The organism is Martinezella miluonensis, from assembly GCF_900094545.1.
In the GTDB taxonomy this organism is placed as follows: domain Bacteria; phylum Pseudomonadota; class Alphaproteobacteria; order Rhizobiales; family Rhizobiaceae; genus Rhizobium; species Rhizobium miluonense.
This window is the reverse complement of record NZ_FMAH01000045.1, coordinates 1-50,480: the sequence shown is the minus strand read 5'-3', so window position 1 is coordinate 50,480 and position 50,480 is coordinate 1. Positions and strand designations below refer to the sequence as shown.

Annotated in this window: 39 protein-coding genes; 9 read left to right on the top strand and 30 right to left on the bottom strand. The window is 59.8% G+C overall.

Annotated elements, in window-relative coordinates:
- Window positions 1-120: 120 nt before the first annotated feature.
- The 3 genes from folK to folP form a co-directional block, all read right to left on the bottom strand.
- A complete protein-coding gene (gene folK / locus GA0061102_RS26775) occupies window positions 121-648 on the bottom strand; it encodes a 2-amino-4-hydroxy-6-hydroxymethyldihydropteridine diphosphokinase (RefSeq protein WP_425348568.1) in 528 nt (175 codons plus the stop codon).
- Window positions 632-1,003: a dihydroneopterin aldolase gene (folB, locus tag GA0061102_RS26770; RefSeq protein WP_004109018.1), complete on the bottom strand. Its 372-nt coding sequence runs from the start codon at window positions 1,001-1,003 to the stop codon at window positions 632-634. The genes folK and folB overlap by 17 nt, the downstream gene beginning before the upstream one ends.
- Window positions 1,004-1,064: 61 nt before the next feature.
- Complete coding sequence (folP, locus tag GA0061102_RS26765; RefSeq protein ID WP_092854865.1) at window positions 1,065-1,934, bottom strand: dihydropteroate synthase; 870 nt, start codon at window positions 1,932-1,934, stop codon at window positions 1,065-1,067.
- Window positions 1,935-2,026: 92 nt separating this feature from the next.
- On the opposite strand from folP, the gene GA0061102_RS26760 reads away from it, so the two are divergent.
- Entirely contained in the window at window positions 2,027-2,650 is a 624-nt protein-coding gene (locus GA0061102_RS26760) for a DUF922 domain-containing Zn-dependent protease (RefSeq protein ID WP_425348569.1), read from the top strand.
- Between the two features lie 435 nt (window positions 2,651-3,085).
- On the opposite strand, the gene GA0061102_RS26755 is transcribed toward GA0061102_RS26760, so the two are convergent.
- Complete coding sequence (locus GA0061102_RS26755) at window positions 3,086-3,406, bottom strand: 2Fe-2S iron-sulfur cluster-binding protein (protein WP_092854874.1); 321 nt, start codon at window positions 3,404-3,406, stop codon at window positions 3,086-3,088.
- 145 nt (window positions 3,407-3,551) lie between these two features.
- Window positions 3,552-3,914: an Hpt domain-containing protein gene (locus GA0061102_RS26750; RefSeq protein ID WP_092854861.1), complete on the bottom strand. Its 363-nt coding sequence runs from the start codon at window positions 3,912-3,914 to the stop codon at window positions 3,552-3,554.
- A gap of 492 nt (window positions 3,915-4,406) precedes the next feature.
- On the opposite strand from GA0061102_RS26750, the gene GA0061102_RS26745 reads away from it, so the two are divergent.
- A complete protein-coding gene (locus tag GA0061102_RS26745) occupies window positions 4,407-11,396 on the top strand; it encodes an apolipoprotein A-IV repeat region-like domain-containing protein (protein WP_092854860.1) in 6,990 nt (2,329 codons plus the stop codon).
- Between the two features lie 138 nt (window positions 11,397-11,534).
- Here GA0061102_RS26745 and GA0061102_RS26740 read toward each other — a convergent pair whose 3' ends face one another.
- The 10 genes from GA0061102_RS26740 to GA0061102_RS26695 form a co-directional block, all read right to left on the bottom strand.
- A complete protein-coding gene (locus tag GA0061102_RS26740; protein WP_092854858.1) occupies window positions 11,535-11,861 on the bottom strand; it encodes an RcnB family protein in 327 nt (108 codons plus the stop codon).
- Between the two features lie 143 nt (window positions 11,862-12,004).
- Window positions 12,005-13,615 (bottom strand): glycoside hydrolase family 43 protein, encoded by a 1,611-nt coding sequence (locus GA0061102_RS26735; RefSeq protein WP_092854856.1) that lies wholly within the window; start codon window positions 13,613-13,615, stop codon window positions 12,005-12,007.
- A gap of 82 nt (window positions 13,616-13,697) precedes the next feature.
- Window positions 13,698-14,729 (bottom strand): L-glyceraldehyde 3-phosphate reductase, encoded by a 1,032-nt coding sequence (gene mgrA, locus GA0061102_RS26730; protein ID WP_092854854.1) that lies wholly within the window; start codon window positions 14,727-14,729, stop codon window positions 13,698-13,700.
- Between the two features lie 68 nt (window positions 14,730-14,797).
- Entirely contained in the window at window positions 14,798-15,931 is a 1,134-nt protein-coding gene (locus GA0061102_RS26725) for a Gfo/Idh/MocA family protein (protein WP_092854852.1), read from the bottom strand.
- A gap of 11 nt (window positions 15,932-15,942) precedes the next feature.
- On the bottom strand, window positions 15,943-16,704 hold the full coding sequence (locus GA0061102_RS26720; protein WP_092854850.1) for a sugar phosphate isomerase/epimerase family protein: 762 nt from the start codon (window positions 16,702-16,704) through the stop codon (window positions 15,943-15,945).
- A gap of 77 nt (window positions 16,705-16,781) precedes the next feature.
- Window positions 16,782-19,244, bottom strand: coding sequence for a beta-mannosidase (locus GA0061102_RS26715; protein ID WP_092854848.1), 2,463 nt, complete (start codon window positions 19,242-19,244; stop codon window positions 16,782-16,784).
- A gap of 57 nt (window positions 19,245-19,301) precedes the next feature.
- A complete protein-coding gene (locus GA0061102_RS26710; protein ID WP_092854846.1) occupies window positions 19,302-20,393 on the bottom strand; it encodes an ABC transporter ATP-binding protein in 1,092 nt (363 codons plus the stop codon).
- 3 nt (window positions 20,394-20,396) lie between these two features.
- A complete protein-coding gene (locus tag GA0061102_RS26705) occupies window positions 20,397-21,326 on the bottom strand; it encodes a carbohydrate ABC transporter permease (protein WP_092854872.1) in 930 nt (309 codons plus the stop codon).
- Between the two features lie 4 nt (window positions 21,327-21,330).
- Entirely contained in the window at window positions 21,331-22,236 is a 906-nt protein-coding gene (locus GA0061102_RS26700; protein ID WP_092854844.1) for a carbohydrate ABC transporter permease, read from the bottom strand.
- Between the two features lie 215 nt (window positions 22,237-22,451).
- Window positions 22,452-23,687 (bottom strand): ABC transporter substrate-binding protein, encoded by a 1,236-nt coding sequence (locus GA0061102_RS26695; RefSeq protein WP_092854842.1) that lies wholly within the window; start codon window positions 23,685-23,687, stop codon window positions 22,452-22,454.
- A gap of 451 nt (window positions 23,688-24,138) precedes the next feature.
- Between GA0061102_RS26695 and GA0061102_RS26690 the strand changes: the two genes are divergently transcribed.
- Window positions 24,139-25,170 carry a LacI family transcriptional regulator gene (locus tag GA0061102_RS26690; protein WP_092854870.1) on the top strand — a complete coding sequence of 344 codons (1,032 nt, stop codon included), beginning with the start codon at window positions 24,139-24,141 and terminating at the stop codon, window positions 25,168-25,170.
- Window positions 25,171-25,232: 62 nt separating this feature from the next.
- Here the strand turns inward: GA0061102_RS26690 and gndA are convergent, their stop codons facing one another.
- A complete protein-coding gene (gndA, locus tag GA0061102_RS26685; protein WP_092854840.1) occupies window positions 25,233-26,660 on the bottom strand; it encodes an NADP-dependent phosphogluconate dehydrogenase in 1,428 nt (475 codons plus the stop codon).
- A gap of 296 nt (window positions 26,661-26,956) precedes the next feature.
- Here gndA and GA0061102_RS26680 point away from each other — a divergent pair, with 296 nt between their 5' ends.
- A complete protein-coding gene (locus GA0061102_RS26680) occupies window positions 26,957-27,355 on the top strand; it encodes a polyketide cyclase (RefSeq protein ID WP_092854838.1) in 399 nt (132 codons plus the stop codon).
- 6 nt (window positions 27,356-27,361) lie between these two features.
- Here GA0061102_RS26680 and GA0061102_RS26675 read toward each other — a convergent pair whose 3' ends face one another.
- From GA0061102_RS26675 to GA0061102_RS26650, 6 genes are all read right to left on the bottom strand, one after another.
- The gene (locus GA0061102_RS26675) at window positions 27,362-27,976 is read right to left on the bottom strand and encodes an ABC-type transport auxiliary lipoprotein family protein (RefSeq protein ID WP_092854836.1); all 615 of its coding nucleotides are present in this window, start codon (window positions 27,974-27,976) and stop codon (window positions 27,362-27,364) included.
- Between the two features lie 38 nt (window positions 27,977-28,014).
- On the bottom strand, window positions 28,015-29,385 hold the full coding sequence (locus GA0061102_RS26670; protein WP_092854834.1) for an MlaD family protein: 1,371 nt from the start codon (window positions 29,383-29,385) through the stop codon (window positions 28,015-28,017).
- A gap of 9 nt (window positions 29,386-29,394) precedes the next feature.
- Entirely contained in the window at window positions 29,395-30,258 is an 864-nt protein-coding gene (locus GA0061102_RS26665; RefSeq protein ID WP_092854832.1) for an ABC transporter ATP-binding protein, read from the bottom strand.
- 12 nt (window positions 30,259-30,270) lie between these two features.
- On the bottom strand, window positions 30,271-31,431 hold the full coding sequence (locus GA0061102_RS26660; RefSeq protein ID WP_092854830.1) for an ABC transporter permease: 1,161 nt from the start codon (window positions 31,429-31,431) through the stop codon (window positions 30,271-30,273).
- 153 nt (window positions 31,432-31,584) lie between these two features.
- The gene (locus tag GA0061102_RS26655) at window positions 31,585-32,802 is read right to left on the bottom strand and encodes an MFS transporter (protein ID WP_092854828.1); all 1,218 of its coding nucleotides are present in this window, start codon (window positions 32,800-32,802) and stop codon (window positions 31,585-31,587) included.
- 167 nt (window positions 32,803-32,969) lie between these two features.
- Complete coding sequence (locus GA0061102_RS26650) at window positions 32,970-33,776, bottom strand: UDP-2,3-diacylglucosamine diphosphatase (RefSeq protein WP_092854826.1); 807 nt, start codon at window positions 33,774-33,776, stop codon at window positions 32,970-32,972.
- 337 nt (window positions 33,777-34,113) lie between these two features.
- Here GA0061102_RS26650 and GA0061102_RS26645 point away from each other — a divergent pair, with 337 nt between their 5' ends.
- Complete coding sequence (locus tag GA0061102_RS26645; RefSeq protein WP_092854824.1) at window positions 34,114-36,429, top strand: NADP-dependent malic enzyme; 2,316 nt, start codon at window positions 34,114-34,116, stop codon at window positions 36,427-36,429.
- 147 nt (window positions 36,430-36,576) lie between these two features.
- Window positions 36,577-37,326, top strand: a complete 750-nt coding sequence (locus GA0061102_RS26640; RefSeq protein ID WP_092854822.1) for a hypothetical protein — start codon at window positions 36,577-36,579, stop codon at window positions 37,324-37,326.
- A gap of 143 nt (window positions 37,327-37,469) precedes the next feature.
- Here the strand turns inward: GA0061102_RS26640 and GA0061102_RS26635 are convergent, their stop codons facing one another.
- The 3 genes from GA0061102_RS26635 to GA0061102_RS26625 form a co-directional block, all read right to left on the bottom strand.
- Window positions 37,470-39,197 carry an ankyrin repeat domain-containing protein gene (locus GA0061102_RS26635; protein WP_092854820.1) on the bottom strand — a complete coding sequence of 576 codons (1,728 nt, stop codon included), beginning with the start codon at window positions 39,195-39,197 and terminating at the stop codon, window positions 37,470-37,472.
- 163 nt (window positions 39,198-39,360) lie between these two features.
- Window positions 39,361-40,188 carry a TolB family protein gene (locus tag GA0061102_RS26630; protein WP_092854818.1) on the bottom strand — a complete coding sequence of 276 codons (828 nt, stop codon included), beginning with the start codon at window positions 40,186-40,188 and terminating at the stop codon, window positions 39,361-39,363.
- Window positions 40,189-40,216: 28 nt separating this feature from the next.
- Window positions 40,217-41,896 (bottom strand): NAD+ synthase, encoded by a 1,680-nt coding sequence (locus GA0061102_RS26625; RefSeq protein ID WP_092854868.1) that lies wholly within the window; start codon window positions 41,894-41,896, stop codon window positions 40,217-40,219.
- Between the two features lie 563 nt (window positions 41,897-42,459).
- On the opposite strand from GA0061102_RS26625, the gene GA0061102_RS26620 reads away from it, so the two are divergent.
- The gene (locus GA0061102_RS26620; protein WP_092854816.1) at window positions 42,460-42,996 is read left to right on the top strand and encodes a DUF1003 domain-containing protein; all 537 of its coding nucleotides are present in this window, start codon (window positions 42,460-42,462) and stop codon (window positions 42,994-42,996) included.
- Between the two features lie 133 nt (window positions 42,997-43,129).
- Here the strand turns inward: GA0061102_RS26620 and GA0061102_RS26615 are convergent, their stop codons facing one another.
- From GA0061102_RS26615 to rpiA, 5 genes are all read right to left on the bottom strand, one after another.
- Window positions 43,130-43,528 (bottom strand): GFA family protein, encoded by a 399-nt coding sequence (locus tag GA0061102_RS26615; protein WP_092854814.1) that lies wholly within the window; start codon window positions 43,526-43,528, stop codon window positions 43,130-43,132.
- Between the two features lie 154 nt (window positions 43,529-43,682).
- Complete coding sequence (locus GA0061102_RS26610; protein ID WP_092854812.1) at window positions 43,683-45,056, bottom strand: class II 3-deoxy-7-phosphoheptulonate synthase; 1,374 nt, start codon at window positions 45,054-45,056, stop codon at window positions 43,683-43,685.
- A gap of 153 nt (window positions 45,057-45,209) precedes the next feature.
- Complete coding sequence (gene gor / locus GA0061102_RS26605) at window positions 45,210-46,595, bottom strand: glutathione-disulfide reductase (RefSeq protein ID WP_092854810.1); 1,386 nt, start codon at window positions 46,593-46,595, stop codon at window positions 45,210-45,212.
- 182 nt (window positions 46,596-46,777) lie between these two features.
- Window positions 46,778-47,386, bottom strand: coding sequence for a DUF2059 domain-containing protein (locus GA0061102_RS26600; RefSeq protein ID WP_092854808.1), 609 nt, complete (start codon window positions 47,384-47,386; stop codon window positions 46,778-46,780).
- A 13-nt stretch (window positions 47,387-47,399) separates the two neighbouring features.
- Window positions 47,400-48,101, bottom strand: a complete 702-nt coding sequence (gene rpiA / locus GA0061102_RS26595) for a ribose-5-phosphate isomerase RpiA (protein WP_092854806.1) — start codon at window positions 48,099-48,101, stop codon at window positions 47,400-47,402.
- 195 nt (window positions 48,102-48,296) lie between these two features.
- On the opposite strand from rpiA, the gene GA0061102_RS26590 reads away from it, so the two are divergent.
- Both GA0061102_RS26590 and GA0061102_RS26585 read left to right on the top strand, forming a co-directional pair.
- Window positions 48,297-48,971: an HAD family hydrolase gene (locus tag GA0061102_RS26590; protein WP_092854804.1), complete on the top strand. Its 675-nt coding sequence runs from the start codon at window positions 48,297-48,299 to the stop codon at window positions 48,969-48,971.
- 178 nt (window positions 48,972-49,149) lie between these two features.
- A complete protein-coding gene (locus tag GA0061102_RS26585; RefSeq protein ID WP_092854802.1) occupies window positions 49,150-50,319 on the top strand; it encodes a TIGR02281 family clan AA aspartic protease in 1,170 nt (389 codons plus the stop codon).
- Window positions 50,320-50,480 lie beyond the last annotated feature (161 nt).

Below are 50,480 nucleotides of genomic sequence, written 5' to 3'. Positions count from 1 at the left end.
CGCACCATAAACATAACATCAAAACCCGCATAGACCCAGAAACCAAAAGAGGCCCCGGTCAAACCGGAGCCTCCAAACGTTTCCACACAGGCTGCATATGCCGGCCTTTCTCATTTCAGGTCAGGCGGATCGCCACCAATCCTGGCTCGTATCCGCGATCTCGATCCCTTCGACATCGACGTCGTGCAACCAGTCCTTGACGCTGCGGCCCTTGACGATGAGGTCGCCGGCAAAATCGGCCAGGGGCATCAACACGAAACCACGCTCGGTCATCCGCGGATGCGGGATGGACAGCAGCGGTTCCACTTGCTCCAAATCACTATAGGTCAGGATATCGATATCGATCGTCCGCGGCCCCCAGCGTTCGATCCGGATCCGTTTCATCTGACGCTCTATGTCGAGACAGACATCGAGCAGAGCCTCGGGCGCCAGCGTCGTATCGACGGCCGCGCAGGAGTTGTAGAAGAAGGATTGATCCGTCTTGCCCCAGGGGGGCGTGCGGTAGAGCCGCGAAACCGAAACCACCTGGCAATCGTCACGCGCGTCGAGCGCGCGCAACGCAAGCGCCATGGCGCGCACGGGATTGTCCAGATTGCCGCCCAGACCGAGCGTCGCCCGCACTGCTATATTCTCAGGCAAAATGCTCAACGCTCACCTGTACGTAGTCGAGAACGCCCGGAACCGGGGCATTGGGCTTGCGCACTGTGATCTTTGCGCGCCGGATGCTCGGAAAACGCCGGCACAATTCCTTGGCGACATCAAGCGCCAGCGCCTCGATCAGATAACGACGGCGACCGGTGACGATCTCCTCGATGACGGTGAAGGCGATGCCGTAATTGACGGTATCATCGATCGAATCGCGCTCCAGCGCATCGCCGGCCTCCACATCGAGTTCGGCATCGACAAAGAAGCGCTGCCCGAGAAACTCTTCTTCATCATGCACGCCGTGGCGGGCAAAGAATGCACAATTCTGCAAAGTAATGGTGTATGTCACAACGCTCATGGCGTCCCTCCGTTTCGAACAGGCACGACGGCGTTCGAAAACCGCCCCCTATATTTCGGGATCATGCTTTAAGTCTCGCGCGCGTCCTGAGAATAGCATCCGCAACCGCCAGCGCGTCCCTGTTGATTGCGACATTATGCACACGGAATAGAGCTGCTCCCTGCAGGCGCAATATCGCGCTCGTGGCAGCCGTCCCGGCATCTCGGTCCGCGGCATCGCGTCCGGTAATCGTGCCGACAAATCGCTTGCGCGAGGTGCCGACCAAGAGAGGCAGATCGAACCGGAGCAACGCCTGGAACCGCGCCATCAACTCCAGATTCTCCTCCGCATTCTCCTTGGCAAAGCCGAAACCGGGATCGAGCACGATATTCTGCCTGTTGACGCCGGCTGCAGTCGCGATGTCGAGCGAGCGGTTGAGGAACAGCAGTTGATCGTCGATCACGTCAGGCAGCTTCTGCCGGTCGCGGCCCGTATGCATGATGCAAAGCCCGGCCCCCGTCTGCGCCGCCAAGGCAGCTATATCCGGCTCGCGTTGCAAACCGAAGACATCGTTGACGATATGCGCGCCGGCTCCGATCGCCATTCGTGCGGTATCGGCACGATAGGTATCGACCGATATCAGCGCGTCGGTCTTGCCGCGCAATGCCTCGATGACGGGCAGCACCCGCCCCTGCTCCTCACTGGCGCTGACGGTGTCGGCGCCAGGCTTCGTCGATTCGCCGCCGATATCGATAATGGCGGCGCCCTCTTCGACGCAGGCCAGCGCATGCTCAACCGCCGCATCGACTGCCTCGTAGCGCCCGCCGTCGGAAAAGGAATCCGGTGTCACATTGACGATGGCCATGATGGCGCTCTGCCGGCCGACATCGAGGCTGCGCCCATGCGCGACATGCCAAGTTTGGCTGCGAAGCTCAGTCACGAACCGTTCCATCCCATTGAAAATGAAAAAACCTTGCGCTTGATATTGCGCTCACAGTGGCTATGCCGCAAGGTTCGCGGAAGTTCAACATGGTAGCAACACGAATGCCGCTTGCATCCCATAAGTTCAGTATTTCGTGCGCTCTATTGCTTGCGTTTTGCATGCCCGACATGGCCAGGGCCGAGGTGGTTGCCCGCAAGACCATTTCCTATTTCGACATCAAGGGCAGCACCGCCGATGAACTCGATGCGTCGCTGAACGAGCGTGGACCGCTTGCGATGGGCTCCAGCAGCCATCACCCGGGCGCGACGAAGATTCGCTTCGGCGGCAACGCCACCTATAGCGAGTCAGGTGGCCGATGCTACATTTCCGGCGTTAAAGTAACGGTGACTACGGAAATCATCTTGCCCCGCTGGCGCGATCGCCGCAACGCAAGCAAGCAGATCTCCATGATCTGGGATACGCTGGCCGCCGATATCCGCCGCCATGAGAACCGGCACGTCGAGATCGCCCGTCAGCATGCCGAGCAGATGGAGCGACAGATCCTGGCTCTGCGGCCAGCCGCCGATTGCGACACGCTTCAGGAAAGAGCCAATGCCGTCACGGCGCGGGAGACCGAGCGTCACGACGCCGATCAAGCCCGATTCGACCGCATCGAAGCGATCAACTTCCAGAGCCGCATGCAGAGATTGCTGTACTATCGCACCCGGCCAAACAGCCAGCAGTAAATCGCAATGACTTCCATTTCGCCGATACGTGGGCAATTGTGTGAAAACGGCCACTATATCTGTGAATCGTCGGGTAATTTCGCTCTTTGAACTTTACGCGAATCTGAAATAGGTTTTCTCTATCTAACATAGAGAATGCACCGGATGATTCCAAAAGACCGGGCAACGTCTCGAAACGGAACGATTTTGAGTGCCTGCGCCGTCGGGCGTACTCGCTGTTCGGCGCAGTCGGGGTTTGTTTTCAAAGCATGCGCTAAGTGTTCTCCTGGCGCGTCCTGAAGCTGCAGGTGTTTCCTCCCTTGCCTGTGGTGATGCGCCCGCCTCGCCTCGCTCGCTGCACCAGCTGAGCGGGGCATCTTTTTGGTACGGACAAGAAACGTCACATCAGGCAGATCGGCAGGATAACACAAGCTATGGGCACGCGAGCCGAAAATCTTAGGCCTGATGCTCCGGCACGCGGACGACGAGCCCGTCAAAGGCGCTCTTCATTCTGATCTGACAGGAGAGGCGCGAGTTCGGGCGAACGTCGAAGGCGAAGTCCAGCATATCTTCTTCCATCGCCTCGGGGCTGCCGACCTTCTCGGTCCATTCTTCGTCGACATAGACATGACAAGTGGCACAGGCACACGCGCCGCCGCACTCGGCTTCGATGCCGGGGACAGAATTGCGCACGGCATTCTCCATCACGGTGGAGCCCACGTCGACGTCGAGGTCAAAGCGTGTGCCGTCGAAGGCGATGATGGTCAATTTGGTCATGTCAGCGAATTCCAAAATGCGTGAGTGAAGGACGATCTGGAATTTTACTTCCAACAATTCGCCAGGTCAGTCAACATTTGCGCCGCCGAAACGGTTTGATCCGTCTGGCGGCGCAGAAACTTTGGCGATTGCCGGATCTGCGGGTTCAGCGCGAGAGTTTGAGAATGAAGTTCTCTGCCTCGATCACGCATGTGGTGACCGCGGCCATCTGCGCAGCATCGCCCGTATTCTGTTCGAGCGCCGCCGCCGCATCGGCAACCCGGAAAGCGCCGATGGCGCTCGCCGCACCCGTCAGCTTATGGGATGCCGCCTGAATACGCTTGGCATCGCCGCTACCGATTTCCTGCAGGCAGGAACGAGCTTGCCGCGCAAACATCTGCAGCACCTCGACCTCCAGGGCCTTGTCGCCCATCGTCTGCTTTGCGAGATGAATAAGATCGATTGCCCGCCTCGCGGTCGGTCCGCGCGAGTTGTCCGGAGATTCAAATGCGATATTCAATGCTGCCATGTGCCAACGCTCCCGTCTATTATCTATGACTGTTTTAGCGACCCGCCCTATATTTGCGGCCGGGGAATGGCCATCGAGTTAAATTTTGGCACATTGAGGGCGCAAAACTCCAGACATGGTTAACGTGCGTTAAACATGCTCAGAATCTTGGGTTTTCATGGCGTTGCACAGACAAAGAGGGTTAACGGCACCTTAATGATCCACTATCTTTAAGGTGGAATTAATTGTCATGACTGGGGGAATGTGTCACTACGATACTAGTAAATTGGGTAGATGGCGCGTGCCTTTGCCCAAGAAGTGGATGATGGTAATGTTTTCATAACATCCGTTTGAAAAAGCAGTTATCCACTCTGAAATGTAATGGGAAATCCAAACCCGGTATCGACCGGAGGCGGAGGACCCCACGGGAGGCAGGGTTCGTCTTTTCCGGACGCGGCGGAATACCGGAAACGACACGGCAAGCCCGAGTGAGTTGTAACGAGGCGTAACCGCATGGCGAACAAAAAGTACATCGAGTCGGTCGAGGACAAGGCCTTTCAGGCATTGGACGAAGCATTGCAGATCGATTTCAGTGACGAGAACTTGGAGTCTCGAAGCGGTCCTACGCCTGATGTCCCGGAGCAAAAAGTGTCTGAGCCGCCCAAACAGCCGATGAAGCAGACCAAGGACGATGCAGCCCGCAATGCCGGCACCGCGCGCGGCGCAGCCTCCCCTGCCGCAGCGTCCCGCCCCGCCGAGGCCCCGCGAAGCCCGAACCTTGCTGCAGCCAACGACGGCAACCGTGCGAGCCCCGCCAGCATCCTGAAAGCGCTGGATGGCGGTTCCCAAAGCCACGCGGTTCGCAACGCCACGATTTTTTCGCTGTTCTGGATCATCGGCGGCGTCGGCCTCGCCTTCCTTCTTTATGGCGAGCAGATCCGCAACATCCATTCGATCGCCGATCTGGCCGCCCTTCCCGGCGTCATCGCCTGCATCGTCGGTGTCGTCGTTCCGGTACTCCTGTTCTATGCCTTCGGCATGATGATTTCGCGTGCGCATGATATGCGCAACGCCGCTCGCTCGATGGCAGAGGTGGCCCTGCGCCTCGTCGAGCCCGAAACCGTCGCTTCGGAACGCATCATGACGGTCGGCCAGGCCGTGCGTCGCGAAGTTTCGGCGATGAACGAAGGCATCGAGCGCACCATTGCACGCGCCACCGAGCTGGAAACCCTCGTCCATACCGAGGTCAATGCGCTGGAGCGCAGCTACGCCGACAACGAACTGCGCGTCCGCGGCCTTGTGCACGAACTGGGTGCCGAGCGCGACGCGATCGTCAACCACGCCGAACGCATCCGTTCCTCGATCTCGGGCGTCCATGACCAGATCAAGGAAGATCTGTCGCTCGCGACTGAAGAGATTGCAGTGCGCCTGTCCACGTCGGGCGAAGCCTTCGCCTCGATGATCGATACGCGCGCCGCGGCGTTGATGGAAAAGTCGGATTCCGCCGTCCAGGCGCTCGGAACCCTGCTCTCCGCCAAGACCGACAGCCTCCTGCAGAACCTGAATGCTTCGGGCCTCGCTCTCGGCCATGAATTCGACTCCCGCATGGATGCCCTGTCGTCGACGCTGAGCCAGCGCGGGAAGGAATTGCTCGGCCAGTTCGAGACCCGTGCTTCGACGCTCGATGCGAACACGGAAAAGCTGAACAACGCGCTCAACGACCGCGCCCGCCAGCTCAACGAAACGCTGGTTGCCCGCACCCGGGAAATCAGCGAGAGCCTCTCCGGCGGCGAACGGTCCATTACCGGCACGCTGGATAATGTGCTTGCCAAGCTCAATTCGTCGCTCGACGAAAAAGGCGCCAGCTTCCGCCAGAGCCTGCAATCGACGGCCGATGACGCCATCATGGACATCGACCTCCGTTCCGGCTTTTTCGAGGAACGCTTCCAGTCCACGATTGCGCAGCTTTCGACCACCTTCGACGAGCGCGTCTCGGAATTCACCTCCGCCTTCGACAAGCGCGCAGGCACGCTTGACAGCAAGCTCTCGGAAAGCCTTGCCCGGATCAATCAATCTCTGGGCAGCAACTCGGATGCTCTGGAAGGCATTCTGACCTCCAGCATCGAACGCCTCGGGTCCTCTCTCACGGACCAGTCCTTCGCGCTCGCAACCACTCTGGCAACCGGCCAGGAAGTGCTGGAAAGCGCGATCGGCTCCAGGGCCGATGAGATCACCTCCGCTCTCAACAACGCCACCAGCGGAATTTCGTCTGCCCTCACCTCGGGTACGGGCGAATTGCATTCCGCGCTATCGACGCATGCGAGCACCTTCACCAACGCCGTACAGGGCGTGACACGGGATGTCACCGCTGCCCTGCAGAGCGGCACGGAAGAGCTCACCACGGCCTTCACCGGCCGCGCAACCGAGATCAACAATACGCTCTCGTCGCGCACCAGCGAGATCACGCAGGCACTGGGCTCTGCCCATGAGCGCATCGACGCCGTCATGGCCTCGCGCAGCAACGCCCTGTTCGGCGCATTGGCCGACAATCAGTCGCGTTTCGAGCAGACGTTGGCCGAGCGTTCAGAAGGCATCGTCAGCGCTGTCAACGGCTCTCACCAGCATCTGACCGCCGCTCTGGATGAGCGTACCTCAATGCTGGCGATCTCGCTTGCCGAAAACCAGCTTCGCCTTGAAAACACCCTGGCAAGCCGCGCCGACGCCATCACGAGCGTCCTTGCCGATACGCATGGCAAGCTGGCCGATACGCTCGACGACAAGACAATGGCGCTCGCCATCGCTCTCTCCGAAAGCCAGGCTCGCCTGGAAGACACGGTCTCCGGACATGCCGACCAGGTCGCAGGCACCATGGATGAAAAGACCAGGGCCATGGCTCGCGCTCTTGCCGAGGGTCAGGCCCGTCTCGAAAGCACCGTATCCGGCCACGCCGAAAGCGTGAACAACGCGCTCGACGACAGGACGATGGCGCTTGCCATTGCCCTTTCCGAAAGCCAGGCTCGTCTGGAAGAAACCGTCTCCGGCCATGCCGAGCGCGTCGCCAACACGTTCGACAGCAAGACCGGCGCACTCGCCGCGGCCTTGACCAGCGGACAAAGCCGCCTGGAGGAAACGCTCTCCACCCGCGCCGAGGAGATTATCAAGGCATTTGCCGGCAATCATGCTGCCCTGGCGAATGCGCTGGACGACCGAACCATGGCGCTGGCCGTCGCTCTTTCCGAGAGCCAGGCCCGTCTGGAAAGCACCGTCTCCGGTCATGCCGACAGCGTTGCCAATACGCTGGACGACAAGACGATGGCGCTCGCCATCGCCCTCTCCGAAAGCCAGGCCCGCCTGGAAAATGCCATCTCCGGTCATGCGGAAGGCGTTGCCAACACGCTGGACGACAAGACGCGGGCACTCGCCTTTGCCCTCTCCGAAAGTCAGGCTCGTCTGGAAAACGCCGTTTCCGGTCATGCGGAAAGCGTCGCCAACACGCTTGATGACAAGACGATGGCGCTCGCCGTCGCCCTTTCCGAAAGCCAGGCTCGCCTGGAAGACACCGTTTCCGGTCACGCCGAGCGCGTCGCCGACACGCTCGATGGCAAGACAAGGGCACTTTCCGAGGTTCTGACGGGTGGCCAATCGCGTCTCGAAGCAACACTTGCCAATCGCGCAGAAGCCATCGCCAACGCATTTACCGACAACCATTCTGCACTGGCCGATGCCCTGGACGACAAGGCGATGGCGCTCGCCATTTCCCTCTCCAGCACTCAGTCGCGTCTTGAGGACACCCTTTCCAACCGCCTCGATGCGCTCTCCAGCACGGTGGCAGGCACCCACGACAAGATCGTCAACAGCCTCGACGATAGAACGATGGCGCTGTCAATCGCGCTCTCGGAGAACCAAGCAAAGCTCGAGGAAACCCTCGCTACCGGCGCCCAGGCCATCGCTCACACTGTGACGCACGGCCATGAGGCGCTGACCAATACGCTCGACGACAAGAGCATGGCTTTTGCGATTTCACTCGCAGAAAACCAGAGCCGCTTCGAAAGCGCCCTGGAATCTCGCGCCAACGCCCTGCTCGACAGCGTCTCCGGCGCAGAGTCCCGCGTGGCAGGTGCCTTCGGCGACAAGGCGGATGCCATTCGCGCCGCCTATACCGAAAATCAGGATCGCCTCGATCGCTCGCTTGCCGCCCATACAGAATCCCTGTCGGGCTTGCTCGGCAGCGGCGCCGATCGCGTGGAGAACGTTCTCGGCAGCACGACGCGTCAGCTCGAAAATGCGCTTGGTACCGGCCTGTCCGAAATGGATCGGAACCTTGCCTCGGCCTATGAGCGCATGCGTTCCACCCTGGAAGACCGCAGCAACGCCATCAGCCTGACGCTTCGCGATGCGCATGCTCAGATCGACAACACTCTGCTCGAGCAGACGACCGCCATCGGCACATCCATCGCGACCAGCGCCAGCATGCTGGAAATGTCGCTCGAAGACCGCGAGGCCTCGCTGCGCAAAACCATCGACGCCAGCGCGCGGACATTGGAAGATCGTCTGAACAGCGGAGCGGGCGACATCGCCGGCCGCATTCAGCAGGCCGCTGGCGATATCGCCCGCTCGGCCGAAAACTTCTCGTCCAACCTCAATCAGTCGATCGACGGCATGAACAGCCGCTTTGCCGAAACCGGTTCGCGCGTCGAGGCAAGTCTGTCCGCTCTCGAAAACCGCATCCATGAAGGTGTGGACGGTGTCGCCGCCCAGGTCGATGCGGCAGGAAATCGACTGTCCGATACCCTGGCAACCGGCTCCGCCAAGATCGACTCCAGCGGCAGTGAAGCTGCCGCTCGCATCGAAGAGCGTCTGTCGACAATGGATCGTGCCCTCAACCTCGGTCTCGATGCCGTCAACCGCACCATCGAGGGTAAAGCGGCCAATCTCGCCACCACGCTGCGCACGGCAGTCGCCGATGCCGCACAGGGAATGGACAGCGAAGCCACGCGCACGGCCGATCTGCTGGCTCGCACCGGCCAGCAGTTTGCCGAAAACCTCGGCAGCCATAGCGATACTTTCACACGCGCCATGACCGAGCGCTCCGACGATCTCGTCAATCGCGTCTCGGAAACGCAGAACCGACTGGCGAGCCAGGCTGCCGCCGTCGCTCAGACCTTCTCGGAGGCCGGCAACGCAATCGTCAACAAGGTTGCCGAAGCCGAAGGTCTCGTCAGCAATCAGGTCAACGCGATCTCGCAGACGCTCTCTTCTGCAGAGCAATCGCTGGAAGCCCGCGGCACTGCCATACGCAACACGCTTGCCGGAGGCAGCGAGCAGATCGCGTCCACCATGTCTCAGGTCGAGCGTGCGCTCGAGGAGCGCAGTACGGCCATCCGCACCTCGCTGGAAGATCGCGCCCGCGAAATCGACGCCACGCTTGCTGACGTCGACAAGGCACTGGAAGCGCGCGGTACTTCCATTCGCTCCTCGCTCGACGAGCGCACCCGCGAACTGAACTCCATGCTGGCAGGACGCTCGACCGAATTGTCGCGCCTGATCGACGAAAAGGCTCGCCCGATCGTCGACCGCTATGCGGCAACGGGTCAGGAAGCGGCCGCCCTCATCTCGGCAGCAGCTCAGGAAAGCACCGAGCGCCTGCGCGCAGAGAACGCCGCCCTGATCAACGCCATCGCATCGCGCACCGAACATGCTGTCAGCACCGTCAGCGCGCTGGAAAACAACCTGCTGGCAAGCGTCAACGGTATCATCGCTCGCCTGGCTGAAAACAACTCCGCGATCGCGGGCCTGCTGAACAATGCCGCTGCCGAATTCGCAAGCGTCGACGATCGCCTCAGCGCCACCTCGGTACGCTTCGCCGATTCCGCCACGAAGGCCGGCGAGATGGTTTCGGCCTCCAGCCGTCTTCTCGAAGGCAAGGTCGACAAGCTCTCCGAAATCACCGGTCAGACCCTGTCGCAGGTCGGCAGCATCGTCGGCCGCTTCGACGACCACTCCAAGGTGCTGACGCAGGCCTCCCAGCTCCTGGGTGCGGCTCAGTCGAACCTCGTATCGACGCTGGAAGAACGCGAAACCGCATTGCAGAACCTGGCTGTCGGCCTAGTTCAGCGCTCGGAAGAGATCGAGAACACCATGCGTGCCCTCGGCTCCATGGTGGAAACCGCCTTCGACCGCGCCGAACAGCGCTCCAACCAGGTCACCGGCAATCTGCGCCAGAGCGTGCAGTCCTCCTTCGCAGATATCGGCCGCGTTCTCTCCGATGCCGAAAAGCGCGCCGAGGATGCAGCGGAAAGCATGCGCGGCTCGCTGCAGAAGGCCGGCGAGGAAGCAAGCCAGGCGATGGAGAGCACCTTCGCCAATACCGAGCGTCGCTCCACCGATCTCACCAACCGCCTGCGCGGCGGCCTGACGGCTTCGCTGTCGGACGTCGAGCGGATGTTTGCCGAAGCCGGCAAGACTTCTGACGGCGCCGCCGAACAGCTGCGCGAAACACTGCGTGTCGCCGTGGATGACGCCATCGGCCGCTTCGCCGGTGCCACCGACGAGATCCGTCGCTCGGCCGGCGATATCCGCAAGGAACTCGATATGACGCGCAGCGAGCTGAAGCGCGGCGCATTCGACCTGCCGGAAGAGGCCAAGGAAAGCGCGGCAGCCATGCGTCGTGCCGTGGCAGAGCAGATCAAGGCCCTGCAGGACATCTCGCAGATCGTCGGCCGCTCGACGCAGCAGCTGGAAATCTCCGAGCCCGCAGCTCGCGCCTTGGCCGATGCACAGCCGGCACCGCGGCCGCAACCGGCAGCCCCTGCTCCGACGGCAGCTGCCGCTCCGGCTCCCAGGCCGCAGCAGCCCGCTCCACAGCCGCAGGCACCGCAACAGAGCGTTCAGCAGCCGGCGCCGCTGCCGCAGCAGCCTTCAATCGAATCCCTCGGTCTGCGCGGCTCCATCTCCGCCGAACGTCCCGTAGCTCAACCGCAGCGCCCGGCCGAAACGCCGGCTCCGGCCCGCCCTGAAACGGCGGCTGGCGGCGGCTGGATCAGTGACCTGCTGCGTGGCGCCTCGCGCGACGAAAACGCCGGCCTGCAGCCGGCCCGTCAGGCGGCACCAAAATCGCAGTCTGAGCAGGCGTCCGCCCCCGTGGCTCGCAACCCGCGTCACGTCGTCGAGTCGCTGAACTCCCTGTCGGTCGATATCGCCCGCGCTATCGATCACGACGCCTCGGTTGATCTGTGGCGCCGTTACCAGCGCGGCGAACGGGATGTCTTCACCCGCCGGCTTTACACGCTGAAGGGTCAACAGACCTTCGACGAGATCAAGCGCAAGTATGATCGCGAGCCGGAGTTCCGCACCGCGGTCGATCGCTACATCGCCGATTTCGAGAAGCTGCTTGCCGACGTTGCCCGTACCGATCGCGACCGCACCGTCACGCAATCCTATCTCACCTCGGACACCGGCAAGGTCTACACCATGCTGGCGCATGCGGCAGGCCGCCTGAACTGAGATTGAGAAAAGACGAAATGCTGAAATCCCCGGCAAGATGCCGGGGATTTTGATTCGAGGAGTTCTCATATCTGACGGCATGAAAAAGGGCGGTTCCGGGGACCGCCCTTGCTTCGTTTGGCGATAATTACGTCCGAACTAACGGGCGTCATGCACCTTAGAGATCAGGCCACTCGTAATGCCGACGAGCAGGAAATTGTTTTTGATGCGAACCCAGTGATAGCCGCGCGGAGGCGTGGACAGCTGGTAGGCGCGATAGTCGATCTCAGCCGCGCGATGCCGGTCCGAAGGCGACAAGCGGCGCCCCTTGACCCAGCCGCCCTTGCGGATGACGACTTTCTTCTTCACCACCTCTTTCTGGACGACGACCTGCTTGCCGGCCGGCGCCGGCTTCACTTGCGCTGTCGCAGCCAGCGGCGCCGCCAGAATGGACGCGGCAAGAAGGACGGTGAAGATTTTTCTCATTGGTTGTTTCCTCATTTCAGAATCTGCACGCGTTCTTGTCGTGACAGACATGAAACGAATCTCACAGTTGAATTACAATTCCGTAATGGACGCGATCCGCTGGTTCGGCCTTGTGCCTGCATCGCCGCAAGCCATTGGCAGCCTTACAATTCATCGTAATTGAACCAGTCGAAATCCGCTGCTTTTGCCCGGCCCGACGTGTCGAAGGCAAACATGCCCGTGAAGGCACCAGTGAAGGATCCATGCTCGCCACGGCCGCCCTCGTCCGAGATGACGCCGGCATCGAGCACCGGGCCGATCGCCTGCCATGCGCCCATGCCCTCCGCCTGCCAGAAGAACTGCAGATCGTTGTCGCGCACTTCCATGGCAAGTTGGATCCGCCCATCCGGCACTGCCACGCCGCCCTCGATCGGGAAGCTCAGGCGACCGTTCGGATAATCGCCAGCGCAGGTCATGATCGTGACGCAGCGGCCAAGCTTCTCATGCAAGGTCACCGCGATGGCATGCAGTTTGAAGCGATTGTAGTAATGCGTCAGGCCGGCAACCTGCTGATAGGTGTCGGGCTCGAACTCGACGACGGTTTCAGCACGGAAGCTGTGATGTTCCTGCCGGCGGGCGACAAGCGACTGTTCGAACCAGGAACCGATGCTTTCGCGGGCGAAAAGCCGCAAATGGCCGGGACGCTCCGTTACGCTGAAGATGCGCTCCGGCTGCGGCGTGCGCAGCCACTGGAAATCCATCGGCAGAGTGCGCTCGTCGAAATTATAACCGCTGCGGCGCGGCTTCTCGATGCGCTGGGCGCCATTCAGGCCAGCGACATTAACATCGGGAACACCGGTGCCGTTTTCGAGATAAAGCCAGCCATCCTCCTTCCACACGCATTTCTGCAGAGCGGTCTCGCGGCCGAGCGTGCAGCGGCGATGCGGCAGCAGGGGCCGGCCGCAGAGATGCGTATGATAGAACTGACCGTCATGCGTCTCGACATATTGGCCATGGCCGGCACGCTGCAACGGCGCTTCCGGATGATCTTTCGAGGTGATCAGATATTTGTTCGGATGCAGTTCGTAGGGGCCGGCAATGTCGCGGGAGCGCGCCATGGTCACGGCATGATCATAGCCGGTGCCGCCTTCCGCCGTGGTCAGATAGTACCAGCCGTTACGCTTGAAGAGATGCGGCCCTTCGACAAGTCCCAGCTCCGTGCCGGCAAAGATGTTCCTGATCGGCCCCTTCAGGGATTTCGTCGCCGGATCCCACTCTTGCAGCAGAATACCGTCAAAAGCCGGCGTCTTCGGCGAGCCGCCATAGCTCTCGGTGCGGTGGTTCCACTGCATGTTGACGAACCACTTGCGCCCGTCATCGTCATGGAACAGCGAGGGATCGAAACCGGAGGAGTTCACATAAGCCGGCTCGGACCATTCGCCTTCGATGGTCGGTGACGTCACGATGTAATTGTGGGCATCCTTGAAATTGCCGTCGTAACGCTTGACGTCGGTATAGACGAGCCAGAACAATCCGTCGGCATAGGAGAGGCAAGGCGCCCAGATACCGCAGCTATCAGGCTCGCCGCGCATGTCGAGCTGAGACGCACGCTCCAGCGGCCGCCTGACGAGCGTCCAGTTCACCAGGTCGCGCGAATGATGGATCTGCACACCCGGATACCATTCGAATGTGGAGGTGGCGATATAATAGTCCTCGCCGACACGGCAGATGGACGGGTCGGGATTGAAACCCGGCAGGATCGGATTGCGGATCATAAAACCTACTCCTCCAGAGACCACGATGAGCGCCAGCATAAGGTAAAACGCCCAGAAACCGGTTCCGGGCGTTTTATGATGATCAGTCCCGCTCGGCCGACTTGGCCCAAAGATTGATATCGGCCTCACGGGCGTAGACATCAATCTGCTTCAGCTCTTCGGCCGTAAACTCGAGATTGTCGAGCGCCTTGACGCAATCGACAATCTGCGACGAGCGGCTAGCGCCGATCAGAGCGGAAGTGATGCGGCCGCCGCGCAGAACCCAGGCGATCGCCATCTGGGCCAGCGTCTGGCCGCGCTTCTCGGCGATCTCGTTGAGCTTGCGGATATTGTCGATGATCGACGGGCGGATGAAGTCGCGCTTCAGGAAGTGGTTCTGGGCTGCACGGCTATCGTCCGGAATGCCGCCCAGATACTTCGTCGTCAGCATGCCCTGCGCCAGCGGCGAGAAGACGATGGAGCCGATGCCGAGATCTTCGAGCGTATCCACCAGACCATCATCCTCGACCCAGCGATTGAGCATGGAGTAGCTCGGCTGATGGATCAGGCATGGCGTGCCGAGTTCCCTAAGGATCGCTGCAGCCTCGCGCGTGCGCTGCGAGTTGTAGGAGGAAATGCCGACATAAAGCGCCCTGCCCGAACGGACGATATGATCAAGCGCGCCGCAGGTTTCTTCCAGCGGCGTATCCGGATCGAAGCGGTGCGAATAGAAGATATCGACATAGTCGAGGCCCATGCGCTTCAGGCTCTGGTCGCAGGAGGCGATCAGATACTTGCGGCTTCCCCACTCGCCATAGGGACCCGGCCACATGTCGTAGCCGGCCTTGGAGGAGATGATGAGCTCGTCGCGCAGACCGGCGAATTCGGTACGCATGATCTCGCCGAAAGCGGTCTCGGCGCTGCCGGGAGGCGGCCCGTAATTGTTGGCGAGATCGAAATGGGTAATACCGAGATCGAAGGCCGTGCGACACATGTCGACCTTGCGGTCATGCGGCGTGTCGCCACCGAAATTGTGCCAGAGCCCCAGCGAGACGGCCGGCAGCTTCAGACCGGAACGGCCGGTCCTGTTGTATTTCATTTTTGAATAGCGATCGGATGCCGGTTGCCAGGCCATGGTGGAATTCCTTCGAGATGAAAAAGCGCGCGGGTTGTTACCCGCGCGCAAACTAGCTTTTATTGCGCTTACTTCAAGAGCGCCTGCGCCTCTTCGACGCCGAGTGCGGCCGGCTGCGTGCAGGTCGTGGTCAGATCGATGAAACGACCTTCCTCGCCGGACTTCAGGATCGAAGTCATGACGTCGACGCCGTGCAGCGTGCGATCAAGCGAGCAACGCGCATCGCGCCCGTCTATCAGCGATGCCGCCATGTCGGCAAGGCCGGCCGTGCGATAGTTGGCGCGCAGGCCGCTCGGGCTTTCCTGGTTGGCGATGCCGAAAGGATGCGCCCAGTTTTCCAGCGGCTTGATGTCCTTGTCGCGACCGCTTGCCTCGACGGTGCCGCCGAAGAAGTTCGGGTCGGGCACGTAGAGCGAGCCCTCGGTGCCGTAAAGCTCCATGTTGGCATGGCGGTGCGACCAGACATCCCAGCTCGCCGTCAGCGTGATCCTTGCCCCACTGACGAATTCCAGCAGCGCCTGGATCGTCGTCGGCGTCTTCACGGGGATGATCTCGCCATTGCGCGGCTGGCTGGTGATGGTGCGGGTCGGCGACGCCATGGAGGTCATCGCACCGACGCGCTTCACCGGGCCGATCAAGTTGATCAGGTTGGCGACGTAATAGGGCCCGAGATCGAGGATCGGGCCGCCGCCGGGCAGGAAGAAGAAGTCCGGGTTCGGATGCCACATCTCCATGCCCGGGCTCATCACATGGCATGAGCCCGAGGTGATGCGGCCGATGCCGCCGTCGTCGATGAATTTGCGGGCGAGCTGATGGGCACCGCCGAGGAAGGTGTCCGGAGCGCAGCCGACAGCCAGCCCCTTTTCCTTGGCGATGCGGCGCAGTTCCTCGCCCTGCTCCAGGGTCAGCACGAGCGGCTTTTCGGAGTAGACGTGCTTACCCGCTTCGAGGATGCGCTTGGAAACCGGGAAATGCGCATCCGGAATGGTCAGGTTGACGATGACGTCGAGCTCGTCATTGGCGAGCAGCTCGTCGATGGTCTGGGCCTTGACCTTGTATTCCTCGGCGCGCGCGCGCGCCGCATCCATGTTGATATCCGCGCAGGCCAGCACCTTCAGGCCCTTGAAGAGCGGTGAGAGCGAGAAGTAAGTCGTTGAGATATTGCCGCATCCGATGATGCCGACGCCAAGTTCCTTAGCCATGTGGAAGTGCCTCAAAAGCTCTTGAAGGATGCGATGGAGCGCGTGATCAGGCGATCGACATCGCTCGGATTGTCATGTTCGACGACGAAGTGCTTGGCCTTGGTGCCGGCCAGCGCCTTGAGCAGCTTCGCCCACGGAACAGAGCCGTGACCGACATCGGCCCAGCCGTCCTCGTTCTTGTTCTCGCCAGCCGGCGCAATGTCCTTGACGTGAACAGCGGTGATGCGCGGACCGAGCTTTTCGATCCAGGCAAAGGGATCGCCGCCGCCGCGGATGACCCAGGCGATATCGGCTTCCCAGGAAATATCCGGTGCAGCTTCGAAAATCTGCTCGATCGGCAGCGAACCATCCGCCTGCTTGACGAATTCGAAGTCGTGGTTGTGCCAGCCGAATTCGAAGCCCGCATCCTTGTAGGGCTTGCTCATTTCATGCAGGCGCTTGCCGAAAGCGCGCCAGCCGGCGGCGTCGGTCGGACGCTGGTCGGCAGCGATATGCGGCGCATAGATCGAATCCATGCCGAGGGTCTTGCCGATGGTCAGCGACTTCTGCACTTCGCCGTCGAGGAAATCCGGGCTGAAATGGCCGCTCGCCATTCTCAGGCCGTTCTTGTCGAGTTCGGCGCGCAGGTTCTTGAGGCCCGTCTCGTCGAGATCGGCATAAATGCCGCCGAAGCCCTCGACCTCGGCATAGCCGGCCTTGCCGAGCTTCACGAAGATCTCCGAATAGGGCTGAAAATTGCGGGCGCTATAAAGCTGAAATCCAAGTTTCGTCATCGATAGTCCTCCAATGGCCTCCCGGCCGTCTGTCTTGGGCCAGAAGCCCGAAAACGCCGCTGTGGCGGCGAAATACCTCAATCCACCGACTGGCTGGATTGCAAATCGTAGATACGGAATTCGGGCACGCCGCCTGCCAGCGGCTTGGCCGGCGTGAAAACGATGCGGCGGCGTTCGCCGGCGGCAAGATCGAAGGCATTGTCGGAATAACGCCCTTCCACCTCGGTCTCGATCATCACGAACAGCGCAAGTCCCTTTGCGGTGACGGTAAGTTCCACCGTCCCGTTCTCTTCCTTCTCCTCCCTCAGCACCGTCAGGCCCGAAGGCTGAAGCTCCAGGGCCTTGTAAGTGCCGTGGACGTAATGCCCCTCACCGCCCATGCCGTTCGATGCGGTGAAACGCCACGCCAGCAAACAATCGGCCGGCACCTGATCCGCATCGATCGACAATGCAGTCATTGCCGCGTCGGGGGTGCAGACGGCATGCGCCGTGGTCAGGAGCACACGCTCGCCATCAAGCTTCAGCAGCGATACGGAAATATCGGCCGTGACGTCGACATTGGTGTCGTTGACAATAGAGAAACGGATCGTCTTGTTGTCTTCGGACGGAATTGCGGCGACCGATACGGGCTGGAAGAAGCGCCGCACCAGATAATGCATCACCTTCCACCGGCCGCCGTAATCCAGGCTGGACCACGAGGCCACCGGCCAGGTGTCGTTGAGCTGCCAATAGATAGTGCCCATGCAGTGCGGCTTCAGCGAGCGCCAATATTCCACTGCCGTCTTGATGGCGAGGCCCTGCTGAACCTGGCTCAGATAGACGAAATTCGGGAAATCCTTCGGGAAACGGAAATAGCGGAACATCGTACCGGCGATGCGCTCGTTGCCGCCGGCATTCTTCTGGTGCAGTTCCATGACCGGAGAAGCGATGTTCATGTCCTTCGCCTCTGCATAGGTCTCGATGACTGGCAGCGAGGTATAGGACTGGAACCCGAATTCCGAGCAGAAGCGCGGGCGCACGGTGCGATAATTGTCGAAGGACTTGTTCTCGTGCCAGACCGACCAGTAATGCATGTCGCCGGAGCCGTCGGCATGCCAGGCATCGCCGAAGTTGAGATAGCCCGAAGCTGGGCTCGACGGCCACCAGATCGCATCCGGCAGCGCCTTCTTCATCGCCTTCTCGATCGTCCTGTTCAGGCGGTCGTAGGAGACGAGATAGAGGTCGCGATCCCTACGGGATTCCTCGAACCACGTGAGCGCGCCCACCAGCTCATTATCGCCGCACCAGAGCACGATCGACGGATGCGTGGCGAGCCGGCGAACCTGATAGTCCACTTCCGCCTCGACATTCTCCAGGAAGTCGCCCGTCGAAGGATAGAGATTGCAGGCGAACATGAAATCCTGCCACACCATCAGCCCCAGACGGTCGCAGGTATCATAGAACCAGTCATGCTCGTAGAAACCGCCGCCCCAGACGCGGATGACATTCATATTGGCATCGGCGGCTGATTGCAGCAGACCTTCGGTCAGCTCCGGCTTGGAACGAGAGAACAGCGCATCGGCCGGAATCCAGTTGGCGCCACGCGCGAAGATCTCACGACCATTGATCTTCAAAGCAAAACGGCTTCCTGCCTCGTCTTCGTCGGTGATCAGCTCGACCGTGCGCAGGCCGATTTGCCGCGTCACGGTTTCGAAATTGGTTTCGACGGACAGAGTATAGAGTGCCTGTTCGCCATTGCCGGCCGGCCACCAGAGCCTGGGTTTGTCGACATGGAAGAAATGGGTGATCGACGTTTCCCCGGCATTAACGCCGACATCGAGACGCACCCGCTCGTCGTCGAGCGAGAAATAGAGCTGCGCAACGCCCGTTCCCTTGGCAAACAGCGCTACCGTAACCTTGAGATCGACTGAGCCGTCATCATTGTGGAGCTGCTGGGTGACAACATTCTCGATGCGCGCGATCTCAAGCTTCTTCAGCGCAATCGTGCCGTAAAGGCCGAGCGGCGCGATCGCAATATTCCAGTCCCAGCCGAAATGGCATTGCGGCTTGCGCAGCATGTTGCCGTTCGGGATCGGCGAATTGCCGGTGCTGTAAGGAATGTAGAATGGCTGCTTCGCCTGAAGCTCTGCCCCCGTCGCAATGCTCGAATGCAGGACGATGCGAATGCCATTCTCACCTGCCTGCAGCGCCTTCGAGACATCAGGCCGATAGCGCTGGAAGCAGTTGTTAGCCTCCAGCACGAGCGCATCGTTGACGTAGACGCTGGCGACGGTGTCCAGATAATCGATGTCGAGATACCAGTCTCCGCCGGCATCATCGAGTGTGAAGCTGCGCGTCAGCCCCCAATCCTGCTTGGCAACCCACTGCACGGCCTCTTCGTTCCGCGCGAAAAAAGGATCGGGAATAAGCCCTTCCGCATAAAGTGCGGAGTGCACATCACCGGGCAGAGACATGGAAAGCGAATGATCGCTGTCGGGAGACGTCAGCCTCCACGCCCCGGCCAGATCGACGGTGAAGTTATCATTGATCGAAGATGACATCGGACCTCCCGGGGCCGCTGTAAGATGGAGGCGGCAAAACCGCCTCCGTGCATGGGATCACATTCTAACTTCTGTCTGCGCATCAAAGAGCGATGCGAGAGACATGTCGAAGCCGAGCTTCACAGCCGAACCGGGGCCAAACCTCCGGGCACCGTTAACGCGCACCGACATGGTATGGCCGGCATGCTTCAGCCAAAGCAGATTATCGGCGCCCATCGGCTCTTCGATATCGACGGTGGCATTGTGGATTTCGGCACCGGATGCTGCCTCTTCATTGACCTTGATATGCTCAGGCCGGACGCCCAGCACGACCTTGCGGCCGGCCTGCAGGGTCTCGCCTGCCTTGTAGCCATCGAGCGAGAACAGCACGTCGTTGGTCGCAAACACCACCTTGCCCTCGCGATTGACGAGTTCGCCGCGCAGGAAGTTCATCGACGGCGAGCCGATGAAGCCGGCCACGAAAAGATTGCGCGGCTCGTTGTAGATCGTTGTGGGGTCGTCGAGCTGCATGATGACGCCGTTCTTCATAATCGCGATGCGGTCGGCAAGCGTCAGCGCCTCGATCTGGTCATGGGTGACGTAGATCATCGTGTTCTTCAGCGACTGGTGCAGCCGCTTGATTTCCACACGCAGCTCCGAGCGCAGCTTGGCATCGAGGTTCGATAGCGGCTCGTCGAAGAGGAAGACATCGACATCGCGCACCAGCGCACGGCCGATCGCGACGCGCTGGCGCTGGCCGCCCGAAAGCTCAGCCGGCTTGCGCTTCAGGAGTGGCTCGATCTGCAGGATCTCAGCCGCACGCGCGATGCGCTTGTTGATCTCGTCCTGCGGCACCTTGGCGACACGCAGGCCGAAGGACAGGTTTTTCTCGACCGACATCTGCGGATAGAGCGCATAGGACTGGAACACCATGCCGATGCCGCGATCCTTGGGCTCTTCCCAGGTGACGTTCTTGCCCTTGATGAAGATCTGGCCCTCGCTGATGTCGAGCAGGCCCGCAATGCAGTTGAGCAAGGTCGACTTGCCACAGCCCGACGAGCCGAGCAACACGAGGAATTCACCATCCTCGATCTCAAGATTGAGGTTCTTCAGAACGCTGACCGCGCCGAAATCGAGCGACAGCTCCTTGATTGAAACGCTACTATTCATAAATCAACCCTTCACTGCGCCAGCGGCGATGCCACGGACGAAAAGCCGCCCGGAGACGAAATAAACGATCAGCGGAACAAGACCCGTAAGGATCGTCGCCGCCATGTTGACGTTATATTCCTTCACGCCCTGGACAGAATTGACGATATTGTTGAGCTGCACGGTCATCGGATAGTATTCCGGTCGGGTGAAGACGACGCCGAACAGGAAGTCGTTCCAGATACCCGTGATCTGCAGGATCATGGCGACGACGAAGATCGGCAGCGACATCGGCAGCATGATGCGCAGGAAAATCTGCCAGAAACCCGCGCCATCGATGCGCGCCGCCTTGAAAAGCTCCACGGGCAGCGATGCGAAATAATTGCGGAATAGAAGCGTCAGGATCGGCATGCCGAAGATGCTGTGCACCAGGATAAGTCCCGACAGCGTGCCGTAGATACCGATCTCACGCAGCACGATGACGATCGGATAAATCATCACCTGATAGGGAATGAACGCTCCGACGACGAGGATCGAGAAGAACAGATCGGCTCCCTTGAAGCGCCAATTGGCAAGCGCGTATCCGTTGACCGAGGCGATCGCGATCGAGAGGATCGTGGACGGCGCGGTAATGCGCACCGAATTCCAGAAACCACGGGAAAGACCGTCGCAATTAAGACCGGTGCACGCTGTCGCCCAGGCTTTCACCCACGGTTCGAAGGTGATTTCGAGCGGCGGCGAGAAGATGTTGCCAAGCCGGATTTCCGGCATCCCCTTCAGCGACGTGACGATCATCACATAAAGCGGCAGCAGATAGTAGACGGCGGCAACGAAGAGCGTGCCGTAAAGCATGATGTTGCGGCCGGAGAGCACCGGACGAGGCTTGCGGCCATTCGGCCCCGAGAAGGTCTTGCCCGTCGACGTCGCGGCGCCATTCGCATTCTTGAGAGTTATTGAATCAGACACGCTTGCGCCCTCCGCCGAATTCCAGGTAGGCCCAGGGGATAATGATGATGGCGACGGTCACCAGCATCATGGTGGAGGCTGCGAAACCTTGTCCGAGGTTCTGCGCCTGGAACATGTAGTCGTAGACGTATTTCGCGGGGACCTCGGAAGAGATGCCGGGGCCGCCGCTCGTCTGTGCGACGACGAGGTCGTAAACCTTGACGATACCGCTGGCGATGATGACGAGGGTCGTGATGAAGACCGGACGCATCATCGGAATGACGATGAACAGATAGGTCCGCCACATCGGGATACCGTCCACGCGCGCGGCCTTCCAAATGTCTTCGTCGATGCCGCGCAGGCCCGCGAGCATCAGGCACATCACAAGGCCCGTCCCCTGCCAAAGGGCCGCGATCAGCACGCCGTAGATGACGATGCTCTGCGTATAGAGCGGATCGAAGGTGAAACTCGTCCAGCCCAGTGAACGTACCACGGACTGGATGCCGAATTCAGGATTGAGCAGCCATTGCCAGACGAGGCCGGTAACGATGAAGGAAAGGGCGAACGGATAAAGGAAAATCGTGCGAAACGTATTTTCGAAGCGGATTTTCTGGTCCATCAATGCTGCCAGCACGAAGCCGATCACGAGACTGAAAATCATCGAAAGAATGCCGTAAACCGCAAGGTTCTCGATGGATATTATCCAGCGCGGCGCCGCCCACAGGCGGTGATACTGATCCAATCCGACGAAGTTCAAACGCGGCAACAGCTTTGAACTGGTGAAGGAATAAGCCACCGTCCAGATTGAGCCGCCCAAAAAGATGACGACGGCCGTCAGGATCATTGGAATGGATGCAATCTTCGAGTTCAGATTGCGCAGATATTGATTTGGCCGGCCGGCTTTCGCTTGACCCGTCATTGTAGCTCCTTCTGCATCGCGAGCGCTTCAACGATCGGAAACCGGGTTCGCAACCGCGGCTCCCGCGCTTCATCCTCATCCACAGTGATCCTCACATAGATGCAGGTCCACCGCCCATGAAGGGTGCTGTGGCGAACCGGATCACAGAATGCGGCTCCGGCCGTGACACCGGCCACCAATAGGAGACCGGCATCACGACAATAAGAGGATTGAGATCAATCAGCCGCGGCGATGATATCGGCGAAGCGCTTCTGCGCCGCTTCCGGCGTCATCGAAGGATTGGCGAAGAACTCGGAGAAAAGGTCTTCCTTCTGCTTCTGCGTATCGGCAGAGAGAAGTTGGTCCGTCCCCTGGATCACATTGCCCTTCTTCAGGATTTCGAGGCCCTTCTTCATGCAGTCGTTGGCCGATCCGAGGTCCACATCGCCACGCACGGGCAACGAGCCCTTCTTCAGGTTGAAAGCGACCTGAACCTTGGGGTCGAGAAGCGTCTTGGCGAGCACGTCCTGAGCCTTGGACTTGGCATCATCCTTCAGCAACGGGAAGTAGAAGGCATCGCCGCCTGTCGAGATGATTTCGTTGACGCCGAGGCCCGGAAGGCAGGTATAGTCCGTGCCGGCCTTCTGGCCTGCAAGAGCAAACTCGCCCTGCGCCCAGTCGCCCATGATCTGCCCACCAGCCTTGCCGGTGATGACTAAGTTGGTAGCCTGGTTCCAATCCTGAACATTGGACCCCTTGGCCATCTTGCGGGCGTCATCGGCAGCCTTGAAGACCTTGGCGATTTCCGGCCCGGCTGCCACTTTTGCATCCTTCTCGCTGAATACCTTCTGGAAGGTATCCTTGCCGGCGATGGCGACCATCAGCACGTCGAAGGCGCCGGTAGCCTGCCAGGGCTGACCGCCTATGGCGAGCGGAACGATGCCAGCCTTCTCCAGTGCGGGAGCCGCAGCGACAAACTCATCCCAGTTCTTCGGAACCGGGATGCCAGCCTTCTTGAAGGCGGCGTTCGACAGCCAGAGCCACTGCCAGGAATGGATATTGACCGGAGCGCAATAGATCTTGCCCTTGATGGTGCAGGAATCGAGCAGGCTCGATGGGCGGATGATGTCCTTCCAGTGTTCCTTCGTCGCTACATCGGTCAGGTCGCGCATGAGACCCGCCTGCACAAGCTCCTCTGCCTGGCGGCCATGGTTGAACTGGGTGGCGCCCATCGGATCGCCGCCGGTGATGCGGCTGATCATGATTGGACGCGCGGTGCCGCCGGAGCCTGCAATCGCGCCATCGACCCAGTGATTGCCGGTGGCGTCGAACGCCTTCGCCAGCTCGGCTACGGCAGCAGCTTCGCCGCCGGACGTCCACCAATGGGTTACCTCGAGATCGGTCGCATTGGCTGCTCCCAGGGGCAACACGACCGAAGCAGCCAGTGCGGCCGCCACCAAACGAATATTCATGAGTTTTCCTCCCTCACTGAAACGTTGCCGGAAAAGCCTAGTCGAATCGTTTTCGGCACGCAACAGCCTGTCCGTGATTTTTTTGAAGGCAATCGAATATACAACCTGTAAGCAAGATTTTACCTGTGCGCGACATTGTCCGTACCGGCAATACACGAGGGAGAGATATTGGTATAATTAGCTGATTTATCGCCATTTTTGGGAAAATAGCATGACAATCACTCCTCATTTCGCCAGCCAGTGCAAGATTCCTCGATGACGATTGGCGATACAACCAATGGGCATATCGGCGGAAGATACCTCCAAAATAACACTCGACATTCGCACTGTATCGTTACAGTTTTGAGCACTGACGGACGAGCCACAGCATTGCATCTATGCTTGCGGCACGGGCATGAGCAATATAAGCGGATTGGCCGAGGCGGGCGGCCGGGAGGCGAGCTGGAACGATATGGACAATAAGAAAATTTCAGGAAACAGCCCGCAGAAGGCCCCGGAGCGACCGACGCTGAAGACGATCGCCTTCATGACAGGGCTCGGAATTACCACCGTGTCGCGCGCATTGAAGGATGCCCCCGACATCGGCGCGGAGACCAAGGAGCGAGTGCGCATGGTCGCCCGGCAATTGGGCTACCAGCCGAACCGCGCCGGCGTACGCCTGAGAACCGGCAAGACCAATGTCATAGCGCTGGTGCTGAGCATCGACGAGGAAATCATGGGCTTCACCAGCCAGATGGTTTTCGGTATTTCCGAGGTTCTGGCGGGCACGCAATACCACTTGGTCATCACGCCGCATTCGCACAGCAAGGACCCGCTGGTTCCCGTGCGCTACATCCTCGATACCGGCTCGGCCGATGGCGTCATCATATCGCGTACGGAGCCGGATGATCCACGTGTTCGGCTGATGCACGAACGCGGCCTGCCCTTCGCTACGCATGGGCGGACGGATATGGGCATCGTCCACCCCTTCCATGATTTCGACAACGAGGCTTTCGCCCATGAGGCCGTACGCGCGCTGGTCGCCAAGGGGCGGCGACGGCTGGCCCTGCTGCAACCCGTCAGCAAGCTGACCTATTACTCGCATATCCGTATCGGCTTCCAGATCGGTCTTCATGAATATGGCGCCGAAGAGATCCCGCTGAGGGTAACGACCGATGCGCCGCTCGCCGATATCAGAGACAGCGTCGAAGCGCTGATGCGCTCCTCGCATCCGCCCGATGGTATCGTCTGTTCGAGCGGCGCCGGCGCCATTGCCGTCAATGCCGGCATCGAAGCGGCCGGTTTCCGCCTCGGTCGCGATATCGATATGGTCGCCAAGCAATCGACCGACGTGCTGAACTGGATCCGTCCGGAGATCATCACAATCTATGAGGATGTCCGCCAGAGTGGCCGGGAGCTGGCCAAGTCCATCATCGCCCGCATTGACGGCATAGAGCCGGAACTGCTGCAAAGCATCAGTTCGCCCGTATGGCCAAAGAGCTGACGATAAAAAGCCCGCCGGATTTCTCCGGCGGGCTTTTCTCATAATCGCATTCGACCGGCTTCTCAGCCCTGAGCGCCGCTACCCCATGGGCCGTGGTGGATATCCTTGCCATCGACACGGTCGAAGCCGTGCGCGCCGAAGAAGTCGCGCTGAGCCTGGATCAGGTTGGCAGTGCCGCGCGCCTGGCGATAGGCATCGAAATAGGTCAGTGCCGAAGCAAGTGCCGGGACCGGCAGACCGGCAGCGGTCGCAGCCGAAACGATGCGGCGCAGCGACGGGATCGATTCCTTGACCATCTCGGCAAAGGCCGGCGTGACGATCAGGTTCGCCGCATCCGGGGTCTTGGTGAAGGCGCTGGTGATCTCGTCGAGGAACTGCGAACGGATGATGCAGCCGGCACGCCAGATCTTGGCGATGACGGGCATCGGCAGCGACCAGTTGAACTCCTTCGAAGCCTCCGCCATGACGGCAAAGCCCTGCGCATAGGCACCGATCTTGGCGGCAAACAGCGCAAGCTCGAGATCCTTCAGCAGGTCGGGACCGAAAGCGATCGGGAATTTGTAGTCCGGCGTACCGAAGATCTTCTCGGCTGCCTCGCGCTGGCTCTTGAGAGCCGACAGGCTACGCGCTGCAACGGCCGCTTCGATCGCGGTTGCCGGAATGCCCATGTTCTGGGCTTCGATGGCAGACCACTTGCCAGTACCCTTCTGGCCGGCCTTGTCGAGGATGACGTCCGGCATGGCATTGCCGGTTGCCGGGTCTTTGGCGGCGAGAACTTTTTCCGTGATTTCGATCAGGTAGGAGTTGAGACGGCCCTTGTTCCAGTTGCCGAAGATCGAGCTGATATCGGCAGCGCTTTTGCCAAGGCCATCGCGCAGAATGCCGTAGATTTCGGCAATCATCTGCATATCGGCATATTCGATGCCGTTGTGGATCGTCTTGACGAAATGGCCGGCACCGTCATTGCCGAGCCAGGCAACGCACGGATCGTCATTGTACTTGGCCGCAATCGACGTCAGCACCTTCTCAACGCGCTTGTAGGAGTCTTCCGTGCCGCCGACCATGATGGACGGGCCATGGCGCGCACCTTCCTCGCCACCGGACACGCCCATGCCGATGAAGGTCAGGCCAGTGTCCTTGAGACGGTCGAAACGGGCGATCGTGTCGCGGAAATTGGCATTGCCGGCGTCGATCATGATGTCGCCCTTGTCGAGATACGGCTGCAGCGCCGCCATCTGCTGGTCGACCGGCTCGCCAGCCTTGATCATGATGATGATCGGCCGCGGCGGACGGATCGCCTCGACGAACTCCTCGATCGTCTTGCAAGGAATGATCTTGTCCTTGAGAGCGCCAGCATTGGCGTAGAATTCATCCGTCACCTGTGGCGTACGGTTGAACACTGCGATCTTGTTGCCTTTTTCGGCGATGTTGAGCGCCAGATTCGATCCCATCACAGCAAGACCGATCAGCCCGATTTCTGCCTTTTCCACGACAATCCTCCAGTGAGTCGTTGACTGCATCCGTCCCCATCCCGAGGAACCGGAGGACGCAGCAACATCCGATGTGACGCAATGCCGCCGACACTCGGCGCGACCGGCGACAGCCCTGCGTTCGGGGTTGTTGTTGCACTCCGGGCGAAAAACGGCAAGCCTTCGCAAGCCGTGAATCGTCCCCTTTGCAGGACTGTGCAAGAATGTTGCGGGATTTGTAATTCATCCATTTGCAAACCCGCGCTTGCCCAGCCGATCGCAGCCCCGTGAAGGATCATATAGAGGAGGAAACCACCGTGTCGACCATGAGCGCGAAGATCGTGCATATCTCCATCGATCGCGATTGGAGAGAGGTCTACGGTTACGCCAGCCGTCCGCAAAACATGCCTTTCTGGGCCTCGGGCCTGGCATTTGGATTGATGCAGGATGGTGATGACTGGATCGCAGAAGGCACCCTCGGCGCCGCCCGCGTGCGCTTTACGCCTCACAACGACTTCGGCGTCATAGATCACAGGGTGACCTTGGGATCGGGCCTGCAGGTTCACAATTCTTTGAGGATCGTGCCGAACGGCGATGGCTGCGAGGTCATGTTCACCCTGCTCCGGCTTCCAGGCATGACTGAAGAGCAATTCGCGGCCGATGCCGCGCATGTCCTGCGGGATCTGAAAACACTGAAAGAACTTATGGAACGGTAGACGCCCTCAAAGCGAGCGCAGCGTCCAGTCTACAAGCTCACCCGTCACGCCCGCAAACGCCGAATCGAGAGCCCGAACGAAATCGGGATTGCTGCCGCCGTTGATCGGCACGACCTTACGGAAGACGTTCTGCGCCTTCACCGTGCCAGAGCGGTCGTTCAGGATCTTTTCCGAGATTTCGACGATCGCCGTCTTCTGGCCGCGGGAGGCATTGATCTCGAAGGCGCGAATGTCGGTGACGATCTGATAGTCGATCGCCAGTCCCTGCCCCGGCACGCCGACGCCGCCGAGCTTGCCGGTGTTCTCGAAGGCTTCCGCCAGCTTGGACTGCACCATCTTGCTCAGCTTGTCGCTCCATTGCGATTTGCCGAGATATTGGATTTCCGAAGACGAAACACGAATGACGATCTGGTTGCTGTCCAGCGCCTGCAGCGCGGTCGGCGGCGGAATCAGGATCTGCTTGCCCTTGGCGGAAGGTCCATTCGCCTTCGCCGAAGCGGAAAGATCGTAGGTATCGTTGTTGCTGGAGGTGCCACAGCCCCCGAGCAGGGCTGCGAGCAACGGCAATGCGATCACAGCTTTCCACACCTGATGACGCTCACTCGACACGCAACCGACCATATTTCGCTTATCCCCTGGAGACCAGATATCGCTGTTCATCAATGCCGCGCGCGGCCGTCATATGTCTTCACCGTATCGCCACCGAAGATCAGTCGCTGCGGGTTACGGTCGAAATTAGTGATAGTCGCATTCAGATTGTCAACCGTGCCGCGCATATCGTTGATAAGCGTCTGGGCATCGCGCAAGCCGCCGCCCGAGAACTTCTGCAGATTGTCGGCGATCGGCCCGATGCGGGAATTGAGGTTGTCAGCCATCTTCTTGAAGGATTCGAGCGTATCCTTGGCTTCGGCGAACAGCGATTGCGTGCTGTCGTTGCCGAGCAGGGAATCGACCTTGGTAAGTATCCCATCGACCTTGCCGGATGCTGCGTTGAGCTTGGTGGAAATCTCCCGCGCATTGGCTATCGTCTGGTCGATGTCCTGCTGATGCGCGGCAACCGAATTGGCGACATCCCGTATCGATGCGACCGCCGTGCGAGCCTGCTTCGTCACGTCAGCAATGTCATCGACCGATCCCTTGATCTTCGCGGGATCGATCTGTGCAACGATCTCATCGACGCGATCCAGGGTCTTTTGCGCCTTCTGGCCGAAGGTGGTGTAAGTGTCGGCCGTCTGCTTGAAGCTGGCAATGGTCGCCTTCAGATCAGTCGTAGCATCGGCGACATTGGCCGTGATCCTGTCGGCATTGGCGACGACGTCGTTGATCTTCTGGGCATCGACGGCGCGCACCAGCTTCTCGATCGCATCCAGTGTCGAGTCGACACGGGTCGAGACCGTCTTGAAAGTATCGGACAGCTGACCGACACTCGCCAGGAACTTGTCGATATTGTCGGAATTGTCGGCTAGCGCCTTGGAGAACTTCTGCGCATTGCGCACCGTATCGGTCAACGGTCCTCGCGAATCCGAGATGAAGCCCTGAATGTCGCCGATCGTATCATTGGCACGGTTCAGGATCTTGTCCGCCGTCGCCAGCAGGTTCGTCACGCTCGATTGATCTGCCAGCAGCACTGCGCGCTTTCCGGTATCGACCGAGCGTTTCAAAATATTCTCGTCACCGTTGCGTCCGCCGGAAAGCTCGATATAGGCGGCACCCGTCAAACCCTGGATCTCGAGGATGGCCTTGGTCGATGTATAAACCGGCGCGTCGACACGCACCTGCGTGAAAGCCAGCGAATAGTTCGGATCGTCCGCGTCGATCGACAGGCTCTGTACCGACCCGACCTGAATGCCGTTGAAGCGAACCGGCGAGCCGACGCTCAAACCGTTTGCCGAACCGGGGATGCGCACGACCAGTTCGACCATCGGTCCGCCGCGGCCATATTCGGCCATCCAGTAGACGAAGCCGAAGGCGGCTGCGATGACAAGCAGCGTGAAGAACCCGACGATCGTATAATTGGCTTTGGTTTCCATAATCTCCAGTCACTTCTCGCGGCTGTGGGCGCTTGCGCTTTTGTCGTCGTTACGGCCCCTGATGTCATCCCGCGGCACGATCGAACGTGCGCGCTTGCCCTTGAAGTAGGATTGCACCCAGGGGTCATCGCAGGCGAGCATGTCCTCAACCGTTCCTTCCACCAATACCCGCTTATGTCCGAGAACGGCAATACGGTCGCAGACGGAAAAAAGGCTGTCGAGGTCGTGAGTCACCATATAAACGGTCAGGCCGAGCGTGTCGCGCAGCCGGGCGATCAACTCGTCGAACTCCGCTGCGCCGATAGGATCGAGCCCCGAGGTCGGCTCGTCGAGGAAAACAAGGTCGGGATCCAGCGCCAAGGCCCTGGCAAGCGCCGCGCGCTTGATCATGCCGCCGGAAAGCTCCGAGGGATATTTATCGGCAGCATCGGCCGCCAGACCCACCATGCGGATCTTCATCAGCGCCAGCTCATCCATCATCTCTTGCGGCAGGTCCAGATACTCCCGCATCGGCACCTGGATGTTTTCCTTCACCGTCAGCGATGAAAACAACGCCCCCTGCTGGAAGAGAACGCCGAGCCGCATGTCGAGCTGGTTGCGCTCCGGCTCCGAGAGCGTGTCGTAGTCCTCGCCAAGGATCTCGATCTTGCCGGCGCGGCGCGGTAGCAGCCGCAGCACCGTGCGCAACAGCACGGACTTGCCCGCACCGGAAGCGCCGACGAAGCCTAAGATTTCGCCGCGATAGATATTGAGATTCAATTTATCGAGGACGACCTTCGATCCGAAAGCCACGGTGACATCCCGCGCCGACAGCACGATGTCCCTGCCTTGCTCATCTTTTTCCAACGGGGTCTCCGAGTGAAGCGCGCTCATAGTTGCCATCCCTCAGAAATCGATCGCGGCGTAGAACATGGCAAACAGCCCGTCCATCAGGATAACGACGAAGATCGATTTCACCACCGACGAGGTCACATGTTGGCCCAATGATTCCGCGCTGCCTCCAACCTTCAGCCCCTCGACCGCCGCGACGATGCCGATGACCAAGGCCATGAACGGCGCCTTGATCATCCCGGAAATGACCGTGGAAAGGCTGACCGCCTCATGCAGGCGCGAAATGAAGGTCGCGACAGTGATGCCGGAATAGGCCCAGGTGACCATCGCCGCGCCGAAGAGCGAGGCAAAGTTGGCAATGACCGTCAGCAACGGCAGAGCAACCGTCAGCGCTACCAGCCGCGGAAAGATCAGCACCCCGATGGGGTTGAGGCCCATGACCTTCAGGGCGTCCACCTCCTCGCGCATTTTCATCGAGCCGATTTCGGCGGTGATCGCGCTGCCCGAACGGCCGGCGATCATGATCGCAGTCAGAAGCACGCCGATTTCGCGCAATTGCAGGATGCCGACGAGATCGACGACGAAGACTTCGGCGCCGAAATAGCGCAGCTGGAATGCCCCCTGCTGCGCGATGATCGCGCCGATCAGCGACGACATCAGCAGGATGATCGGAACGGCGCGCACCGCCATGTGATCAATCTGGTTGATGATCGAAGCCGGCGAAACGCCGCTGCCGCGCCCGAACTTGAGCTGAGCGCCACGCACGGCCGAACCCAGGATATACATGGCGGCAACCAGATTGCCCCAGATTTCATAGACGCTTTTCCCGACGGGTTCGAGAAAACGCTCCGGCAGGGATTTTTTCGGCTTCGGCTCCCCGGATTCAGCATGGGGATCCTCATCGAAAGCCGTCAGCAATTCATCAATGTGGGGATTGGAGCCTTCGATCGTGACGTGGGCCTTGTGTGCTTCCTGGCTTTCCTTCAGCCGGCGGATCAACAATGCGCCGGCCGTATCGACATCCGAGAGACCGGAAAGATCGATGACGACCTCGCCGCCGGCGCTCCGTTTCGAGAGCTGCTCGATCTGCCGCAGCACGCCATGCACATTGGCGCTGCGCCAATTGCCCTCGAGCCGATAGCGATGCCCACGGCCATCGCCCTCGTCATCGATCCTGGGTGCATCGGTTTTTTGTTCGGCTGCTTTCAAGCTCATGTGTCTTTCAGATCTGGCATCATCAACGCCGACTCGGGAGCCCCGTCCGACGCCGATCTTTCATACACCGACTGCATAGGAAATTGCCATGCCGCGCCATGGCCAACATATGTCACAGCTTTTTGATATCCAAATGAATTTGTTGCATCTGCGTCATGAGACGCCGCGCGCGTCTCCACCGATCGCCGAGCCCTTGGATTGGAGGCCGCGCGCGAAGATCACCATGGCCAGACCGAGAGCCGCCAGCGCAGCCATGACATAATAGCTGTCGAGATCGAGCCAGGCATAAAGATAGCCGGACGCCAGCGTCATCAGGCCGAGGAACATGCCGTTATAGAAATAATAGGCGCCCTGGGCCGATGATTCCTGCGTTTCCTGAACCGAGGCGACGATACGGCGTTGGACGCCGGTATGCACGCAGGCGAAGGTGCAGGCATGCAGGGCTTGCAGCAGGAAATAACCCAGGAAGCCGAAATTGAAGGGAAACAGGGCCCAGCGCAGGACGCAGACGCTCGAACCGAAGAAGATCAGCGTCCACGCGCTGAAACGGCGGTTCAACATTTTCGACAGGAAGAAAACCATCACCTCGGCGGCGACGCCTATGCTCCAGAGAACTGCGATCTCGCTGCCTGAAAAGCCAAGCTTGCGCCAGTAAATCGATGCAAAGGTATAGAGCATCGCATGGCTCGATTGCTGGACCGAGACGCCGATCATGGTGATGAGCAGCTGCGGTGAGCGCAAACTCCCCGTTGGCGGCTGCAAATTTATCGGCTGGTTGCGCCGCCGCGTCGGTCCGATGCGCGGCGAGACAAGGCCCATGAGCATGGTCAGCACGAAACCCGCGACCATGACGGGAAGCACCATTGTGCCGCCCCACATTCCTATCATCTGTCCCCCGAGCAGCGTCGAGACGATGAAAGTGATCGATCCCCAGACCCGCATCGAGCCGTAGTCGAAGCCCCAGCGCCGTACACCTGACATGGCGATGGATTCGACCACCGGCAGATAGGGCGCATAGGTTGCACCCTGGATGCCATAGACGAGCAGCACCGGCCAGAATTCGCTGGTCCAGTAAAGCGCGATCGCCGTCAGCAGCGACAGGCCGCCCGACCAGAACAGTACATCGGCGCGCTCCTTCATGTGGTCGGCGAGCACTGCGATAACAGGCGTCACGAGAACGCGCACGACCATCGGCACGGCAATCACCAGACCGATCTCATGATCGCTGAAATTCAGCCCCGCCAGCCAGACGGGGAAGAACGGCAGGGCGATGCCGTTGACGAACAACGGCGCACAATAGGACAATGCGGTGCGCAAGCGGAAATACGGAGGCGCACCTTCACCCTGGAAAGATTTTATCGCGGGAATCATGATAGACCTGAAGGGAACTAATTTGTCCCTACCACTCTATCGTGAGCACGACTATGGCGAGAAATAGTCGAACTGAAACGTTTCCGATAAAGTCCGGCACTACAGACGTTTCTCGGCAGTCAATAATTATGACAGGCCATTACTGAGCGCGTGAAGACGCATCGAAATCACGCGGCCTGAGCGCCCAGCGACTGCGGCAATTCTTCGGCCGGCGCGCCGGCAGGCTGCGTCTCGAGAATTGTTTGCCAGGTGATCAGTTCGAACGTGCCGTCCTCATGCTCGGCAATCGCCGTGCAGCTCTCCACCCAATCGCCGGTATTGATGTAGCGGATACCATCGAGATCCTCGATGACGGCATGATGGATGTGACCGCAGATCACGCCGTCTGCATCGTTGCGTCTCGCTTCTTCGGCAACGACACGCTGGAATTCACCAATGAAATTCACCGCGTGCTTCACCTGCAGCTTCGCCCATGCCGAGAAGGACCAATAAGGCATGTTCAGGCGGCGGCGCACTGCCGAAAGGCCGACATTGATCAGGATCGCCATGTCATAGGCCCAATCGCCAAGGTAAGCGAGCAGGCGGGCATTGCGAACGACGACGTCGAATTCGTCGCCGTGCAGCACGAGATATTTCTTACCGTCGGCCGTTTCGTGCATGGCGCGTTGCGCCACCTCGATGCCGCCGAAGTGCATGCCCGGGAAATCGCGCAGGAATTCATCGTGATTGCCGGGGATATAGACGACGCGGGTGCCCTTGCGCGCCTTGCGCAGAAGCTTCTGCACGACGTCGTTACAGTCCTGCGGCCAATACCAGTTCCGCTTGAGGCGCCAACCGTCGACGATATCTCCGACCAGGTAGATGGTGTCGGCATCGTGATGACGGAGAAAATCGATCAGAAAATCCGCCTTGGCGGCCTTCGAACCGAGGTGCACGTCAGAAATGAACAGTGTTCGGAATCGCCGGGTGTCCATGTTTTCATTCACGAACTCAATGTCCGTGCCCTATCCTAGCCTTGACTATTCCAAAACCAGACTCGTGTTTCAGGAAGATGACAAATCCTGTGCCCGACGGCATATAGGGTCGATTCGGCGACATCCGACCGGGGTGGCAAGGTCCAGCCGATCGGCCACAAAGCCGGGGCACAGGGACAAGATATGGATGACCCCGCCCGCACGTAGTGCCCAGCAGGCAGCGATCAAGACTTTGTCGCGGCAAAAGCAGTCGGCATGTCAATTGCATACTGTGAACGTTCAACGATTGATGTATTGAGGGACTCAAATGCAGGTGCAGGCAGGAATGGAGACGCGGATGGATACGCACGACGACACTTCGAAGGCAGCCAAGAACATGGCGAGCGGAAACCTCGACGAACAGGCGCTCTATTTCCATCGCTATCCCCGCCCCGGCAAACTCGAAATTCAGGCGACGAAGCCGCTTGGCAATCAGCGCGATCTGGCGCTTGCCTATTCCCCAGGTGTCGCCGCGCCCTGCCTTGCCATCCGCAACAATCCCGAGACGGCCGCCGACTATACGTCCCGCGCCAATCTCGTTGCCGTTATTTCCAACGGTTCAGCGGTTCTCGGTCTCGGCAATATCGGCCCGCTCGCCTCCAAGCCTGTGATGGAAGGCAAGGCCGTTCTCTTCAAGAAGTTTGCCGGCATCGATGTGTTCGACATCGAAGTCGCGGCCCCCACCGTCGACGAGATGGTCAACACCATCTCCGCGTTGGAGCCGACCTTCGGCGGCATCAATCTCGAAGACATCAAGGCGCCGGAATGCTTCGACGTTGAGCGCCGCCTGCGCGAGAAGATGGAAATCCCTGTTTTCCACGACGACCAGCACGGCACCGCCATCATCGTCGCCGCCGCCATCCTCAACGGGCTGGAACTGGCCGGCAAGAAGATCGAGGACGTCAAGATCGTCGCCTCCGGCGCCGGCGCTGCAGCGCTCGCCTGCCTGAACCTGCTCGTCATCCTCGGCGCCAAGCGCGAGAACATCTGGGTCCACGATATCGAGGGCCTCGTCTACAAGGACCGCAACGTCCTGATGGACGAATGGAAGTCCGTCTATGCCCAGGACAGCGACAAGCGCGTGCTTGCCGAGTCCATTCCCGGCGCCGACGTCTTCCTCGGCCTCTCGGCGGCCGGCGTGTTGAAGCCGGAGCTGCTGGGGCAGATGGCGGAAAAGCCGCTGATCATGGCGCTCGCCAATCCGACGCCGGAAATCATGCCCGACCTCGCCCGCGCTGCACGTCCCGATGCGATGATCTGCACCGGCCGTTCGGATTTCCCGAACCAGGTGAACAACGTCCTCTGCTTCCCCTATATCTTCCGCGGCGCGCTCGATTGCGGCGCCAAGACGATCAACGAGGAAATGAAGATGGCCGCCGTGCGCGCCATCGCTTCGCTCGCCCGCGAAGAGCCTTCCGACGTTGCCGCCCGCGCCTACACGGGCGAAACCCCGGTCTTCGGCCCGAATTACCTCATCCCCTCGCCCTTCGATCCGCGCCTGATCCTGCGCATCGCGCCGGCCGTGGCGAAGGCCGCCGCCGACAGCGGCGTGGCGCTGCGTCCGATCACCGATTTCGACGCCTATATGGATGAGCTCAACCGCTTCGTCTTCCGCTCCGGCTTCATCATGAAGCCGATCTTTGCGGCTGCGAAGATTGCCGAGCGCAAGCGTGTCGTCTTCTCCGAAGGCGAGGACGAGCGCGTGTTGCGCGCCGCCCAGGTCCTGCTTGAGGAAGGCACAGCAATACCGATCCTGATCGGCCGTCCTTCGGTCATCGAGACCCGTTTGAAGCGCTATGGCCTCAAGATTCGCCCCCATACCGATTTCGCCGTTATCAATCCGGAAGACGACCCGCGCTTCCGCGAATATGTCGAGCTCTATTTTTCGCTCGTCGGCCGTGCTGGCGTCATCCCGGAGGCGGCGCGTACGATCGTTCGTACCAACACGACTGTGATCGGCGCGCTTGCGCTGAAGCGCGGTGAAGCGGATGCGCTGATCTGCGGCCTCGAAGGCCGTTACGAGCGCCATCTGCGCATCGTCCGCCAGATCATCGGCAAGCGTCCGGATGTTCGGGATTTTTCGGCGCTCAGCCTGCTCATCTCGCAGCGTGGCGCAACGTTCTATACCGATACCTATGTGACGTTTAGTCCGACCGCAGAGGAAATCGCGGAATCGACGATCCTGGCAGCAGAGGAAATCAAGCGTTTCGGCATCGAGCCGCGTGCCGCCCTGGTTTCCCATTCCAACTTCGGTTCACGGGAATCGGAAAGCGCCACGAAGATGCGCAGCGCCCTGGCGCTCGTTCGCGAGGCAGCACCGGAGCTGGAAGTCGACGGTGAGATGCATGGCGACAGCGCCATCTCCGAAAGCTTGCGCCGCCATGTCATGCCGGACAGCACGCTATCAGGCGAAGCGAACCTGCTCGTCTTCCCCAATCTCGATGCCGCCAACATCACGCTCGGCGTGGTCAAGACTATGACCGACGGATTGCATGTCGGGCCGATCCTGCTCGGCACGGCCCTTCCCGCCCATATTCTTTCGCCTTCGGTCACCTCGCGCGGCGTCGTCAACATGGCGGCTCTCGCCGTGGTCGAAGCATCGCAGCTCGCTTGAGCCAAGCCTTTTGCGGCCGCCAAATCAGAGCGGCCGCAAATCACAATTCGCTAGAACCTTCTCGAAATCCATGCGTTTTGATGGATACGTTGTTAAGCTCCGAAGTGTAGCTTTCAGCAAAGTTCAACCGCTTTCGAGAGCAGTATCGTGAACCGCGGCATACACCTGACTTCTATCGCTTTGCTATCCCTAATGACGGCGGCACCGAGCTTCGCCCAGGCGGATCTGTGCGACGAATTGCGCGGCCGCTATGCTAATACCAACGAGGTTGTCGGTGCGAGCGACGAAACGCGCCAGCTTTCGCGCGCCATCGTCCAGCAGAACGTGATGATCCGGCGTGTGATAAGCGACCTGCGCAACCAGGGCTGCGCCACAGACGATGGCTTTGGGTTCGGTGGGGACGACAATTCCGGCATTTGCGACGATATGAGAATGTCGTTGGAAAGCATGCAGCACGATCTTGCCCAACTCATGGACGAGCGCGAGCAGAGCACCGGGCGGATCGACGCGGCCAGCTTCGATCGCCGGCAACTGCTGGATGCGATGCAAAGAAACGGCTGCAGTGCACCGGCCTCGGCCACCCCGGATATCGTCATCGACACCCGCACGAAGCTCGATGCCTATGCGCCGCAGCAGCAATCGCTGGGGCAGCCCGAAAGCTCGATTACGGTGATCGAGACGCCGAGGCTCCAGAAAAACTCCAGCCTGCAGCAGAAGCAGGCGCCAGCGGCAAAGGCACCAGCGGTGACAAAGGCCGAGCCACAAGAGTTTCCGCCTGATCGTCCCTACGATCCCTCTGCCAACAAGGTCCGTCAGGTCGGGCCGCAATTTCTGGCGACCGACCACGGCATCGACCTCAAGCATCCGAAAGACGCCGGCCCGCAACCGACGCAATAGAGCAATTCCTGCAGAATTATGCAGGCATTCTTTATCCGAAATTGCGCAGATACAACAGGATAGAGCAGGCGGCTCGTGGACTCTGTGAAGCTCTGCCCCCAGAGGCCAAGCGCGTTCCGCTTGACCTCTCAAACGCAGTATTCTTAGGCCATTCCAGGCTGACCTAGCAGCGAGATGATCGCTTCATCGCCGGTCTCCTGCGCGAGATCGCGATAGGATCTGCCCGATATCTCCCTGACAGAGCGCTCTGCACCGCACGCCAGCAGGACGCGCGCAGCCTCCATCCGGCGATTGGCAATGGCAAAACCGAGTGGTGTCATCCAATCGCGATCGGAGGGCGGCCCGTGCGGACGGAACTTTCCAAAACGCATATTTATCAGCTCGGGATATCGATCGAGAAAGCTGGCCAGCTGATCGATCAGCCCGAAAGCCGCTGCGCCAAAGATATCCGACGGGTAGGCTTTCAGGAACTCGACCATTTCCGACTTGCCATTATATTCGGCCCAGCCGATCGGGCTCGAATAGAAATGCGGATCGCGAATGCCGGTATCGGCCCCATGCTCGATCAGCAGCCGGGCCATATCGATATGGCCATGGAGTGCCGCCTCATGCAACGGCGTGCGACTGGTCATCGCACTGACGTCGAGACCCAGCGCCAGCATTCGGCGAACGGCCTCCAGATCATTTTCCCCGGCAGCGTCATGGAGCATGGCGGGGTGCCCGCGCTGCATCGCTGCAAATATGTCACCGGACGGTTTCATCCTCCGGAGATCACCGAGCGAGAGGTCCTTGTCCATGACAGCAATATAGAATTCGTCTTCCGGCTTGAGACGCACGGCTGTAGCGCCGTTGCGCACTAAATATTCCGCCAATTCGCTATCGCCACCAAGACGCGCCCATTCGAAAGGCGTTCGTCCATGGACGACCTTCTGAACATCGGCACCATGCTCAACCATCAGGCACACGCGCGAGCCCATGCGGTGCTCGAGCGCCCAGGCGAGCTGATAGTCGAAGACGGTCTGCGAATTGGCAACCAGCCTGCCGTCTTCGCGCACCAGCCAGTTGTTCCTGTCTTCAGCCGAAAGGCCGTATTCTAGCAGCAGCTGCAAGCAAGCATCGTCTGGCTCGAACATCCGGTTATAGAGCGCCTGGCTGTCATTGGCTTCGGCACCGGCTTCGAGCAGCAAGCGCGCAAAGGCGCCGCACTCCGGATGCGGCGGCTGCCGTACCTTTCCCGCCTCGCCTTCACCGAACACGCCTGTCAATACAGTGAACCTGTATTGGCCGCCATCTAGAAAGAAGGCGTTCACGTCGGCTCCGAGCCTGACCAGCTCTCTGGCTGCCGGTAGGCTGGAGCGGCCGGGCAAGCGGGCATAGGCCGCATACATCAGCGGCGACCAGTCGAAAGGACCCGCCTTGCGATCGAGAAGCTGCGGTTGGCGGTCGAGCCAGCGGCTTATGCCGGCGGCGTCCCCAAGTGCTGCAGCGATATGAATGTTTTCCCCGGCAATTTCCGGATGCTCATCCAGCAGCGCCAGCGCCTCATCAAAACGTGCCGGATCGGCTGGAATACCGGAAAAATAGGAGACCACAGCGAGAGAGAGGAATTGATTGGCCAGTTGGTCGCGAGGAGTATGCCGGCGATCGCCTGTCTCCAGATGCGCCTTGAGCTTCGTCCAGCTGGAGAAACCGAATTCGCGGGCAAGGACAAGCTGTATGTCCTGAAGCCCGACGCCAGCTAAATCGGTGAAATAGGGTGCGACACGGCTTTGCGCCGAAGCGTCACCGGACTGAACAGCCTTGAGGAAAGCCTTGGCTTGTTTTTTCAGGGAATCGAGCGTGGCGTTGGCCGCCAGGGAGCGCGTGGTCAAAATAGACCTCCTTCCATTTACGTCTGGTATCCGCGCCCACAGACTGAAAAGAGGTGTGGCAGTCTCATATTCTATGCTTCAGGTGGGCCTTGCCCTTCCCGCGGATCGGATGCGCCCTGAGAACGAGTCACATCTATCGCGCGAGATACGGTGTGTCCAGAGGTCAGGCCGGCTCGTAGCGGACATAGGCGAACTCGTCTCCATCCGGTGACCAATTCGGCACGTTGATCGATCCCTGCCCGCCGAAGAGCTCGAACAGGGTCGTAAGGTTGCCACCGTCCATATCCATCAACCGCATCCGGACCTTGAGATCGCGCGGATGGTCGAAGACATCGGGGTCATAAGAGATCAGCACGACCTTGTCGTTCTTCGGCGACGGATGGGCGAACCAGTTGCCATAATTGTCGTGAGTTACCTGCTGCAAGCCGGTGCCGTCGGGATGAATGCGCCAGATCTGCATCAGGCCGGTACGGCTGGAATTGAAATAGATCCACTTCCCGTCAGCGGAAAAATCCGGCCCGTCATTGCGGCCCTCGCCATGTGTCAGCCGCGTCTCTTCACCGCCATCGATGGAGATCGTGTAGATGTCGAAGACGTCATTGCGGATGCCGCAATAAGAGAACAGCTGCCCATCCGGGGACCAGCCATGCCAGTAGGACGGCAGGTTGGTCGTCACCTGCCGTGGCGTGCCGCCTTCGGCCGGCAGCACATAAATGCAGGATTTGCCGTGCTGTGTCTTGTCGGAAATCGCGATCAGCGACCCGTCGGGAGAAATCCCGTGGTCGTTGTTGCATGTGGTCGCAAAGCCCGTATCGACGCGGGCGATCTCGCCGCTGCCATCCAATGGTAGCCGATAAAGCAACCCATCGCCGTTCAAGAGCAGATAGCGGCCGTCAGGAGAATAGTTCGGCGCCTCGATCAGCTGGTCCGTTTGCCAGACCACCCGGTTCGCACCCGTGCGGATGTTATAGATCTCGACCGAGCTGCGCATTCGTCCTCTTCCTGTCTCGGAGACGCGATCAGCGATCGCGGAACCGGTTGGTGATCGGATAGCGGCGATCGCGGCCGAAATTCTTCTTGGTGATCTTCACGCCCGGCGCCGACTGGCGACGCTTGTACTCTGCGAGATAAAGCAGATGTTCGACGCGATGCACGGTCGCAACGTCATGACCGCGCGCCACGATCTCCTCGACCGACATTTCCTTCTCCACCAGGCATTCAAGGATATCGTCGAGCACCGGATAGGGCGGAAGCGAATCCTGGTCCGTCTGGTTCGGTCTGAGCTCGGCGGAAGGCGCTTTGTCGATGATGTTATAGGGAATTACCTCGCCCGATGGGCCGAGCGCGCCCGGTGGCACATGCAGGTTGCGCCAACGCGACAGCGCATAGACCTGCATCTTGTAGAGATCCTTGATTGGGTTGAAGCCGCCATTCATGTCGCCATAGAGCGTGGCATATCCAACCGACATTTCCGACTTATTGCCCGTCGTCACCACCATCGAGCCGAACTTGTTGGAGATCGCCATGAGAATGGTGCCGCGGGCGCGGCTCTGCAGGTTTTCCTCGGTTATGCCGCTTTCAGTCCCTTCGAACAAATCTGACAAGGCAGAGGCGAAGCCCGTTACGGGGTCCTCGATCGGCACGATATCGTAGCGGCAGCCGAGCGCCCTGGCGCAATCCGCCGCATCTTTCAAAGAATCCTGAGAGGTATAGCGATAGGGCAGCATGACGGTGCGCACGCGCTCTTCCCCAAGCGCATCGACTGCGATTGCGGCGCAGATTGCCGAGTCGATGCCGCCCGAAAGGCCGAGTACGACCGACTTGAAGCCGTTCTTGTTCACGTAGTCGCGGAAGCCCAGCAGGCAGGCGCGATAATCGGCCTCCTCGCCTTCCGGAATATGCGCCATCGGTCCTTCGGCGCAATGCCAGCTGTCGCCATTCTTTTTCCAGGTGGTGACTGCCAGCGCGGTCTCGAACTGGCTCATCTGGAACGCCAGCGTCTTGTCGGCATTGAAGCCGAAGCTCGCGCCATCGAAAACCAGCTCGTCCTGGCCGCCGACCTGGGCGGCGAAGATGAGCGGCAAGCCTGACTCGATCACCTGCCGCAACGCGACCTGGTGACGAACATCGACCTTGCCGCGGTAATAAGGCGAACCGTTCGGAACCAGCAGGATTTCCGCACCGGCCTCGGCCAGCGTTTCGCAGATACCGAGATCGTTCCAGATCTCCTCGCAAATCGGTATGCCGATGCGGACGCCTCGAAAATTGACCGGCCCTGCGATGGTGCCTTCGTCGAAAACCCGCTTCTCGTCGAACTCGCCGTAATTCGGCAAATCGACCTTATCTCTGATGAAGATGACCTTGCCGCCGTCGAGCACGGCCACGGAATTGTAACGGCCGGTATCATCCTGCCGCGGGACACCAACGATAACGCCCGGTCCACCATCGGCGGTATCGGCGGCCAGACTTTCGACAGCTTTCCAGCAGGCGCGCAGAAAGGCCGGCTTCAACACCAGATCCTCCGGCGGATAGCCGGAAATGAACAGTTCCGTCAGTATCAGCAGCTGCGCGCCTTCGCGCGCCGCCTCGGCCCGCGCCTCGCGCGCCTTGGCGAGGTTGCCGGAGACGTCCCCGACCGTCGGATTGAGCTGCGCAACCGCGATGCGGATCGTGTGGGTGATTTGGCTTTGCTCTGTCATGCCATACATTTAGCGACGGCATCTTGCTTCCGCAACCGCCTTCGTCTGCCTCCAGACATCAAAGATCGCACTACGTGCATAGTCCGTATTTTAACCCGGAAAATACCTAGCCTGCCTTGCAGTTCATTCGGAATTCATGACAGAAGCATGACAACTTCATAGATATCTCAGCATTTGGAGAAATCTTTGGTCGATCTGGTCATCGGTTTCGCCTTGGTGGGCAGGCGCGATATTTTCCAGAAAATCGGCAGAGCAAGACGGCAATCGGCTGTTCTGCGCCTTACCCCCGACCCTGCTGCTCGCGCTATCGATCATCGGCCGCGTCAAGTGGATCGCGCGCGGTGAATTTTGGGCCGTGCCTGCCCTGCCTATTTTCTCCGTCCCGACCATGGTCTGAAACACCGTGCGACCCGCATCTTGCTCGGTTGGGCAACGGCGAGCCACCGCACGGTGGCACACGCGGTGGCTCCATGCACGATCGGTTTTGAAACTCTTCCGTCGTTGCATTTCTGGTTATTGGTCGAATAGTTGCATTCAACGCCATCACGACCCCTGGAGCCCCCATGCATAGTCTTCCCAATTTCGTTCATCTGCATTTCGACAAAACCTCCGAGGAACTCGGCGATATAGAGAAGCGCGTTCTGAAAAAGGCGCATGAGCGCAAAATCATATCGACCGATATCAACGCAGCCCTCTCGGCGGAATCGTCGACCGGACAGCGCCTGGCGGACGGCATCGCCCGCGTCGGCGGCTCATGGTACTTTATTATCTGCTTCTTGCTGTTCCTGGTGTTCTGGTGTGTCGTCAACACCATCCTTCTCGCTACCGGCGCCTTCGATCCCTACCCCTTCATTTTTCTCAACCTCGTCCTTTCCATGCTTGCCGCCATCCAGGCGCCGATCATCATGATGTCGCAGAACCGGCAGGCCGAGCGAGATCGTTTCGAAGCCGCCAAAGACTATGAGGTCAATCTCAAGGCGGAGCTCGAAGTTCTGTCGCTGCACCAGAAGATCGACATGCAGGTGCTGACCGAGCTTGCATCGGTGCGGGAAGAAATCTCCAGGCTCAGCAGGCTGGTGGCGGAAAAGGGCAGCGTCTGAGGAACATCGGAAAGCCGCGCCGGCGGCGGCTAAAACATGTCGCGCAAAAGTGTGCAGCGGTTTTGCGACAACGACATGCGCAAAATCAGGAACCTAAAGCGCAACGAGCGAATCTTAGAGATCGCGATGCGCTTTAGGGCCGCCCCTGCGCGTATTGCGGCAAGCCGTCGATAATCTTGTAATAGTCGCCCTTGTCGGCGCAAAAGATATGATAGGCGATCTCAAGACCGGTTGGCTGATCGAAAAGCCCGGCCATGATCGAGATCTCCTCGGCACCGTCAGCCGCCCAAAACAATGCCGAGCCGCAGGTCTTGCAGAAGCCGCGGCGGGCGAACGTGCTGGCACGATACCAAGTGATCGCCTCCTCTCCCTCGATGATTAGGTTGCCGACCGGCACGTTGGTGGCTGCATAATAAAGCCCGGTCTGCTTGCGGCATTGCGAACAATGGCAGGCCACCACCTCGCGCAGCTTGCCGCGGGTCTTGAAACGTACGCTGCCGCAAAGGCAGGCGCCGGAATGTTCGTCGCTCATGATCGGTCCCCTTTTTTTGAAGGAACTTTTCCGAGAACGGCATCGCGGTCAATCTCAAAGAAATGAAGCCTCTTTCAGCCGGATTGATCCGTCCGGCACAAAAAAACGGGCCGGCTCTGCGCCGGCCCGTCTATATCTGCGGATCTATAGTCGCTCAGCCGTGCGCGCGCATGCGCTTCTCGTCACGGCCGCCCTTCATCCGCTCGGCGAGCAGGAAGGCAAGTTCGAGCGCCTGATCGGCGTTAAGACGCGGGTCGCAGTGCGTGTGGTAGCGATCCTGCAGGTCCTCGGCGCCGACGGCGCGGGCACCGCCTGTGCACTCGGTCACGTCCTTGCCGGTCATCTCGATGTGGATGCCGCCCGGATGTGTGCCTTCGGCGCGATGGATCTGGAAGAAGCTTTCGACTTCCGACAGGATGCGCTCGAACGGCCGCGTCTTGTAATTGTTGAGCGTGATCGTATTGCCGTGCATTGGATCGCAAGACCATACGACCTTGCGGCCTTCCTTCGCGACGGCGCGGATAAGGCGCGGCAGGTTGTCGGCAACCTTGTCGTGACCGAAACGGCAGATCAGCGTCAGGCGACCGGCCTCGTTCTCGGGGTTGAGAATATCGATCAGGTTGATCAGATCGTCCGCCTGCAGCGAAGGACCGCACTTGAGACCGATCGGGTTCTTGATGCCGCGGAAATATTCGATATGCGCGTGATCTGCCTGGCGCGTGCGGTCGCCGATCCAGAGCATATGGCCCGAGGTCGCGTACCAGTCGCCGGAGGTGGAGTCGACGCGGGTGAACGCCTCTTCGTAGCCGAGCAGCAACGCTTCATGGCTGGTGAAGAAATCGGTTTCGCGTAGGCTCGCATTACTCTCGGCGGTGATGCCGATCGCTCTCATGAAATCCATGGTCTCGCCGATGCGATCGGCAAGCTTGCGGTAGCGCTCGCCCTGCGGGCTGTCCTTGACGAAGCCGAGCATCCACTTCTGCACATTTTCAAGGTTGGCATAACCACCCATGGCAAAGGCACGCAGCAGATTGAGCGTCGCCGCAGACTGGCGATAAGCCATCAGCTGGCGCTCGGGATTGGGAATACGCCCTTCTTCGGTAAAATCGATGCCGTTGATGATGTCGCCGCGATAGCTCGGCAGGGACACGCCATTCTGCGTTTCGATGTTCGAAGACCGCGGCTTGGCGAACTGGCCGGCGATACGACCGACCTTCACCACCGGCAGCTGCGCGCCAAAAGTCAGCACGACGGCCATCTGCAGGAAGGCGCGGAAGAAGTCGCGGATGTTGTCCGCGCCGTGTTCCGCGAAGCTTTCGGCGCAATCACCGCCCTGCAGCAGGAAACCGTTGCCTTCGGCGACGTTGGCAAGATGAGCCTTCAGACGGCGGGCTTCGCCAGCAAAAACCAGCGGCGGATAGCTTGCAAGCTGGGCTTCGGTCTCTGCAAGCGCTGCCTTGTCCGGAAAATCCGGCACCTGCTGGATCGGTTTTTGCCGCCAACTGCTGGGTGTCCAATTCTGTGCCATATCACTCACCTGCTTGTGCGCCCGGTCTTTGCCGGGCGTCCCGTCGTCATAAATAACGCGCGCTTATAAACCTTTGCCGCCCGCTTGCAAAGGCAGGCGAACTACTGTGCGAATCTTTTATGGCGCGGGCGATAACTGCACCAATACGACGTGTTACACGCGCTCGCCGTTGCGGATGCGGTAGCTCGGCGAATACATCGTCACCAGTTCTTCCGATGCTGTCGGATGAACGGCCATCGTGCGATCGAAATCATCCTTGGTGCAACCCGCCTTGATGGGAATGCCGAGCAGCTGCGCCATCTCGCCGGCATCATGCCCGAGAATATGCGCACCGATCACCTTGCGGTCGGCGGCATTGACGATCAGCTTCATGATCATCTTCTCGGCTCGGCCCGAAAGCGTCGCCTTCATCGGCCGGAACTGCGCACGATAGACTTCGAGCTCCGGATAACGCTTTGCGGCTTCTTCCTCGGTCAATCCGACCGTGCCGATTTCCGGCTGCGAGAAGACGGCCGTCGGAATGAGCTCGTGATCCGGCCGCGTCGGATTGTTCTTGTAGACGGTCTCGATGAAGCACATGGCCTCGTGGATCGCCACCGGCGTCAACTGTACCCGATCGGTGACGTCGCCGAGCGCATAGATGTTCGGCACGGAAGTCCGCGAATATTCGTCGACAACGATCGCACCCTGATCGTTGACCGCGACACCCGCTGCCTGCAGCCCCAGATTTTCGGTATTGGGCGTGCGGCCGAGCGCCAGCATCACGGTATCGACAGTCAGGGCCTTGTCGTTCTTGGTCCGGACGCCGAGCCCGCTTCCCACCTTCTCCACACTCTGGATAATGTCATGGCAGAGAATGCGGATGCCCTTCTCTTCCATGGCCTCATGCAATCCCTTGCGCAGGTCCTGGTCGAAACGCGACAGGATCTCGGCGCCACGATAGATCAGCGTCGTCTCGACACCGAGACCGTGGAAGATATTGGCGAACTCGACGGCAATATAGCCGCCGCCGGCGATCAGGATCGACTTCGGCAGCTCCTCCAGATGGAAGGCTTCGTTCGAGGAGATGCAAAGCTCGTGTCCCGGCAGCGCGGCATGCAGGTTCGGCCTGCCGCCGGTCGCGACGACGATGGTCTCGACCGTAACGGTCTGGCCGGTCTTCAGCAGCTTGACCGTATGGGCGTCGACCAACTCAGCGCGTGTGTCGAAGATGTCTGCCTTGGCGTTGTCCAGCCCCTTGCGATAAAGGCCTTCCAGCCGGGCGATTTCCTTGTCCTTTGCCTCGATCAGCTTCTTCCAGTCGAAGCTGCTCTCGCCGACCGTCCAGCCGAAGCCAGCCGCGTCCTCGAAATGCTCGCTGTATTGCGAGGCATAGACGAACAGCTTCTTCGGCACGCAGCCGCGAATGACGCAGGTGCCACCATAGCGATATTCCTCGGCAATGCCGACCTTCTTGCCGAGCGACGCGGCGACACGCGCACTGCGCACACCGCCCGAGCCGCCGCCAATAACGAAAAGGTCGAAATCAAACGAAGGCATAGGCGGCTCCTGTGGACATGAAAACGCGCGCAAAGCGCTGATGGCTCGGCATTCATATAGGAAGTCTGGGCACAAAAAGAAAAGCCCGGAATACGGTCCGGGCTTTGAATAGGCTGTCGCGGCCGATTATCCCGAAAACGTGAAACTCCGTCTCGTGAACGACCGCGCCAAAGAATTGCGGCTTACTGCTTCGGCACTTGCAGCTTCAATGCCGGCTGCTTTGCGGCCGGCTGTGCGGGCTGCTTCGCGGCGGGCTGGGCGGGGGCGGTTACTTCAGGCGAAACGACCGGCGCCTTCACGACCTTCTGCAGAGCGTCATTGCTCTGGTTGGCGAGGTCGCGCGAAATGCCCTGGCTCCAGATATCGGCTGCCTTATAGAGCTCACGGGTTGCCAGCGGGCCATCCTTGAGGAGCTTCTTGCCGGCCGGCGAACCATAGAAATCGGCGATTGCCTTTAGCTCTTCCGCAGAGAAGGCCTTGGCGTAGGTGACGGCAGCTTCGCGCTCGAGATCCGCACGACGCGGTGCGAGCGCCAGAGCGGTGGCGTCAACCGTGGAATTGATCGCATCGCCGAAGTTCGGGTTGGCCTGGATCATCGTGCTCTTCAGCTGCTCGGCCAGGTTCGGCAGGATGTTGTCGAACTGGTTGGTGATGCCGAGTGCGGTGATCGCGGCGCGCGCAGCCTTGATCTGGTCTTCGGAAACTTCCTGAGCGCTCACAGAGCCGAAGGCGATACCCGAAAGAAGGATGGTTGCAGCGGCAAAACGGCCAAGACCCGTTAGTTTGATCATGAGATGAGTGCTCCTATGTATTGTTCGCCCGCAACGCGCGCGCACCGGCAGGGCCGGCAATGATCGCTAATGTCGCCATATTGATGAAGAGCCCGTGTTCGACAACACCGGGAATCGAGTTGAGTTCAATCGACAGCGCCTCTGCATCAGGAATGCGGCCGAAAGATGCATCGATAATAAAATGCCCGCCGTCGGTGACAAAGGTCTTGTCACCCGAAAGGCGCAGGTTGAGCGCGCCAGACAAGCCGAGCCGCGACGCGGCCTTCTCGATAAGAATGCGGGTGGAAACGAGGCCGAACGGATTGACCTCGATCGGCAGCGGAAACGCGCCGAGGGTCTGGACCACCTTGCTCTCGTCGGCAATCACGATCATGCGAGCCGAGGACGCCGCGACGATCTTTTCGCGTAGCAGCGCGCCGCCGCCGCCCTTTACCAGCGTCAACGCCCCGTCAAACTCGTCGGCACCGTCGATGGTGAGGTCAAGTTCGGGAAGCTCGTCCAGCGACTTCAATGGAACGCCGAGCTCGTTGCAGAGCTTTGCCGTCCGTTCCGAGGTCGGAACGCCCTCGATCGACAGGCCGGATGCAACCTTTTCAGCGAGCAGCCGAACGAATTCCTCCGCGGTACTGCCTGTGCCGATCCCGAGCCGCATGCCGCTCTCGACATAGGCCAGAGCCGCCCTCGCGGCCTCAATCTTCATCTGGCGGGCGTCCATGCGCCACCTGCTCCCATTGTTACGTTGGACTGCTGTTTACACGGCTCTCCGGCCAAACGAAAGCCAAAATAACGGCACAACATAGAAATCCCCGCGCCTCTTTGCCGAGGCTTTCCGGGCCTTCGGTTGCAATTGCCCTCGCGATCTTTTAACTCCGAAAGACGCTCGTTTTTCCTATTCAAAGGCCGATTCCTCGTGACATCCCCCCTCGTCGTATTCGATCTCGATGGCACGCTGCTGGACACGCACGCAGATCTCATCGTCAGCCTCAATCATACCATCGCCGCGCTCAAGCTCCCCCCCGTGAGCTATGACGACGTCACGCATCTCGTCGGCAGTGGCGCGCAGGTGATGATCGAGCGGGCCTGCAAGCTGCATGGCTATACGCTGGCATCGGAGGAGCTGCCTGCCCTGCTGCAGCGCTTCATTACCCATTATTCCGAGGCGATGCCGGGCGCCACGCAACCCTATCCGGGACTGGTGGCGGCGCTCACCATGCTGAAGAGCAACGGCTACAAGCTGGCCGTTTGCACCAACAAGATGGAATCGCTCGCTCGCACGCTGCTCGAGCGGCTCGGCCTCACCCACTACTTCGAAGCCATCACCGGCGGCGATACCTTTGCCGTGCGTAAGCCGAATGCCGAGCACCTGATCGGCACCGTCGAGCGCGCCGGCGGTGACATCACCCGCACCGTCATGATCGGCGACAGCGTCAACGACATCCTCGTCGCCCGCAATGCCGGCGTCCCTTCGATCGCCGTCCCCTTCGGTTATTCCGACGTTGGCATCGAAACTCTCGGCCCAAACCTCATCATCTATCACTACGACGAGCTCACCCCCGAACTCGTCAAGGGACTGCTCGCCGCCTGAGGCCGCTAAAATCCCCGCTGGTCCAAAGAGCGAGGTTGTAGTGGGCCTTGCGCGATTCACGCGCTTCCGTCACAACTTATCGACGCCTTGCTGGGTGCGCCGCGACCGCCGGAGTGAAAGCGCTTTTGGGGGCTGTTGCGAAGCCAGGAATGCAGATCGATGGGGGGGGAGTGGCCGCTTGCTCATAGCAGATCCCGAAGACCGCAACGGCGGTAGATTGCCAAACCGCAGAGGCTGGTTTGCTCCCATAGTCCGGACATTCTTCATTTTCGCAGCATTATGCACCGGTATTTGGTTTTACCTCTACGGTGACCGCGTTATCGGCTATGTCGAAAAGGAAACCGGCGCCGCAACCGATCCGGCTCTGACGGAGGTCTATCAGCACTTCGACATGGCACCCTTGCCGAACATCGTTGCGGGCAGAGCGGCGATGGCAACCTATCTCAATATGCTGCACCGTGAGCATTGCGATTGGAACGCAGTCTACAAATTCGCAAATGAGCTGCAGACACAAGGTTATCGCCGCGAAGCAGCCAAGGTCTTCATCGCCTTCTCCAACAAGTGCAAACCTTCCAATGTTGCTCTGAGCGCTGCCGCCGAAATTCTTGACGATCTCAGCGATTATGACGGAGCGCTGAAGATCTCGAACGAGGTGATAGCAATGTCGCCGGGAATGCCGAACCTCTATTTTCAGCGCGCGCGAATTCGCGAAAATGCCAAGAAATATCGAGACGCCATCGACGATTACTATTCGGTCATCGGCCTGACCGACAATATCGCGATACTGAACAGCACGGTGTTCGAAGGAATCTCCACCAGCTATCGTGAGCTTGGCGCCTATTGCGAAGCGATCGGACCGCTTCAGCTTTGGGTCTCCACCAATCCCGACCGCAACGACACCGCGGTCGTTCGTGGAATCATCAAGCTCTATGAGACCATGGGAAAATGTGCCTCGACCTACGCCACCGGCAGCGATCGCTTTCCGACGCAGGGCAACAACGTGATCCTGGCCAAGGTCTCGGTCAACGGCACGGAGGGCACGTTCGTTGTGGACACCGGCGCGAGCTTCGTGGCGGTGAGCAAAACCTTTGCTGCACGCGCAAAATTGCAAGTCGACAGCAATAATGGGATCTCGCTGCAGACGGCCAATGGCGTTTCCCGGGCCACGCATACGAATACCACGACCGTGAAGGTTGGACGCGTGGAAGCTAGCGACATCACAGCCGTCGTGCTGGACAACGATGCGGCCCTCGGAAATGAGGTCGACGGCCTGCTCGGTCGCTCCTTCCTATCGCGTTTCGATGTAACATTTGGCAGCCGCGAATGGCGTATAGAAGCAAAAAAATAACGCGATTGAAGAGTCGTCTTTAAGCAGAGTTCCGGACGGTTCCGCGGAATAGAAAAGGGCGGCCAACGGCAGCCTGTGTGAGAAGTCCGGCAAATCAATTAAGGTGGCCGCATTGGAAACGATGCGGCCATTTTCATGGGATACATTTCAGGGACTGATCG

What these genes read in the sequence shown, in the direction of transcription:
- folB (WP_004109018.1), bottom strand. Translation starts at nt 1,003, where the DNA reads ATGAGCGTTGTGACATACACCATTACTTTGCAGAATTGTGCATTCTTT.
- folP (WP_092854865.1), bottom strand. Translation starts at nt 1,934, where the DNA reads ATGGAACGGTTCGTGACTGAGCTTCGCAGCCAAACTTGGCATGTCGCG.
- GA0061102_RS26760 (WP_425348569.1), top strand. Translation starts at nt 2,027, where the DNA reads ATGCCGCTTGCATCCCATAAGTTCAGTATTTCGTGCGCTCTATTGCTT.
- GA0061102_RS26755 (WP_092854874.1), bottom strand. Translation starts at nt 3,406, where the DNA reads ATGACCAAATTGACCATCATCGCCTTCGACGGCACACGCTTTGACCTC.
- GA0061102_RS26750 (WP_092854861.1), bottom strand. Translation starts at nt 3,914, where the DNA reads ATGGCAGCATTGAATATCGCATTTGAATCTCCGGACAACTCGCGCGGA.
- GA0061102_RS26745 (WP_092854860.1), top strand. Translation starts at nt 4,407, where the DNA reads ATGGCGAACAAAAAGTACATCGAGTCGGTCGAGGACAAGGCCTTTCAG.
- GA0061102_RS26740 (WP_092854858.1), bottom strand. Translation starts at nt 11,861, where the DNA reads ATGAGAAAAATCTTCACCGTCCTTCTTGCCGCGTCCATTCTGGCGGCG.
- GA0061102_RS26735 (WP_092854856.1), bottom strand. Translation starts at nt 13,615, where the DNA reads ATGATCCGCAATCCGATCCTGCCGGGTTTCAATCCCGACCCGTCCATC.
- mgrA (WP_092854854.1), bottom strand. Translation starts at nt 14,729, where the DNA reads ATGGCCTGGCAACCGGCATCCGATCGCTATTCAAAAATGAAATACAAC.
- GA0061102_RS26725 (WP_092854852.1), bottom strand. Translation starts at nt 15,931, where the DNA reads ATGGCTAAGGAACTTGGCGTCGGCATCATCGGATGCGGCAATATCTCA.
- GA0061102_RS26720 (WP_092854850.1), bottom strand. Translation starts at nt 16,704, where the DNA reads ATGACGAAACTTGGATTTCAGCTTTATAGCGCCCGCAATTTTCAGCCC.
- GA0061102_RS26715 (WP_092854848.1), bottom strand. Translation starts at nt 19,244, where the DNA reads ATGTCATCTTCGATCAATGATAACTTCACCGTCGATCTGGCCGGGGCG.
- GA0061102_RS26710 (WP_092854846.1), bottom strand. Translation starts at nt 20,393, where the DNA reads ATGAATAGTAGCGTTTCAATCAAGGAGCTGTCGCTCGATTTCGGCGCG.
- GA0061102_RS26700 (WP_092854844.1), bottom strand. Translation starts at nt 22,236, where the DNA reads ATGACGGGTCAAGCGAAAGCCGGCCGGCCAAATCAATATCTGCGCAAT.
- GA0061102_RS26695 (WP_092854842.1), bottom strand. Translation starts at nt 23,687, where the DNA reads ATGAATATTCGTTTGGTGGCGGCCGCACTGGCTGCTTCGGTCGTGTTG.
- GA0061102_RS26690 (WP_092854870.1), top strand. Translation starts at nt 24,139, where the DNA reads ATGGACAATAAGAAAATTTCAGGAAACAGCCCGCAGAAGGCCCCGGAG.
- GA0061102_RS26675 (WP_092854836.1), bottom strand. Translation starts at nt 27,976, where the DNA reads ATGGTCGGTTGCGTGTCGAGTGAGCGTCATCAGGTGTGGAAAGCTGTG.
- GA0061102_RS26670 (WP_092854834.1), bottom strand. Translation starts at nt 29,385, where the DNA reads ATGGAAACCAAAGCCAATTATACGATCGTCGGGTTCTTCACGCTGCTT.
- GA0061102_RS26665 (WP_092854832.1), bottom strand. Translation starts at nt 30,258, where the DNA reads ATGAGCGCGCTTCACTCGGAGACCCCGTTGGAAAAAGATGAGCAAGGC.
- GA0061102_RS26660 (WP_092854830.1), bottom strand. Translation starts at nt 31,431, where the DNA reads ATGAGCTTGAAAGCAGCCGAACAAAAAACCGATGCACCCAGGATCGAT.
- GA0061102_RS26655 (WP_092854828.1), bottom strand. Translation starts at nt 32,802, where the DNA reads ATGATTCCCGCGATAAAATCTTTCCAGGGTGAAGGTGCGCCTCCGTAT.
- GA0061102_RS26650 (WP_092854826.1), bottom strand. Translation starts at nt 33,776, where the DNA reads ATGGACACCCGGCGATTCCGAACACTGTTCATTTCTGACGTGCACCTC.
- GA0061102_RS26645 (WP_092854824.1), top strand. Translation starts at nt 34,114, where the DNA reads ATGGATACGCACGACGACACTTCGAAGGCAGCCAAGAACATGGCGAGC.
- GA0061102_RS26630 (WP_092854818.1), bottom strand. Translation starts at nt 40,188, where the DNA reads ATGCGCAGCTCGGTCGAGATCTATAACATCCGCACGGGTGCGAACCGG.
- GA0061102_RS26625 (WP_092854868.1), bottom strand. Translation starts at nt 41,896, where the DNA reads ATGACAGAGCAAAGCCAAATCACCCACACGATCCGCATCGCGGTTGCG.
- GA0061102_RS26620 (WP_092854816.1), top strand. Translation starts at nt 42,460, where the DNA reads ATGCATAGTCTTCCCAATTTCGTTCATCTGCATTTCGACAAAACCTCC.
- GA0061102_RS26615 (WP_092854814.1), bottom strand. Translation starts at nt 43,528, where the DNA reads ATGAGCGACGAACATTCCGGCGCCTGCCTTTGCGGCAGCGTACGTTTC.
- GA0061102_RS26610 (WP_092854812.1), bottom strand. Translation starts at nt 45,056, where the DNA reads ATGGCACAGAATTGGACACCCAGCAGTTGGCGGCAAAAACCGATCCAG.
- gor (WP_092854810.1), bottom strand. Translation starts at nt 46,595, where the DNA reads ATGCCTTCGTTTGATTTCGACCTTTTCGTTATTGGCGGCGGCTCGGGC.
- GA0061102_RS26600 (WP_092854808.1), bottom strand. Translation starts at nt 47,386, where the DNA reads ATGATCAAACTAACGGGTCTTGGCCGTTTTGCCGCTGCAACCATCCTT.
- rpiA (WP_092854806.1), bottom strand. Translation starts at nt 48,101, where the DNA reads ATGGACGCCCGCCAGATGAAGATTGAGGCCGCGAGGGCGGCTCTGGCC.